49 protein-coding genes (1 of these 49 running past the window's edge) are annotated in these 57,671 nt (G+C 72.9%); 18 read left to right on the top strand and 31 right to left on the bottom strand.

Annotation, left to right across the window (positions count from 1 at the left end):
* From fliN to ACZDWJ_RS09275, 8 genes are all read left to right on the top strand, one after another.
* On the top strand, window positions 1-370 hold a 370-nt coding region (gene fliN / locus ACZDWJ_RS09240), incomplete at its 5' end, for a flagellar motor switch protein FliN (protein WP_463520658.1).
* A 19-nt stretch (window positions 371-389) separates the two neighbouring features.
* Window positions 390-1,415, top strand: a complete 1,026-nt coding sequence (locus tag ACZDWJ_RS09245; protein WP_463520659.1) for a flagellar biosynthetic protein FliO — start codon at window positions 390-392, stop codon at window positions 1,413-1,415.
* Between the two features lies 1 nt (window position 1,416).
* Entirely contained in the window at window positions 1,417-2,307 is an 891-nt protein-coding gene (fliP, locus tag ACZDWJ_RS09250) for a flagellar type III secretion system pore protein FliP (protein ID WP_463520660.1), read from the top strand.
* Window positions 2,308-2,321: 14 nt separating this feature from the next.
* Window positions 2,322-2,591: a flagellar biosynthesis protein FliQ gene (gene fliQ / locus ACZDWJ_RS09255; protein ID WP_463520661.1), complete on the top strand. Its 270-nt coding sequence runs from the start codon at window positions 2,322-2,324 to the stop codon at window positions 2,589-2,591.
* Window positions 2,592-2,616: 25 nt separating this feature from the next.
* Complete coding sequence (locus ACZDWJ_RS09260; protein WP_463520662.1) at window positions 2,617-3,381, top strand: flagellar biosynthetic protein FliR; 765 nt, start codon at window positions 2,617-2,619, stop codon at window positions 3,379-3,381.
* Between the two features lie 12 nt (window positions 3,382-3,393).
* A complete protein-coding gene (locus tag ACZDWJ_RS09265; protein ID WP_463520663.1) occupies window positions 3,394-4,536 on the top strand; it encodes an EscU/YscU/HrcU family type III secretion system export apparatus switch protein in 1,143 nt (380 codons plus the stop codon).
* A gap of 102 nt (window positions 4,537-4,638) precedes the next feature.
* Complete coding sequence (gene flhA, locus ACZDWJ_RS09270) at window positions 4,639-6,693, top strand: flagellar biosynthesis protein FlhA (RefSeq protein ID WP_463520664.1); 2,055 nt, start codon at window positions 4,639-4,641, stop codon at window positions 6,691-6,693.
* Complete coding sequence (locus ACZDWJ_RS09275; RefSeq protein ID WP_463520665.1) at window positions 6,690-6,953, top strand: hypothetical protein; 264 nt, start codon at window positions 6,690-6,692, stop codon at window positions 6,951-6,953. Before flhA ends, ACZDWJ_RS09275 begins: the two co-directional genes overlap by 4 nt.
* Window positions 6,954-7,375: 422 nt before the next feature.
* Here the strand turns inward: ACZDWJ_RS09275 and ACZDWJ_RS09280 are convergent, their stop codons facing one another.
* A complete protein-coding gene (locus ACZDWJ_RS09280; protein WP_463520666.1) occupies window positions 7,376-7,714 on the bottom strand; it encodes a hypothetical protein in 339 nt (112 codons plus the stop codon).
* A 124-nt stretch (window positions 7,715-7,838) separates the two neighbouring features.
* On the opposite strand from ACZDWJ_RS09280, the gene ACZDWJ_RS09285 reads away from it, so the two are divergent.
* Entirely contained in the window at window positions 7,839-8,891 is a 1,053-nt protein-coding gene (locus ACZDWJ_RS09285; protein WP_463520667.1) for an esterase/lipase family protein, read from the top strand.
* Window positions 8,892-8,961: 70 nt separating this feature from the next.
* Here ACZDWJ_RS09285 and ACZDWJ_RS09290 read toward each other — a convergent pair whose 3' ends face one another.
* A complete protein-coding gene (locus ACZDWJ_RS09290) occupies window positions 8,962-10,068 on the bottom strand; it encodes a DNA glycosylase AlkZ-like family protein (protein WP_463520668.1) in 1,107 nt (368 codons plus the stop codon).
* 43 nt (window positions 10,069-10,111) lie between these two features.
* Window positions 10,112-11,779 (bottom strand): FAD-binding dehydrogenase, encoded by a 1,668-nt coding sequence (locus ACZDWJ_RS09295; protein ID WP_463520669.1) that lies wholly within the window; start codon window positions 11,777-11,779, stop codon window positions 10,112-10,114.
* Between the two features lie 125 nt (window positions 11,780-11,904).
* Here ACZDWJ_RS09295 and ACZDWJ_RS09300 point away from each other — a divergent pair, with 125 nt between their 5' ends.
* Window positions 11,905-13,191 (top strand): amidohydrolase family protein, encoded by a 1,287-nt coding sequence (locus ACZDWJ_RS09300; RefSeq protein ID WP_463520670.1) that lies wholly within the window; start codon window positions 11,905-11,907, stop codon window positions 13,189-13,191.
* Here ACZDWJ_RS09300 and ACZDWJ_RS09305 read toward each other — a convergent pair.
* The 7 genes from ACZDWJ_RS09305 to ACZDWJ_RS09335 all read right to left on the bottom strand — a co-directional run bounded on the left by ACZDWJ_RS09305 (window position 13,166) and on the right by ACZDWJ_RS09335 (window position 19,944).
* On the bottom strand, window positions 13,166-13,891 hold the full coding sequence (locus ACZDWJ_RS09305; RefSeq protein ID WP_463520671.1) for an SDR family NAD(P)-dependent oxidoreductase: 726 nt from the start codon (window positions 13,889-13,891) through the stop codon (window positions 13,166-13,168). The two genes, ACZDWJ_RS09300 and ACZDWJ_RS09305, sit on opposite strands and share 26 nt — an antisense overlap.
* The gene (locus ACZDWJ_RS09310; RefSeq protein WP_463520672.1) at window positions 13,888-14,703 is read right to left on the bottom strand and encodes a creatininase family protein; all 816 of its coding nucleotides are present in this window, start codon (window positions 14,701-14,703) and stop codon (window positions 13,888-13,890) included. The genes ACZDWJ_RS09305 and ACZDWJ_RS09310 overlap by 4 nt, the downstream gene beginning before the upstream one ends.
* Before the next feature lie 93 nt (window positions 14,704-14,796).
* Entirely contained in the window at window positions 14,797-15,987 is a 1,191-nt protein-coding gene (locus ACZDWJ_RS09315) for an ABC transporter substrate-binding protein (protein WP_463520673.1), read from the bottom strand.
* A gap of 80 nt (window positions 15,988-16,067) precedes the next feature.
* On the bottom strand, window positions 16,068-16,952 hold the full coding sequence (locus tag ACZDWJ_RS09320) for an ABC transporter permease (RefSeq protein ID WP_463520674.1): 885 nt from the start codon (window positions 16,950-16,952) through the stop codon (window positions 16,068-16,070).
* Entirely contained in the window at window positions 16,949-17,737 is a 789-nt protein-coding gene (locus tag ACZDWJ_RS09325) for an ABC transporter ATP-binding protein (protein WP_463520675.1), read from the bottom strand. Before ACZDWJ_RS09325 ends, ACZDWJ_RS09320 begins: the two co-directional genes overlap by 4 nt.
* A gap of 157 nt (window positions 17,738-17,894) precedes the next feature.
* Complete coding sequence (locus ACZDWJ_RS09330; protein ID WP_463520676.1) at window positions 17,895-19,277, bottom strand: amidohydrolase family protein; 1,383 nt, start codon at window positions 19,275-19,277, stop codon at window positions 17,895-17,897.
* A gap of 67 nt (window positions 19,278-19,344) precedes the next feature.
* The gene (locus tag ACZDWJ_RS09335) at window positions 19,345-19,944 is read right to left on the bottom strand and encodes a helix-turn-helix domain-containing protein (RefSeq protein ID WP_463520677.1); all 600 of its coding nucleotides are present in this window, start codon (window positions 19,942-19,944) and stop codon (window positions 19,345-19,347) included.
* A gap of 168 nt (window positions 19,945-20,112) precedes the next feature.
* On the opposite strand from ACZDWJ_RS09335, the gene ACZDWJ_RS09340 reads away from it, so the two are divergent.
* The 5 genes from ACZDWJ_RS09340 to ACZDWJ_RS09360 are packed head-to-tail and all read left to right on the top strand — an operon-like array spanning window position 20,113 to window position 24,899.
* On the top strand, window positions 20,113-21,369 hold the full coding sequence (locus ACZDWJ_RS09340; RefSeq protein WP_463520678.1) for an amidohydrolase family protein: 1,257 nt from the start codon (window positions 20,113-20,115) through the stop codon (window positions 21,367-21,369).
* Window positions 21,366-22,721, top strand: coding sequence for an FAD-binding oxidoreductase (locus tag ACZDWJ_RS09345; protein ID WP_463520679.1), 1,356 nt, complete (start codon window positions 21,366-21,368; stop codon window positions 22,719-22,721). Before ACZDWJ_RS09340 ends, ACZDWJ_RS09345 begins: the two co-directional genes overlap by 4 nt.
* A complete protein-coding gene (locus tag ACZDWJ_RS09350; RefSeq protein ID WP_463520680.1) occupies window positions 22,718-23,302 on the top strand; it encodes a pyridoxine/pyridoxamine 5'-phosphate oxidase in 585 nt (194 codons plus the stop codon). Before ACZDWJ_RS09345 ends, ACZDWJ_RS09350 begins: the two co-directional genes overlap by 4 nt.
* Window positions 23,292-24,341, top strand: a complete 1,050-nt coding sequence (locus ACZDWJ_RS09355; protein WP_463520681.1) for a methylenetetrahydrofolate reductase — start codon at window positions 23,292-23,294, stop codon at window positions 24,339-24,341. Before ACZDWJ_RS09350 ends, ACZDWJ_RS09355 begins: the two co-directional genes overlap by 11 nt.
* 51 nt (window positions 24,342-24,392) lie before the next feature.
* Window positions 24,393-24,899, top strand: a complete 507-nt coding sequence (locus ACZDWJ_RS09360; protein WP_463520682.1) for a hypothetical protein — start codon at window positions 24,393-24,395, stop codon at window positions 24,897-24,899.
* A 31-nt stretch (window positions 24,900-24,930) separates the two neighbouring features.
* Here ACZDWJ_RS09360 and ACZDWJ_RS09365 read toward each other — a convergent pair whose 3' ends face one another.
* From ACZDWJ_RS09365 to pdxH, 4 genes are all read right to left on the bottom strand, one after another.
* Window positions 24,931-26,895: an ABC transporter ATP-binding protein gene (locus ACZDWJ_RS09365; protein ID WP_463520683.1), complete on the bottom strand. Its 1,965-nt coding sequence runs from the start codon at window positions 26,893-26,895 to the stop codon at window positions 24,931-24,933.
* Window positions 26,892-28,646, bottom strand: a complete 1,755-nt coding sequence (locus ACZDWJ_RS09370; protein ID WP_463520684.1) for an ABC transporter ATP-binding protein — start codon at window positions 28,644-28,646, stop codon at window positions 26,892-26,894. Before ACZDWJ_RS09370 ends, ACZDWJ_RS09365 begins: the two co-directional genes overlap by 4 nt.
* 16 nt (window positions 28,647-28,662) lie before the next feature.
* Window positions 28,663-29,292 carry a TetR/AcrR family transcriptional regulator gene (locus ACZDWJ_RS09375; protein WP_463520685.1) on the bottom strand — a complete coding sequence of 210 codons (630 nt, stop codon included), beginning with the start codon at window positions 29,290-29,292 and terminating at the stop codon, window positions 28,663-28,665.
* A 158-nt stretch (window positions 29,293-29,450) separates the two neighbouring features.
* Entirely contained in the window at window positions 29,451-30,125 is a 675-nt protein-coding gene (gene pdxH / locus ACZDWJ_RS09380) for a pyridoxamine 5'-phosphate oxidase (protein WP_463520686.1), read from the bottom strand.
* 89 nt (window positions 30,126-30,214) lie between these two features.
* Between pdxH and ACZDWJ_RS09385 the strand changes: the two genes are divergently transcribed.
* Window positions 30,215-31,318 (top strand): citrate synthase 2, encoded by a 1,104-nt coding sequence (locus tag ACZDWJ_RS09385; RefSeq protein ID WP_463520687.1) that lies wholly within the window; start codon window positions 30,215-30,217, stop codon window positions 31,316-31,318.
* An 86-nt stretch (window positions 31,319-31,404) separates the two neighbouring features.
* Here ACZDWJ_RS09385 and ACZDWJ_RS09390 read toward each other — a convergent pair whose 3' ends face one another.
* On the bottom strand, window positions 31,405-32,097 hold the full coding sequence (locus tag ACZDWJ_RS09390) for a hypothetical protein (RefSeq protein ID WP_463520688.1): 693 nt from the start codon (window positions 32,095-32,097) through the stop codon (window positions 31,405-31,407).
* A 168-nt stretch (window positions 32,098-32,265) separates the two neighbouring features.
* A complete protein-coding gene (locus ACZDWJ_RS09395) occupies window positions 32,266-32,766 on the bottom strand; it encodes a GNAT family N-acetyltransferase (RefSeq protein WP_463520689.1) in 501 nt (166 codons plus the stop codon).
* Between the two features lie 78 nt (window positions 32,767-32,844).
* Between ACZDWJ_RS09395 and serC the strand changes: the two genes are divergently transcribed.
* Entirely contained in the window at window positions 32,845-33,978 is a 1,134-nt protein-coding gene (serC, locus tag ACZDWJ_RS09400) for a phosphoserine transaminase (protein WP_463520690.1), read from the top strand.
* Here the strand turns inward: serC and ACZDWJ_RS09405 are convergent.
* The 5 genes from ACZDWJ_RS09405 to ACZDWJ_RS09425 all read right to left on the bottom strand — a co-directional run bounded on the left by ACZDWJ_RS09405 (window position 33,965) and on the right by ACZDWJ_RS09425 (window position 41,630).
* Complete coding sequence (locus tag ACZDWJ_RS09405) at window positions 33,965-34,969, bottom strand: DNA topoisomerase IB (protein WP_463520691.1); 1,005 nt, start codon at window positions 34,967-34,969, stop codon at window positions 33,965-33,967. The genes serC and ACZDWJ_RS09405 overlap by 14 nt on opposite strands.
* A gap of 65 nt (window positions 34,970-35,034) precedes the next feature.
* Window positions 35,035-36,009, bottom strand: coding sequence for a hypothetical protein (locus tag ACZDWJ_RS09410; RefSeq protein WP_463520692.1), 975 nt, complete (start codon window positions 36,007-36,009; stop codon window positions 35,035-35,037).
* A complete protein-coding gene (locus ACZDWJ_RS09415; RefSeq protein WP_463520693.1) occupies window positions 36,006-37,217 on the bottom strand; it encodes a class I SAM-dependent methyltransferase in 1,212 nt (403 codons plus the stop codon). The genes ACZDWJ_RS09410 and ACZDWJ_RS09415 overlap by 4 nt, the downstream gene beginning before the upstream one ends.
* 97 nt (window positions 37,218-37,314) lie before the next feature.
* Window positions 37,315-40,200, bottom strand: coding sequence for an FAD-binding and (Fe-S)-binding domain-containing protein (locus tag ACZDWJ_RS09420; RefSeq protein WP_463520694.1), 2,886 nt, complete (start codon window positions 40,198-40,200; stop codon window positions 37,315-37,317).
* 161 nt (window positions 40,201-40,361) lie between these two features.
* Entirely contained in the window at window positions 40,362-41,630 is a 1,269-nt protein-coding gene (locus tag ACZDWJ_RS09425) for a hydroxyacid-oxoacid transhydrogenase (RefSeq protein ID WP_463520695.1), read from the bottom strand.
* A gap of 125 nt (window positions 41,631-41,755) precedes the next feature.
* Between ACZDWJ_RS09425 and ACZDWJ_RS09430 the strand changes: the two genes are divergently transcribed.
* Complete coding sequence (locus ACZDWJ_RS09430) at window positions 41,756-42,166, top strand: hypothetical protein (protein WP_463520696.1); 411 nt, start codon at window positions 41,756-41,758, stop codon at window positions 42,164-42,166.
* A 42-nt stretch (window positions 42,167-42,208) separates the two neighbouring features.
* Here ACZDWJ_RS09430 and ACZDWJ_RS09435 read toward each other — a convergent pair whose 3' ends face one another.
* The 10 genes from ACZDWJ_RS09435 to ACZDWJ_RS09480 form a co-directional block, all read right to left on the bottom strand.
* A complete protein-coding gene (locus ACZDWJ_RS09435; RefSeq protein ID WP_463520697.1) occupies window positions 42,209-43,102 on the bottom strand; it encodes an NUDIX domain-containing protein in 894 nt (297 codons plus the stop codon).
* A 10-nt stretch (window positions 43,103-43,112) separates the two neighbouring features.
* Window positions 43,113-43,910 (bottom strand): lysophospholipid acyltransferase family protein, encoded by a 798-nt coding sequence (locus ACZDWJ_RS09440; RefSeq protein WP_463520698.1) that lies wholly within the window; start codon window positions 43,908-43,910, stop codon window positions 43,113-43,115.
* A gap of 4 nt (window positions 43,911-43,914) precedes the next feature.
* Window positions 43,915-45,180 (bottom strand): geranylgeranyl reductase family protein, encoded by a 1,266-nt coding sequence (locus ACZDWJ_RS09445; RefSeq protein ID WP_463520699.1) that lies wholly within the window; start codon window positions 45,178-45,180, stop codon window positions 43,915-43,917.
* Window positions 45,181-45,230: 50 nt separating this feature from the next.
* On the bottom strand, window positions 45,231-45,818 hold the full coding sequence (locus ACZDWJ_RS09450; RefSeq protein WP_463520700.1) for a DUF4232 domain-containing protein: 588 nt from the start codon (window positions 45,816-45,818) through the stop codon (window positions 45,231-45,233).
* Window positions 45,819-46,005: 187 nt separating this feature from the next.
* A complete protein-coding gene (locus tag ACZDWJ_RS09455) occupies window positions 46,006-49,827 on the bottom strand; it encodes a DNA-directed RNA polymerase subunit beta' (protein WP_463520701.1) in 3,822 nt (1,273 codons plus the stop codon).
* Window positions 49,828-49,930: 103 nt separating this feature from the next.
* Complete coding sequence (gene rpoB / locus ACZDWJ_RS09460) at window positions 49,931-53,416, bottom strand: DNA-directed RNA polymerase subunit beta (protein ID WP_463520702.1); 3,486 nt, start codon at window positions 53,414-53,416, stop codon at window positions 49,931-49,933.
* Window positions 53,417-53,645: 229 nt separating this feature from the next.
* A complete protein-coding gene (locus ACZDWJ_RS09465; RefSeq protein ID WP_463520703.1) occupies window positions 53,646-54,473 on the bottom strand; it encodes a DnaJ domain-containing protein in 828 nt (275 codons plus the stop codon).
* The gene (locus ACZDWJ_RS09470) at window positions 54,470-55,099 is read right to left on the bottom strand and encodes a hypothetical protein (RefSeq protein WP_463520704.1); all 630 of its coding nucleotides are present in this window, start codon (window positions 55,097-55,099) and stop codon (window positions 54,470-54,472) included. The genes ACZDWJ_RS09465 and ACZDWJ_RS09470 overlap by 4 nt, the downstream gene beginning before the upstream one ends.
* Before the next feature lie 26 nt (window positions 55,100-55,125).
* Window positions 55,126-56,442, bottom strand: a complete 1,317-nt coding sequence (locus tag ACZDWJ_RS09475; RefSeq protein WP_463520705.1) for an MCE family protein — start codon at window positions 56,440-56,442, stop codon at window positions 55,126-55,128.
* Window positions 56,439-57,671 carry the 3' portion of an MCE family protein gene (locus ACZDWJ_RS09480; protein WP_463520706.1) on the bottom strand. It continues 231 nt past the right edge of the window, so only the last 1,233 of its 1,464 coding nucleotides appear in the window; its start codon lies off the right edge, out of view; its stop codon occupies window positions 56,439-56,441. Before ACZDWJ_RS09480 ends, ACZDWJ_RS09475 begins: the two co-directional genes overlap by 4 nt.

The following is a 57,671-nucleotide window of genomic DNA, read 5'->3' on the forward strand; positions in this document are numbered from 1 at the left end:
CGGCGCCGCGCCCGCCGTGCCCGCCGCCGCGGGCGCCGCCGACATGCCCGTGCCCCAGATCCCCGCCGGAGCGCCGACCGGCGTCCCCGCCGCCTACGACAACGTGACGTCGCTGGCCGGGCGCCGCGGCATCGAGATGCTCCACGGCGTCGAGATGGAGGTCACCGTCGAGCTCGGCCGCACCCGGATGCCCGTCCGCGAGCTGCTCGCCCTGGCGCCCGGCGCGGTCATCGCGCTCGACCGTGCCGCCGGCAGCCCCGCCGACCTGCTCGTCAACGGGCGGCTCATCGCCCGCGGCGAGGTGGTCGTCGTCGACGAGGACTTCGGGCTGCGCATCACCGAGATCCTCGACCAGCAGGCCCTGGCCTGAGGCGCGGGGACCCACGACCATGACCGAGCTCGCACTCCGGATGGTGGCCTCCCTGGCCGTCGTCGTCGGCCTCCTCCTGCTGGCCGCGCGGCTGGCCGGACGCCGCTTCCGCTCCGGGTCCGACGCCGAGATCCAGGTGCTCCAGCGCCAGTCGATCAGCCGGGGCTCCCAGATCGCCGTCGTGCAGGTGCGCGACCGCGTCCTCGTGCTCGGCAGCACCGAGCAGCAGGTCGCCCTGCTCACCAGCTTCGACGCCGACTCCGCCGCCGCCCAGGACGACCACGACGGCGACCACGACGGGGACCACGACGGGGACCAGCCCCGCGAGGACGACGCCGCCCCGCTGGCCGACGTCGTCCCGCTCAGCCTGGTGCCCGCCGCTCCGTCGGGCGACGCCCAGGCCTTCGAGGCGCTCCTCGCCGCGGCCGCCGCCGAGGTGGCCGAGCCCGTCGCGCCGCAGCCCGTCCCGCTGCCCCCGGGCCGCACCATCACCACCGACCCGTTCGGTCCGCGCATCCCCGGGCGTCACCGCGCCCCGGCGCCCCGCGAGGGCCTGGCCGACGACGCCGTCGCCGTCGCGCCCGTGCTCCCCGCCCCGGTCGCCCCGGCCGTCCCCGCGCCCGAGATCGACCCCGCCGTCGCCCTCCTCGGCGAGCTCGACGGCCGCGCGGCGCTCATGGACCTGCTGCTCGGCGCGGCCGACGCCCCGCTCACCACGGCCGCTCGGGCCGAGATCGAGCCCGCCGCGCCTGCGAAGGCTGCCAAGCCCGGCCGGCGCGAGCGCGCCGAGGCCAAGCGCGAGGCCGCGATCCTCAAGCGCGCCCAGAGGATCCTGGCCGCCGAGCAGGCCGCCGCCCCCGCGCCCCGCACCGCCCCCACGACCAGCACGACCACCCCCCGCACGACCACCCCCCGCACGACCACCCCTGCCCCCCGCACCGGGACCGCACCCGCCGCCTCCGACGACTCGCGTCTGGCCGGCTCCGTGCTCTCCCCGCAGACCTGGCGGCAGGCCTACCAGGCCCTCACCGGACGGGCGTCCTGAGGTGATCGCGCGCTCGCGGCGCGCGCTCGTGCTCCTCGGCCTCCTCCTCGGCCTCATGGTGGCGGTCCTGCTCGGCGGGATCGGCCCGGCCAGCGCCGCCCCGGCGCAGGCCCCGGCGTCGGCCGTCGTCCTCACCGCGGCGGTGCCGGCCGCCCCGGAGACCCCGCGGCCCGCGGACCCGTCCGGCCCGAGCGGCCCCAGCGGCCCGACGAGCGGCTCCAGCGACGGCTCGGTGACCATCGACGTCGGCAGCCTCAGCGACAAGCCCAGCCAGTCGATCGTCCTGCTGATCACCCTGACGCTGCTCTCGCTGGCGCCGGCGATCCTGCTGACCTGCACCAGCTTCACCAAGATCCTCGTGGTGCTCGGCCTGACCCGCAACGCGCTCGGCCTCCAGCAGACCCCGCCGAACCAGGTGCTCGCCGGCCTCGCGCTGTTCCTCAGCCTGTTCATCATGGCGCCGGTCCTCAGCCAGATGAACGACGACGGCGTCCAGCCCTACCTGAACGGCGACAAGACCTCGTCCCAGGCCTTCGACGACGGCCTGAAGCCGCTGCGCTCGTTCATGCTCGACAACACCGACGACAAGGAGCTGACGCTCCTCACCAACGTCGCCCACCGCGAGCAGCCCAAGACCCGCGACGACGTCGCGATGACCACGCTCGTGCCCGCGTTCATCCTTAGCGAGCTGAAGGACGCGTTCATCATCGGGTTCATCATCTTCATCCCCTTCCTCGTCATCGACATCGTCGTGAGCGGGGCGCTGATGGCGCTGGGCATGATGATGATGCCGCCGGTGATGGTCTCGCTCCCCTTCAAGCTCCTCCTCTTCGTGCTCGTCGACGGATGGGGCCTGGTCATCAAGGCCCTCGTCGAGAGCTACAACACCTAGCGCCGGAGGCCTCGATGACCGACAACGCCGTGGTGCAGATCGCCCTGCACACGATGATGGTGGCGCTGCAGCTCTCCGCGCCGATCCTGCTCACCGCCCTGGCCGTGGGCTTCGCGATCTCGCTGTTCCAGGCGATGACGCAGATCCAGGAGTTCACCCTGGCCTTCGTGCCGAAGGTCGTCGCCGTGGGCGTCGCCCTGCTGGTGAGCGGCAACTGGATGCTGCACACGATGATCTCCTTCACCCAGGAGCTCTTCGACATGATCCCGTCCCTGCTGGCCTGAGCGCCGCCGTCCGACCGAGACCTCCATGACCCTGACCTTCGCGGGACAGCCGCTGCTCGCCTTCCTGCTGGCGGCCGTCCGCATCATCGCCTGGCTGGCCGTCGTGCCGCCGTTCAGCACCCGCGCGGTGCCGGCGATGGCGAAGGTGACCCTGGGGCTCGGCCTGGCGTTCGCGGTGGCCCCGCTGCTGGCGGGCTCCACGATGCCGACGACGACGCCCACCCTGGCGATGACGGTGCTCACCGAGACCTTCATCGGCGTCGCGATGGGCTTCCTCACCGCGCTGCTCTTCCAGGCGGTCTCCGCGGCCGGCTCGCTCATCGACGTCTTCGGCGGCTTCGCGCTGGCCCAGGGCTTCGACCCGCTCGGCATGCAGATGAACACCGTCTTCGGGAAGTTCCACCAGATGCTGGCGACGATGCTGCTCTTCGCCACCGGCGGCCACCTGCTGGTGATCGGCGGCCTGCTGCGCACCTTCGAGCTGATGCCGATCGGCGACACCCCGAGCATCGACGGCTCCTCGGACCTGCTGACCCGCGCGTTCGGCGTCTTCTTCACCACCACCGTGCAGATCGCGCTGCCGATGATCGCGGTGCTCTTCGTCGTCGACCTCGGCCTGGCGCTGATGACGAAGATCGCGCCCCAGCTCAACGCCATCAACGTCATGTTCCCGGCCAAGATCGGCCTGACGCTGCTGCTCGTCGGCCTCTGCTTCCCGGTGCTCCCCACCGTCATCGACCACCTCACCGACCTGTCGCTGGAGCTCATGGCGACCTTCTCCGGAGCCTGAGGGGGTGCACCGATGAGCGAGGAGAAGACCGAGAAGCCCACTCCCAAGCGCCGCAAGGAGGCGCGCAAGGAGGGCCAGGTCGCCCGTACGCAGGAGCTCGGCCCGTGGATGGCGCTCGCGCTGGTGGCGCTCGCGCTGCCGCCGCTGATCTCCCGCGAGGCCCGCTCGCTGGCGGACCTGATGCGCGCGAGCCTGCAGGCGCTGGAGGACCCCAGCGTCGCCGTCGCCACCCAGCTGCTCGTGCACGGCGCCGGCCAGGCGGCCCTGGCGATCCTGGTGCTGGGCTCGGTCGTGATGCTCATCAGCGTCGGCGGCACCCTGGCCCAGGGCGGGTTCTACGTCGCCACGAAGTCGGTGAAGCCGAGCCTGAAGAAGCTGAGCCTGCTGCAGGGCGCCAAGCGGCTCTTCGGTCCGCACGCCCTGTGGGAGGGCGCCAAGACCCTCCTCAAGACCACCGCCGTCGGCCTGCTCGCCTGGTCGACGGTGCGCAGCGTCATGCCGATGCTCGGCGGTCTCGCGCCGATGGACGTCGTCATCGAGGCCGGCGGCCAGCGCGCCCTCGGCATGCTGCGCAACGTCGCGGTCGCGGGTCTCCTGCTCGCCGCCGTCGACTACGCCTTCCAGCGGCGCCGGATCGGCAAGCAGACCCGGATGAGCAAGGACGAGGTCAAGCAGGAGCACAAGCAGGCCGAGGGCGACCCGATGCTCAAGGGCGCGATCCGCGCCCGCCAGCTCGCCGCCAGCCGCAACCGGATGATGGCCGACGTCCCGCAGGCCGACGTCGTCCTGGTCAACCCGACGCACGTGGCCGTCGCGCTGCGCTACGAGGCCGAGCGCGGCGCGCCGGTCGTGGTCGCCCGCGGCGCCGGCGTCGTCGCCGCCCGCATCCGCGAGCTGGCCGGCGAGCACGACGTCCCACTGGTGCAGGACGTCCCGCTCGCCCGCGCCCTCTACGTCTCCTGCGAGGTCGGCACCGAGATCCCGCCGCAGCTCTTCGCCGCCGTCGCGCAGATCCTCGCCTTCGTCATCGCCCGCCGCACCCAGGGCGCCCGCGGCGGCTCGCACCGCAGCCCGCGTCCGCTCGACGAGCTCCCCGACGTGCCCACCCGGGGACGCCGTCGCGCGATCCCCGCGGCCGCCACCGAGCCGGCCTGAGGCTTCTCCTCAGATCGAGCCCCGCGCGGCCGATCAGGGCCCTGACGCAAGGAGTGCGTCGATTCGCCACGGACGGCCGGATCCAGAACGGACGGACCTCGCGTGGCTCTCAAGCGCCTGACCCAGCTCGGCGTGCCGGTCGGCATCGTCTTCATCGTGGTGATGCTGGTCATCCCGCTCCCCTCGATGGTGCTCGACCTCCTGATCGCGCTCAACATCACCGGCGCGCTGCTGGTGCTGCTCACGGCGATGTTCGTGACCAAGCCGCTGGAGTTCGCCTCGTTCCCCGCGATCCTGCTGGTGATGACGCTGTTCCGCCTCGCGCTCAACGTCTCGGCCACCCGCCTGGTGCTCATCGACGGCTACGCCGGCAAGGTCATCGACACCTTCGGCCACTTCGTCGTCGGCGGCTCGCTCATCGTCGGCCTGATCATCTTCGCGATCCTGCTGATCATCCAGTTCGTCGTCATCACCAACGGCGCCGGCCGCGTCGCCGAGGTCGGCGCGCGCTTCACCCTCGACGCGATGCCCGGCAAGCAGATGGCCATCGACGCCGACCTCAACTCCGGCCTCATCGACGAGGACGAGGCCCGTCGCCGCCGCAAGGAGGTGCACGCCGAGGCCGACTTCTACGGCTCGATGGACGGTGCCTCGAAGTTCGTCAAGGGCGACGCGATCGCCGCCATCATCATCACGCTGGTCAACCTCGTCGGCGGGTTCGCCGTCGGCATGGTCCAGCGCGGCATGGCGCCCGGCGACGCCGTCAACACCTACTCGCTGCTCTCCGTCGGCGACGGCCTGGTCTCCCAGATCCCCGCCCTGCTGCTCTCGGTGGCCACTGGCCTGGTCGTCACCCGCTCGGCGGGCGACTCCGACATGGGCTCCGACATCGTCCGCCAGCTCACCGCGCAGCGGCTCCCGATGCGCATCGCCGGCTTCGGCGCGATGGGCCTGTGCCTCATCCCCGGCCTGCCGAAGATCCCCTTCCTGCTGGCCGGCGGCTCGCTGCTGCTGCTCTCCACCCGCGTCGAGCAGCGCGACGCCGCCGCCGAGCAGGCCGAGGCCGCCACCGCCGCGGCCCTCCTGCCCTCGCCCGACCGGCCCGACCAGCTGGCCGAGGAGATCCAGGTCGACCCGCTCGGCCTCGAGCTCTCCGCCGACATCGTCGACCTCGTCGACGTCTCGTCGGGCGGCGACCTGCTCGAGCGCGTCAAGGCGCTGCGCCGCAAGGTCGCCACCGAGCTCGGCGTCGTCCTGCCGCTGGTGCGCACCCGCGACAACATCGACCTGCCCAGCCGCACCTACGCCATCAAGCTCTTCGACATCGAGGTCGCCCGCGGCGAGGCGCCTCCGGGCACCGTGCTGGCCATCGGCGACTTCCTCGGCTCGCTGCCCGGCGAGCCCACCCAGGAGCCGGTCTTCGGCCTGCAGGCCAAGTGGATCCCCGCCGAGCTGCGCCACCAGGCCGAGCTCTCCGGCGCCACCGTCGTCGACCGCTCGGCGGTCATCACCACGCACCTCGCCGAGGTCGTCACGCGGCACGCCGCCCGGCTGCTCGGTCGCGAGGACGTGCGGCTGCTCACCGACGTCATCAAGCGCAGCCACCCCAACGTCGTCGAGGAGCTCACCCCGGCGCACCTCTCCCTCGGCGAGGTGCAGCGGGTCCTCCAGCAGCTGCTGGAGGAGGAGATCTCGATCCGCAACCTCGTGCGCATCTACGAGGCGCTCTCGCTGCGCGCGGCCACCACCAAGGACCTCGACGCGCTCGTCGAGGCCGCTCGCGCCGCCCTCGGCCCGGCGGTCGTCGCCCCGCACGTCGTCGACGGCGTCGTGCACGTCATCTCCTTCGACCCGCAGTTCGAGCAGCGGATGCTGGAGTCGATGCGCGCCGGCGAGCAGGGCTCGGTGATCGTGCTCGACCCCGTGACGCTCCAGAGCGTCGTCGGCGGCCTGGCCCAGCTGCTCGTGGAGGCCGAGAACCGCAACCTGCGCCCGATCCTGGTGTGCGCGCCCCAGCTGCGCGCCGCCGTGCGACGCCTCGTGCGCCCGGCCATCGAGCGGCTGCACGTGCTGTCCTACTCCGAGCTCGCCGGCACCGCCCAGGTGCGCTCGGCCGGCGTCGTCACCGGCGAGCGGGCGATGGAGCCGGTGCGATGAGGATCCTCTCCGCGCCCGTGCTCGCGGTCTCCGCGCTGGTCACCTCGCCCATGCTCTGGCAGGGCCTGGTCACCGGCGAGCGCGCGCTCGAGCCGGTGCTGGAGCGCTACCTGGTGGTGCTCGTCGGCGTCTGGCTGGCGCTCTCGGTGCTGGAGATGATGGTCGGCGAGCCGCCGCGTCCACCCCAGGCCGACGACGGCGCGGGAGCCTCGGGATCGCCCGGAGACACGGAACGGCCCGCAGGCTCGACATTCGGATGAGCGCCTGCCCCGGTGGACGATCCGGGGCGCCTGCGGGCCGGGTGGCCACTGGTGGATTCGCCAGCAGCGGATGCTGCGGGCTGCTAGCGAGCAGCCACCTCACGCGTCCGATCAGAAATCATTCTGCGGATCACCTCCTTTCCCGTGTCCTGAGAGCGTAGGTCGCTCGTCGGCGGCGCTCAACGGGTTATCCGCGGGTGGGTCGTCCCGCCGTCCGCTCGGGCCGAGAGGCGCACCTGGCAGAGCGGTCGTCCGGGCCGCCCACTCCCTGACGCCAGTCGGCTCACCGGATCTCGACGAGCTCGATCACCATCAGACCCCGGTGGTCGAGCCTGTCGAGACCCCCGCACACGCAGCAGTGCCGCAACGCACGCGCGCCCGCCACCCGGGTGGGTGACGGGCGCGGACGCGGCGGGCTCAGGTCAGCTGGCGCACTTGGCGATGTCGGAGCCGAGGTCGGTGAGGACCTTCTCCTCCTTGGAGGAGCCCTTGTAGTTGTCATCGCCCTTGACGAAGGCGTTGAGGGCCTTGTCGGAGAGGTCGGAGTCGACGAGGGCGCCGGCGATGCAGTCGCGCTGCTTGTCGGTGAAGTTCTTGATGGCCTCCTCGTCGCCGAGCACCGACTTGCCGGACTTGATGGAGTCGGCGACCTCGCTCTTGGTGGGGCGGTCGTCGCCGCCACCGCAGGCGGAGACGGAGAAGGTGAGGGCGAGGGCGGCCAGCGCGGCACCGAGGGGGCGGGCGATCCGGGCGGTGGTCATGGGGTACTCCTCGAGATGGGGTCCGCCGGCGCGAACGCGTCGACCTCGGCACCCTAGGGCGCCTCTCCCACCAGAGCCAAAGGGCCCGTGACGTGGCTCACCCGGGTCGCTACGCTCCGATGCTGTGAACAGTCGTACTCGGAACCGTCTGCGCCGCCACGATCGCTCCGCGATCTCCCGCCACCGTCTCCTGTCCGTCGCCGGCGCGCTCGTGGGCGTCGCCGCCTCGCTGGTCGCCGTCGGCGCCACCGCCCCCGCGAACGCCGCGCCCGCCCCCAGCGGCCCCGCGCTCTCGGTGCCGGTGGCCACCCTCGACGCCGCCGTCACCTGCCGCGGCGACCTCGCCGGGGCCTCCCAGGCCCCGGTGCTGCTCGTGCCGGGCACCACCCTCACCGCGAACCTCAACTTCTCCTGGAACTACGAGAAGGTCTTCACCGCCCAGGGCCGCCCCTGGTGCGCCGTCGACCTCCCGGCCAGTGGGATGCAGGACATCCAGGTCGCCGCCGAGTACGTCACGCGGGCGATCCGCACGACCTACGCGAAGGCCGGCGAGCGTCGCATCGACGTCCTCGGCTTCAGCCAGGGCGGCATGGTGCCGCGGTGGTCGCTGAAGTACTGGCCCGACACCCGCCAGCTCGTCGACGACCTCGTCAGCCTCGACGCCTCCAACCACGGCACGGCGTCCGCGATCCCGGTCTGCCTGCTCACCTGCGCCCCGTCGATCTGGCAGCAGAAGGTCGGCTCGAACTTCCTCGGCGCCTTGAACAGCGGGCCGGAGACCTGGGCGGGCATCAGCTACACGCAGATCTACACCGCCACCGACGAGGTCGTGTTCCCGAACTTCGACCCCGTGGCCAGCAGCCCGCTGACCACCGGCGACGGCGACATCCGCAACGTCCTGGTCCAGTCGATCTGCCCGGTGCACATCTCCGAGCACCTCTCGATGGGCACCACCGACCCCGTCGGCTACGCCCTGGCCATCGACGCCCTCGACAACCCCGGCACGGCGAACCCCGCGCGCATCTCGCGCTCGGTGTGCCTGCAGGCGTTCTTCCCCGGCGTCGACCCGCTCCTGGCGCCGGTGAACCTCGCCCGCGTCACGGCCGAGGCCGGGCGCCAGCTGCTGCTGGCCCCCAAGGTCGCCCGCGAGCCCGCCCTGGCGGCGTACGCGCGCTGATCCCCCGTCCCCGGGCCCGGTCCCGTCGAGCGCTGCGTCGACGGGGCCGGGTCCGTCCGCGTCCGGGGGCTCAGGCCCGGACGACGTCGAGCCCGAGGAAAGCACCGAGCCCGTCGAGCGCCGCGTCGACGGCCTCGACCTCCTGCGGCGTCCAGACGATCGGCCCGTCGGCGTCGCGGTGCACCGCGTGGACGCGGAGCAGCCCGGCCCTGCGGTCGGCCGCGGCGTCGACCTTGCCGATCAGCCGGTCACCGCAGAGCACCGGCAGCGCCCAGTAGCCCCATTGGCGGCGCGCCGCCGGCTGGTACATCTCCAGCCGATACTCGAAGCCGAACAGCTCGCGGGCACGCACCCGGTCCATCACAAGGCGGTCCAGCGGGCTGAGCAGGGCCACGGCCAGCGGCTCGACGTCGGGTGCGTCGAGGGCCTGCGGGTCGACCCGCCACTGACCCGCGACCCCCTCGACGACGGCCGCCTCCCCCGCGGAACCGACGTGGTCGGGCTCCCCCGGGGTCAGCGGACGCTGCGCCCGCGCGATGCCGAGCGAGGCGAGCCGACGGCGGTCGCGCTCGCGCAGCGCCTCCTCGAGCGCGATGGGCTCGACGTCGGGGTGCACCCGCTCGGCGAGGTCGACCAGCCGGTCGCGTCCGCGCCGTCCGGCCACGGCCAGCTCGCCGCGGCGCAGCAGCATCTCGACGAGCTGCTGGACGTCCTTGCCGTCGGTCCAGCCGCTCGAGCGCCACGGCCGGGCGCACCGGACGTCGAGGTCGCGCGGACGGGTGGGTCCGTCCGCGGCGAGCTGGGCGAGGATGCCGCGGTGCGCCTCGGCGTTGGCCTCCACCCACGCCACGCGCTGACGCTGCCACTCCGTGGGCTCCGGCCCCGGCCAGGCGGCCATCTCCGCGGCGTACAGGGCGAGGTCCTCCGCCGGCCGCCAGAAGCCGTGCAGGTCGAGCACCTCGCGCAGGTCGACGACGTCGTCGAGATCGCCCTCAGCGTGGTCGGCCACCCGGGCCCGGAGCACCAGGTCGGCGCTGCGGGCGACGGCGGTGGTCAGGTCGATCTGCACGCCGGCCAGGTGGCGCAGCGTCGGGAGCAGCCCATGGCTCGGGGCGTCGCCCAGCAGCTGGGCGCGCACCGCGACGCGGCGGGCGTCGGTCCGCGAGAGGCGGTGCACCCGACCCGACCCCGTGCGCCCCGCCGCGATCTCAGCCGCGATATCAGCCGCGACCGATCGCCCGGCCGGCGTTGCGGCCGGAGAAGATGCAGCCGCCGAGGAAGGTGCCCTCGAGCGCGTTGTAGCCGTGGACGCCGCCACCGCCGAAGCCGGCCGCCTCGCCGGCCGCGAACAGCCCGGGGACGGGGGCGTCGTCGGCGCCGATGACCCGGCTGTCGAGGTCGGTCTGCAGGCCGCCGAGGGTCTTGCGGGAGAGGATGTTGAGGCGCACCGCGATGAGCGGGCCGTGCTCGGGGTCGAGGATCCGGTGCGGCTTGGCGACGCGGACGATCTTGTCGGTGCGCGAGCGGCGGGCGTTCGCGATCGTCATGAGCTGGACGTCCTTGCTGAAGGAGTTCTCCAGCTCGCGGTCGCGCGCGACGATCTGCCGCTCGATCTCGTCGAGCTCGAGCTCGGGGCCGCGGGCCAGCTTGTTCATGCCGGCGACGAGGTCGGCGAGGGTGTCGGCGACGACGAAGTCCTCGCCGTGCTGCTTGAACGCCTCCACCGGCGGCGGGGCGCCCTTGGCGGTGCGGGTCTTGAGGAGGAGCCTGAGGTCCTTCTCGGTGAGGTCGGGGTTCTGCTCGGAGCCGGAGAGCGCGAACTCCTTCTCGATGATGGTCTGGGTGAGCACGAACCAGGAGTAGTCGTGCCCGGTGGCGAGGATCTGCGTCATCGCGCCGATGGAGTCCGCGCCCGGCACGCCGGACATGCCGCGCAGCCGCCGGCCCTCGGCGTCGAACCACATCGAGCTCGGGCCGGGGAGGATGCGGATGGCGTGGTCGGGCCAGATGGGGTCCCAGTTGTGGATGCCCTCGGTGTAGGCCCACATGCGGTCGCGGTTGACGATGCGGCCGCCGGCCGCCTCGGTGATCGCCAGCATCCGGCCGTCGACGTGCGCCGGGACGCCGGAGATGAGGTGCTGCGGGGCCGGGCCGACACGGTCGGTGGGCCAGTTGCGGCGGATCAGCTCGTGGTTGTGGCCGATGCCGCCGGAGGAGACGACGACGGCGTCGGCGCGGTGCTCGAACTCGCCGACCCCCTGCCGCGAGGTCTTCACGCCGCGGGCGGCGTCGGTGGGCTCGAGCACGGTGCCGCGGACGCCGACCACGGCGCCGCCCTCGACGATCAGCTCGTCGACCTGGTGGCGGAAGGCGAAGGTGACCAGCCCGCGGCTCTCGGCGTCGAGCACCGAGGGCAGGAAGGCGTCGACGACGCCGGGTCCGGTGCCCCAGGTGAGGTGGAAGCGGGGCACGGAGTTGCCGTGGCCGGTGGCCGAGCCGTCGCCGCGCTCGGCCCAGCCGACCATCGGGATGCTGCGCAGGCCCAGCGCGCGCAGGTAGGAGCGCTTCTCCCCGGCGGCGAAGCCGACGTAGGCCTCCGCCCAGCGCCGCGCCCAGGAGTCCTCGTCGTCGAGCCGGTCGAAGGCGGCCGAGCCCTGCCAGTCCTGCCAGGCGAGGTCGTAGGAGTCCTTGATGCCCATGCGGCGCTGCTCGGGGCTGTCGACGAAGAACAGCCCGCCGAGCGACCAGAACGCCTGGCCGCCGAGGTTCGCGCGGTTCTCCTGGTCGATCACCAGCACCCGGCGTCCGGCCAGGGCGGCCTCGTGGGTGGCCACCAGGCCGGCCAGTCCGGCGCCGACGACGATGGCGTCGTATCGCTGTGCGCTCACGGTGCTCTCCTCACGTCCTGAACGCCCGTCGTTGCCCGGACGCCCCCGGAGTCCGACTCTGCCACGGACCGCGACCGAAACCCGCACGAAACCAGCCCCCGGTCCGCGGCCGCTAGCGTCGCGGCGTGCCCCTGCTGCTGCGTGACGCCCTGGCCCTGTGGGACGTGGACGGGGAGTCCGCCGGCGACCTCGAGGTGGCCGACGGCTCCGAGGCCCGCACCGAGCTCGACGTCAGCGGCTGCGTCGTGACGCCGGGCCTGGTCAACGCCCACCACCACCTGCTGCAGAGCGGGTTCCGGACGCTGCCCGGCACCCGCGGCGTGCCGATGGCGCAGTGGCTGCCGACGATGGCCGCGGCCTACGGCGCCGCCGGCATCGACCCGGCGCTGGTGGCGGCGACGGCGGCCGTCGGCGTCGCGGAGGGGCTGCTGTGCGGGGTCACCACGGTGGCCGACCATCACCTCAGCTGGCCGCAGGACGCCTCGGTGGAGGGCACCGTCGAGATCGCGCAGGCGATCGCGGACGCCGCCCGCACCCTGGGCTCCCGGCTGGTCTACGTGCGCGGCTCGGCGCGCGACGACGCCGCCCGGGCGGCCGCCTCGGCCGACGCGATCGCGCGGGCGCTGGTGCCGCACGGCGGCGTCACCGACGACGGCCTGCTGCAGGTCGCGGTCGGTCCGGCCGGCGTGCACAGCGACGGCGAGGAGACCTTCGCGGCGCTCGGCGAGGTGGCCCGCGCGCACGGGCTGCGGCGTCGCACCCAGGCCAACGAGCAGGTCGACGTCGCGATCGCATGGGAGCGGCACGGCCGCCGGCCGCTGGAGCTGCTCGACGCCTGGGGCTGGCTGGCGCCCGACGTCACCCTCGCCCACCTCGTCGACCTCACCGCCGAGGAGATCGCGCTGCTGGCCGAGCGCGGCGTCACCGGCACCCACGCGCCGGGCTGCGACGTGCCGATGGGCTGGGGCGTCGCGCCGGTCGCGGCGCTGCTCGAGGCCGGCGTGACGATGGGCCTGGGCACCAGCGGCGGCGGCTCCAACGACGCCGGCCACCTGCTCGCCGACGCCCGGCTGGCGATGCAGGTCTCGGCCCTCGTCGGGCCTCAGCTGCCGGCGCGGACGGTGCTCGCGCTGGCCACCGCGGGCGGCGCGGCCGGCCTCGGACGCCCCGAGCTCGGGCGGCTGAGCGGCGGGGACCTCGCGGTCTGGGACGTCTCGGGCGTCGCGGACGCCGGCGTCGCGGATCCCGTCGCCGGCCTGCTGTGGGCCTCCCCCGGACGCCGGCCGCGGCACGTCGTCGTCGGCGGCCGGGTGGTGGTGCGCGACGGCGTCCTGCTCACCGCCGACGAGCGCGAGCTGACGGCCCGGCTGGCGGCCCGGCTGGGCTCTAGTGCGTCGCCATCCCGCCGGTGACGTTGAGGGCCTGCCCGGTCATGTAGCCGCCCTCGGCGGAGGCGAGGAACAGCACCAGCCCGGCGACGTCGTCGGTGGTGCCGAGCCGGCCCAGCGGCGAGAGCGCCGACCAGCGGCGGACGTCCTCCTCGCTGCGGTGCTCAGCACCCATCGCGGTGGGCACGTAGCCCGGGCACACGGCGTTGACGGTGATGCCGTGGCAGCCCCACTCCAGCGCGGCCACCCGGCTGAGCGCGACGACGGCGGCCTTGCTGGCGGCGTAGGCGGCCTCGGCGGCGCCGCCCTGCTTGGCAGCCATGCTGGCGATGTTGACGATGCGCCCGGGCAGGCCCGCGCGCAGCATGTGGGCGCCGGCCGCGCGGGTGAGCAGGAAGGTGCCGCGGGCGTTGACGTCCTGCACCCGCTGCCAGTCGGCGAGGCTGGTCTCCACCAGCGGCGCGCGCAGGTGGACGCCGGCGGAGTTCACGACGATCGGCACCGCCCCGAGCCGGGCGACGGCGGCGTCGAAGCCCCGCACGAGCGAGTCCTCGCAGGCCAGGTCGGCCTCCACCGCGCCGTCGAGCGCCGCCGTGCAGGCGGGCGCGACGCGGTCGAGCACCACGACGCGGGCGCCCTCGGCGGCGAACCGCTCGGCGATGCGGGCGCCGATGCCGCTGCTGCCGCCCGCGACGACCACGCCGGCGTCGGCGAAGCGGTTCACGCCCCCGGCTCCGGGGCGCGGACGGGCTGACGGAACCGCGCGATCTCGTCGAGCGCCTCCAGACCCGTGGCGATGCCGGCCTCGAAGAGCGCGCGGCCCGCCTCGGCGGTGGCGCCGGTGGGATCGCCGATGACCCCGGAGGGCCCGAAGTCGTCGGAGAGCCAGCCGAAGGTGACCGGGCGGCCGTTGAACCCGAGGTGGCGGTACTCCGCGACCTCCTCGGGGACGCTGCGGGCGAAGTGCTCGGGCCGCACGAGGTCGGGGCGCAGGTGCATGACGATCGACGTCTCGGCCCAGCCGCCGTGGATGCCCAGGCCGAGCTCGTCGGGCGCGGTGGGGCCCATGCTGGTGCCGCTGCCGGCGCCGGCGGGCACCGGCAGGGCGCCCATGGTGAAGACCTGCAGGCCGAAGCGGCGTCGCAGCTCGCGGTTGGCCACCTGCAGCAGCGCGACGTTGCCGCCGTGGCCGTTGACGAACACCAGCCGCCGGGCGGGGGTCGTGGCCACCGAGCGGCCGAGGTCGACGAGCGTCTCGAGCAGGGTGGTGGCGGTGAGCCACAGCGTGCCCGAGGCCCAGTGGTGCTCGTCGGACTTGCCGAGGGAGAGCGTCGGCATGATCCAGGCGTCGAGGCCGGCGTCGACGGCCTGCGGCACCAGCGCGTGCACGGCCGCCTCGGCCATGAGGGCGTCGGTGACCAGCGGCAGGTGCGGGCCGTGGTGCTCGATGGCGCCGATGGGCACCAGCAGCAGGGAGTCGGGGGTGAGGACCTCACGGGTCTGCGGACCGGTGAGCTCGGCGAGATGACGGGTCACGGGAGGCTCCTGACGCGTCGCACGCCCTGGGCCCAGCGCGGGCCCGGGGCGTGCGACGTCATGCGCTGACGGTGTCGGGGATCGGCGGCGAGGTCAGTTCGGCAGACCGATCGAGGGGTCGACGAACTCGTTGGTGTAGAGGTCCTCGACCTTCAGACCCGGCTTCACGTCGGTGCCCAGCTTGGTGAACACGCCGTTGGCCTTCTCGAAGAAGCTGCTCATGCGGGCGTCGTCGAAGTCGCCGAGCGCCAAGTTGTCGGCGTTGCCGACCAGCTTGTCGTCGATCATCGTCTTCACCGCGTAGTCGGCCACGCCCTGGCTGTAGGTCCAGCCGGTGTTGTACTGCTTGACCAGCTCGAGGATGAGGTCGTTGGCCTTCTTCGGGTCGGCGAAGTAGTCGACCTCAGCCTGCTGCAGCACCGGCGTCAGGGCCTTGAGGCAGCCCGAGAGCGAGTCGAAGTCGGCGCTGCGCACGGCCATCGACGACTGGTAGGGGTTCCAGCCGGCGTCGGAGACCAGGGCGTACTTCACCGGCTTGGCCCACTTCTTGATCTCGTTCTCGTAGATGTAGGGCTCGGCGGAGGCGAAGCCCTGCTGCATGTCCTTGCCGCCGGCGGCGACGAAGTTCGCAGGAGTGCCGTCGTAGCTGGAGTCCTGGTTCTTCTTGTCGACGTAGCCGGCGTCGGCCAGGTACTCCTGGTAGGCCGAGCCCGCGAAGTAGCGCCACACGCCGCCGCTCTTGGCCAGGGCGTCCTTGATGTCGTCGATGCCCTGGACGTCGGGGTAGGTGGCCGGGTCCCACATGACCATGATCGGGCTGAGGTCGAGCGGGGCGAAGAACGCCTTGGTGGGCGTCTTGGCGGAGTTCGCGATCTGGTCGTCGGTGGTGACGTAGCCCATCGTGATCGACTTGTCGGTGTACATCTGCGCCGCGACGCCGGTGTAGCCGATGGCCGGGCCGCCGGCGCGCACCTCGAGCTTGACGCCGGTGGACTCGCCGCCGGAGTAGAGCGTGCCCGACACCGACTTCTTGCCGGCGTCGATGACCGCGTCGTCGCCGAACATCTCGTAGAGGTGGCCGTGCTCGGACTCGGGGTTCCAGTCGGTCTGCACCACGATCGTCGAGGGGCAGCCGGCCGCCTTGAGGTCGACGGCGTCCTTGCCGGTGGCCGCGGCGGCCGCCGGCGCGTCGCTGCCGGAGTCGGAGCCGCAGGCCGCCAGGAGCGTGGCCGACAGCGCCAGCGCGCCGACGGAGGCGAGGAGGCGACGAGGAGTTGAGGACATGGACGGTCTCGCTCTCTGCTGCAGGGTGTGGGGTTCCCGAGAGGGCCGGGGACGGCGACGGCGGCGTCGTCCGGCGAGGTCTAGGACGCGGACTCGTACCAGCGGCCGACGACCAGCCGCGAGAGCAGGCCGAAGATCGCGAACACCGCGATGCCCAGGCCGGCGGCGACGAAGATCGCGGCGAAGAGGTAGCTGTAGTCGAGGGTGCGGGCGTAGGTCTGCAGGAGCGCGCCGAGGCCGGGCGTCCCACGCTGGAAGAAGAAGTCGCCGACGATCGCGCCCACCACCGCCAGGCCCGCGGAGGTGCGCAGGCCCACGAACACCGACGGCAGCGCCGCGGGGAAGGTCAGCTTGGCCAGCACGGTGAGGCGTCCCGCCTTCTGCAGGCGGAAGAGCTCCATCTGGGAGCGGTCCACCGACTGCAGGCCGAAGAGCGTGTTGGCCACCATCGGGAACAGCGCGATCATGACGGTGACGACGACGCGGGCCTTGAACTCGTAGCCGAACCAGACGCCGATGAGCGGCACGATCGCGAGGATCGGGATGGTCTGCAGGAGCACGGCGTAGGGGTAGAAGGAGCGCTCGATCCAGCGGGCCGAGGCCATGCCGACCGCCCACACGATGCCGATGCCGGCGGCGATCGCCAGGCCGGTGATCGTGACCTTGGTGGTCTGCACGAGCGCGTCGAGGATCTGCTGGCGCACGATGGCGTCGCCGAAGCCGTCGCGCAGCACCTCGTCGAGGGTCGGGACGAGGAAGCCGTTGGTGCCCAGGGCCGCGTGCACGGCGTACCAGACCCCGACGATGCCGGCGAACACCAGCAGGGGCGGCAGCAGGCTGACGGCGCGCCGCGCGATCCCGGCCAGCGGACGCCGGCCCTCCGCGCGACGACGCGGTCCGGCGACGGCGTCGGCCGGCATCTCGACCGGCATCTCGGGGGTGACGGTCTCGGCCACGGCGCTCACCGGTGTCCCTCCCGCAGCGCGTGGGAGACCTCGCCCACCAGCGCCGCGAACTCGGCGGTGTAGCGGATCTCGGGGTCGCGCGGCATGGCGAAGGGCACGTCGAAGGTGCGCACGATCGCGCCCGGACGTCCCGACATCACCACGACCTTGGTGGAGAGGTACACCGCCTCCGACACCGAGTGCGTGATGAACATGCCGGCGAACTGCTGCTCGACGAAGAGCCGCAGGAGCTCGTCGTTGAGGCGTTCGCGGGTGATCTCGTCGAGCGCGCCGAAGGGCTCGTCGAAGAGGAACAGCTCGGGGTCGAGCGTCAGCGAGCGGGCCAGCGAGGCCCGCATCCGCATGCCGCCGGAGAGCTGCTTGGGCAGGTGCCTCTCGAAGCCCTTGAGGCCGACGAGCTCGATGGCGTCCTGGGCGGCCTTGCGGCGGCCGGCCTTGGTCATGCCGTTGAGCTCGGCGAGCAGCTCGACGTTGCCGAGCACGTCGCGCCAGGCCAGCAGGGTGGCGTCCTGGAAGACGTAGCCGATGCGGTCGGTGTTGACGGTGACCTGCCCCTCGCTGGCCTTCTCCAGGCCCGAGGCGATGCGCAGCAGCGTCGACTTGCCGCAGCCGGAGGGGCCGACGACGGTGACGAACTCGCCGCGTCGCACGTTGATGTCGACGCCCGAGAGCGCGACCGTCCCGTTCGGGAAGCGCATCGCGACGTCGCGGAAGTCGATGAGGGTGCCGGGCGGCGCGGCCGTCGCGGCGGGTGCCGCGGGGGCGCTGACGGGAGTGGTGACCACGGTTCTCGCTCTCCGGGTGGGGCGACTGGGCTCTTGCTCGGGCTGGCTCTGGGCTCGTGCTGGGCTGCGGTCGTGACGCTACGGACGCCGTATTTCGGCGCCGTGTCACCGCCGTGAACGTCGATTGCATCGGGTCGCGGCCGGTGAATCGTTCGTTTCAGGCCGGCCAGCCCTGGGCCCGCGCCAGCGGCAGCAGGGCCTCGCGCACCCGCACCGAGGCCTCGGCGGCGAGGGGGTTGGTCGAGACTCCGTCGGCCGCGACGAGCTGCCCGCCGACGTAGGTGGCCTTGAGGTTGCGCAGCCCACAGGCCAGCACGTAGCTGCGCACCGGGTGCCACAGCGGACCGATGTCGGGACGCATCGGGTCGACGACGACGAAGTCGGCCTGCTTGCCGACCTCCAGCGAGCCGACGCGGTCGTCGACGCCCAGCAGGCGGGCGCCGTCGAGCGTGTGCAGGCGCAGCACCGTCTCCGGCATCATGTCCAGCGGCCGGCCGGTCTCGCCGCGCACGAGGAACATGCCCATCCGCATGTTCTGCCAGGGGTCGGCGATGTCGGTGCAGGCCTGGTCGTCGAGGCCCATCCCCACCGTCATCCCCATCTCCAGCATCTGCGGCACCTTCGCGGTGCCCGAGGCCAGGCGGCCGTTGGAGGACGGCTGCCACGACATGCCCGCTCCCCCGGCCGCCGCGGCGGCGATGATCTCGGGGGTGGTCTGGATGAAGTGGCCGAAGATCATGCCCGGGCCGAGCGCGCCGGCCTGCTCGTAGCGCGCGAACTTCGAGCGCTGGTGCTCGACGGCCTCGCGGGTCTCCAGGAAGTGCGCCTGGTTGATCAGCCCGAAGCGACGCATCGCCTCGACCTCCAGCTCGGCGCCGTCGGGCCGATTCGACCACTGGACGCTGCCGCTCACCGCGCCGCCGAGGGCCAGCAGCGGGTCGGCCTTGCGCAGGTGGTCGACGACCTCCTCGAGCCGCTCGAGGACCTCCTCGGAGGTGCCGACGGCGTCGTCCATCGGCGTGGAGTTCACGAACCGCAGGCCGGCGTCGACCTTCGCGTCGATCTGGCGCAGCTGGTAGTCGACCGGTCGCAGCCGGTCGCTCTCCTGGCGCACCCCCGCGATCATCGGCTCCCACGGGATGCGGGGGTCGGTGAAGTCGTAGGCGGTGGTGACGCCGTTGGCGAGGAAGTCCAGCGAGCCGTGCAGCGTCGTCCAGTAGACGTCCTCGGCGCTGGCGTGGCGGATCAGGCCGAGCATGGAGTCGCACCAGCCGTAGAGGGTCTCGCTGACGCCGAGGCCGCGCGAGGCGCTGGTGAACAGGTGGCTGTGGGTGGAGACGAAGCCGGGCGCGACGAAGGAGCCGTCGACGTCGAGCACCTCGCTCGCGGCGGCCGCGTGCTCCGCGGGCGGGTCGCCGGCGCCGAGCTCGACGATGACGCCGTCGTCGACGAGCATCCAGCCGCGCTCGACGTGGCCGAGGTCCTCCGCGCCCGCGGCGACGGTGATCAGGCGGGCGTTGCGGACGAGGAGACTGCTCATGGGCACCCCTGGGGTGTCGGGCGGCGTGGCCGCGTGGGTTCGGCATGGGTGGACCGGGAGCCGGGGCTCAGGGCGTGCGCACCTGCTCCTTGACGACGAGGAGGGCGTAGGGCGCGCCGTCGGCCGAGCGCCACCGGTGGGCGACGCCGCCGGGCAGCGACGCGGAGTCGCCGGGCGCCAGGCGCTCGGCGCGGCCGTCGAGCTCGATCTCCATCGCGCCGGCGAGCAGGTAGACCCACTCGTGCTCGGCGTGGGCGAACACGGCGCCGTAGGCGGTGTTCTCCGCGCGCACCTCCAGCGCACGGAACGGCCCGGCGCCGCCGAGCAGCACCCGCGCGGTGCCGTCGAGGCCGTACGGGCCGACGCGTCCGGCGTCGGCGGGCAGCACCTGCGCGGCCTCGGCGGGCGCGGCGTGGACGCCGGCGTCGAAGGTGAGCAGCTCGACCTGGCTGGTGCCCAGCGCGTGGGCGATCCGCTCCAGCGACGCCAGGCTCGGGCGGGTCAGGCCGCGCTCGAGCTGGCTGAGGAACGGGTGGGAGAGGTGGGCGCTCCCGGCCAGCTGCACGAGGGTCATCCCGCGGGCCCGGCGCAGCGCGCGGATGCGCTCGCCGACCTGGTCGGAGGCACGGTCGACGGCACGGTCGGCGGGCGCGGAGACCGGCGTCATGGGCACCTCCCTCGGCGTGCTCTGGGGCTCGGCAGCGTCACCGTAGAACGGCGATCGGGCCGGGAGACCAGGCGTAACGGGCTCGCAACGAAGACGTCATCGACGAGGAATCGGGCCCGCCTAGCGTCGGCGATGTTGATGGCACCAACAGGCTCGAGGAGGTCCCGCGTGACGCCGTCCGGCTCGCTCCCACCCCCGCTGCCACGGCGGATCGAGGTGCTGCGCCACGCCACGCTGCGCGAGGGCGGCACCGCCGACGTGGTGCTCGAGGGCGAGGTCGTCGCCGCCGTGCTGCCGGCCGGCTCCGCGCCCGCCGCGAGCACCCCCGACGCCGAGCTCGACCTCACCGGCTTCACCCTGCTCACCGCCCCGGCCGAGCCGCACGCCCACCTCGACAAGGCCGGCAGCTGGGACCTCATCGAGCCGCCGATGGGCGACCTCGACCGCGCCGTCGACTCCTGGGTGGCCTACACCGCCACGATCACCGAGGAGGATGTCGCGACCCGGGCCCGCGCGCAGGTGCTGCGCATGGTGGCTCAGGGCACGACCGCGATCCGCAGCCACGTCGACCTCCAGCGGCACGCCGATCCGCTGTGCGGGGTGCGGGCGCTGGTGCGGGTGCGCGAGGAGCTGGCCGACCTCGTCGACCTCCAGCTCGTCGCGCTGGGCCACGAGCACGCCTCCGACGCCTGCTACGAGGAGGCCATGGCGCTCGGCGTCGACCTCGTGGGCGGCGCTCCGCACATGGCCGAGGACCCCCTCGGCGAGATGCACCGCCAGCTCTCCATCGCCGAGCGGCTCGGCGCCCCGGTGGACCTGCACACCGACGAGTCGCTCCACGGCCCGGTGACGATCCTCGAGCTCGCCCGTCGCGTGCGCGACTGGACGCAGCCGGTGACCGCCGGCCACTGCGTGCGGCTGGGCACGATGGAGCCCGAGGAGCTCGCGGAGGTCGTCGAGGCGCTCGTCGCCGCCGACCTCGGCATCGTCAGCCTGCCCATCACCAACCTCTACCTGCAGGGCTGGGAGCACCCGGTCTCGACGCCGCGCGGCCTCACCGCGCTGCGCGCCCTCCTCGACGCCGGGGTGCGCGTCGGCGCGGGCGCCGACAACGTCCGCGACCCCTTCAACCCCGTGGGCCGCAGCGACGCCCTCGAGACGGCGTCGCTGCTGGTGACCGCGGGCCACCTCACCCTCGACGAGGCGCTCGACGCGATCACCGACGGCGCCCGCTCGGTGATGTCGCTGCCCGAGGCCGGCCCGCGTCCCGGCGCCGCCGCCGAGCTGCTCGCCGTGCGCGGCACCCGGCCCGGCGCGGTCGTCGCCGAGGCCAGCCCCGACCGCTTCGTCCTCCACCGCGGCCGCCTCGTCGCCGCCAGCCGTGTCCAGCTCGACCTCGCCGTGCCGTCGAAGGGAACCCCATGACCGTCCTGCCCGCGATCGACGCCGACCGCGTCACCGCCCTCGCCGCCGAGCTGCGCGACCTGCTCGGCCCCGACGCCGTCTCCGACGAGGAGTCGGTGCTGGAGCGCGCCTCCGTCGACGGCTCCGCGATGTCGCCGGTGATCAAGGACCTCCTGCCGCTGGGCCGGGCGCAGCTGGTGGCCCACCCGACGACGGCCGAGGAGATCGCGGTGGTCGTCGGCGCGGCGGTGCGCCACGGCGTCCCCGTGACCCCGCGCGGCAAGGGCACCGGCAACTACGGCCAGGCCATCCCGATGTCGGGCGGTCTGGTGCTCGACATGTCGCGGGCCCGCACGATCGTCGAGGTCGGCGACGGCATCATCACCGCCGACGCCGGGGCACCGCTGCTCTCGCTGGAGAAGGCCGCGCAGCGCTCGGGCCAGCAGGTGCTGATGTACCCCTCCACCGTGCAGTCGAGCATCGGCGGCTTCGTCTCCGGCGGCTCCGGCGGCACCGGCTCGATCAAGCACGGCATGCTGCACACCGGCTACGTCACCGCGCTCGACGTCGTCCACGCCGTGCCGGACGCGACCCTGGTGCACCTCGAGGGCGCCGCCACCGAGCCGTACCTGCACAACTACGGCACCGCCGGCATCATCGCCCGCGTCTCGGTGCGGCTGGAGCCCCTGCAGGACTGGCGCGCGTTCTACGCCAGCTTCGAGGACTTCCACGACGCCTTCGACCTCGTGCGGCCCCTCGTCGCCCTCGACCCGACGCCGCGCCTGGTCTCCGCCGACCTCCCCCGCGTCACCGCCGCGCTCCCGCCCGACGACGCGCTGCCCGAGGGCCGCGCGAGCCTGCGCGCCATCCTCGACGCCGCCACCGTCGCCGAGGCCACCGCGCTCGTGGAGGCCGCCGGCGGACGCGTCGAGGCGGTGCGCGAGGGCCTGCAGCAGTCGGCGCGACTCTCGACGCTGAGCTACAACCACCCCGTGGAGTGGATGATGCGCTCCACCGACGAGCGCTGGTTCCACGTCGAGGTCGGCGGCGACGCGCTCATCGACCGCATCGACGAGGTGCACCGGGTCTACCCCGGCGCGATGCTGCACCTCGAGGGCCAGAACGGCCGGCCCATCGGCATGCTCATGGCGCCCTACACCGGCGCCGACGACGTGTGGGCCGGCTTCGAGCGGCTCACCGCGCTCGGCGTCGGGTTCCACAACCCGCACCAGTGGTACGTCGACTACGAGCCCGACCGCAGCCGCGCGCTGGCCCGCAGCACCGACCCCGACGGGCTGCTCAACCCCGGCAAGCTCGTCGAGCCGCACGTGCCGACCTCCGGCCCGGCCGACGTCACGCCCGTGCTGCCGTGAGCGATCCCGAGACCGATCCCTGGCCCGATCCCTGGCCCGTGCTGCTCGACTGGCTGCCGGGCGACCACGAGCCCGAGCGTCCGCTGATGACGCTGGCCACCGTCGACCCCGACGGCTGGCCCAACGCCCGCACGGTGCTGCTCAGCTCGATCGACGAGCGGGGGCCGACCTTCCACGCCGACGCTCGCTCGGCCAAGATCGCCGAGGCCGACGCGTCGGGCCGGGCCGCGCTCACCGTGCACCTGCCCGCGCAGGCGCGACAGGTCGTCGTCCAGGGCACCGTGGAGCCGCAGACCCGGGCGGAGGAGCAGGACGCCTACGCCCGGCGCTCGCGCTACCTGCAGGTGCTGGCCTGGCTCAACACCCCCGAGCTCGCGGTCCGCCCGGAGGCCGAGCGGGTGGCCGCCTGGGCCCGCTTCGAGGCCGAGCACCCCACGCTCGAGGCGCCGCCCACCTGGACCGGACGCCGGGTGCGCCCCGAGCGGATCGTCCTGTGGACCGGGAGGCCCGACGCGTGCAGCCGTCGGGTGGCCTACTTGCGCGACGTCGACGGCTGGCGGGTCGAGGTCCGTGCCGGCTGAGGTGCTCGACGCGGCAGTGCACGCGGCCACGGCCGCCTGCCCGAAGTCGATGGTGCACGGGCCGTGCGGCGGCGTCGGGCTCGACGGCACCTGCGAGGTGGCGCCCACGCCCTGCCCGTTCGTGCCGCTGACGCCGACCCGCTGGGCCGGTGAGCGGCCCGCCGCCCCGCGGCACGCCGGCGCCGAGGAGACCCGGGCCCTGCTCGCGACGCGGCCGATCGTCGTCGTCGATCTGCCGGCGGCGCCGCTCTCGGCGGCCTCGATCGCCGCGTGCGGGCAGGTGCTCCGCGGCCGGGTCGACGCCGTCCTGGCCGGCGACTCCGGCGAGGCGCGCGTCCAGCTGCCGCCGGCCTATCGGGCCCACCTGCTGCGCGAGGCCGGGCTGCGCACCTGGACCGGGCTCAACTGCCGCGACCGCAACCGGGTGGCCCTGGAGGGCGAGCTGGCCGGGCTCGCCGACGTCGGGGTGGCCGGCGTCCACTGCGTCACCGGCGACCACACCGCCACCGGTCACCGACCCGACGCGCAGCCGGTCTTCGACCTCGACAGCACCGCGCTGGCGGCCCTCGCCCGCGCGGCCGGGCACCTGGTCTCGGTGGCGGAGTCGCCCGTCGCTCCCCCGGTGGCGCAGCGCGCGGCCCGGCTGCGGGAGAAGGAGCGCGCCGGCGCCGACCTGTGCTTCGTCAACCACTGCGGCGGGGTCGAGGCGGTGGCCGCGTTCGCCGACGACGTGCGACGCGCCGGCGTCGGCCTGGGCCTGGTGGCGTGCGTGCCGATCGTGCTCGACGCCGGCTCGGCCGCGGTGATGCGCTCCTTCCCGACCTCGCCGATGCCGCCGGGCTACGCCGAGCGGATCCTCGCCGCCGGACCCGACCCGGCGGCGACGCGGCGGGCCGGCGTCGCAGCCGCGATCGCGCTCGGGCGCGACCTGCTCGACCTCGGCCTGGCGGGGGTGAACCTCTCCGGCGGCCCGGCGCCGGGCGAGGAGCTGGCGTACGCGGAGTCGGTGGCGCAGATCGCCGAGGCGCTGGTGGGCTGAGCCCGGCGCAGGGGCTGTCGCCGGGCCGCGGCGGATGCCAGAGTGATCGGCATGCGCCCCACCGCTGCACTCGGAGCCGTGCCCGCCCCTGCCGCCGAGTCGCCGCCGCCGGTCGCGGCCGGCGCCTGGGTGGTCGGCCTCTGCTCGGTGGCCCTGCAGCTCGTGGCGCTGGCCGACCGCGGCACCACCGAGCTGAACGTGGGGACGCCGATCAGCATGGTCCTCGGCGCGCTGATCGTCGGCTGGTTCTCCTCCGGCGTCGTGCGCGGCCGCACCGGCCGCACCGTCGTCGTCGCGATCCTGGTGACGCTGGCGCTCGCCGCGAGCGCGGCCGGCGTCGAGGGACCGCTCGACGTCCTCGACCTGGTGCTGATGATCGGCGTGCTCGCCGGGCTGCTCGCCGTCCGGTTCTCCTCGATCACCGCGTGGTGGCGCGCGCACCCCGACGCCGGCCGCGCACCGCTGCGGGGCGTGCTGCTCCTCGCGGTGGTGGCCGGCGCCCTCGGCGGCCTGGTGGCTCCCGCCGAGTCCGGGATGTTCCTCTCCGGGCGCCTCTGAGGGGATCCCTCAGAGGGCCCTCACACGGCCCTCACACGGCCAGGGCGGCCTCGAACTGGCTGGCGTGCAGGCGGGCGTAGGCGCCCTCGGCGGCCAGCAGCTCCTCGTGGGTGCCCTGCTCGACGATGCGCCCCTCCTCCATGACGACGATGAGGTCGGCGTCGCGGATCGTGGAGAGCCGGTGGGCGATGACGAACGACGTGCGGTCGGCCCGCAGCGCCGCCATCGCCTGCTGCACCAGCACCTCGGTGCGGGTGTCGACCGACGAGGTGGCCTCGTCGAGGATCAGCAGGGCGGGGTCGGTGAGGAAGGCCCGCGCGATCGTCAGCAGCTGCCGCTCGCCGGAGGAGAGGTTGGAGCCCTCCTCGTCGACGACCGTGTCGTAGCCGTCGGGCAGCGAGTGCACGAACCGGTCGACGAAGGTGGCCTTCGCCGCCGCCCGGATCTCCTCGTCGGTGGCGCCGGGGCGGCCGTAGGCGAGGTTGTCGCGGATGGTGCCCTCGAAGAGCCAGGTGTCCTGCAGCACCATGCCGATGCGGCTGCGCAGCGCGGTGCGCGAGAGGCTCGCGATGTCGACGCCATCGAGCGTGATGCGTCCGCCGTCGAGGTCGTAGAACCGCATGACCAGGTTGACCAGCGTCGTCTTGCCGGCGCCCGTGGGGCCGACGATCGCGACCGTCTGCCCGGGCCGGGCCACCAGCGAGAGGTCGGTGATCAGCGGTCGGGCGGGGTCGTAGGAGAAGTCGACGTGCTCGAAGGCGACCTCGCCCCGCTCGCCCTCGCGGGCCGGGGCGGCCTCGCCGGTGATCGGCTCCTCGCCGGCGTCGAGCAGCTCGAAGACCCGCTCGGCCGACGCGACGCCCGACTGCAGCAGGTTGGCCATCGAGGCCACCGTCGTCAGCGGCTGGTTGAACTGGCGGGCGTACTGGACGAAGGCCTGCACGTCGCCCACCGAGAGCTGGCCCGAGGCCACCCGCAGGCCGCCGACGACCGCGACGACGACGTAGTTCAGGTTCCCGATGAACATCATCAGCGGCATGATCAGGCCGCTGATGAACTGGGCCTTGAAGCTGACGTCGAACAGCCCGGCGTTGTGCTCGGCGAAGGCGTCCTCGACCTCGCCGCGGCGCCCGAAGACGTTGACCAGCGCGTGGCCGGAGTAGGACTCCTCGATGTGGGCGTTGAGCTGGCCGGTGCGGCGCCACTGCGCGACGAACTGACCCTGCGAGCGCTTCATCACCGCGCGGGTGACCAGCAGGGAGACCGGCACGCTGATCAGCGCGATGAGCGCCAGCGTCGGCGAGATCGAGAACATCATCGCCAGCACCGCGACCACCGTCAGGATCGAGGTGAGCAGCTGGCTCATGGTCTGCTGCAGGGTCTGGCTGACGTTGTCGATGTCGTTGGTGACCCGGCTGAGCAGCTCGCCGCGCGGCGAGCGGTCGAAGTACGACAGCGGGAGCCGGTGGATCTTGTCCTCGACCTCCTGGCGCATCCGGCGCACCGTGCGCTGCACGACGCCGTTGAGCAGGTAGCCGGCCAGCCAGCCGAGCAGCGCCGCGAGGGCATAGACGGCGAGCGTCAGGCCGAGCCACTGGCCGACCTGGCCGAAGTCGACGCCCACACCGGGCACGACGTCCTGCGCGCGGGCGATGTCGGGCAGCTGCGACTCCGGGACGCCCGCGAGCCGGCGTCCGAGGAAGCCGCGGACGACGAGGTCGGTGGCGTGGCCCAGCAGGCGCGGGCCGACCGACATCAGGGTGACGCTGACGACGCTGAGCGCCAGCACCGCCAGGGTCGGGCCCATCTCGGGGCGCATCCGGCGGACGAGGCGCTTGGCCGACGGGCCGAAGGTCATCGCCTTCTGGCCGACCATGGCGCCGGCCATCGGGCCGCCGCGCGGGCCGCCTCCGCCGCCGGGCGCCTCGATGCGCTCGGTGGCCTTGAAGCCGGCCGACTTGTCGGCGGGCTTCCCGTTCTCGGGCGTCGTGCTCATGCCAGCACCTCCTCGGCGCGCTCGGCGAGGCCGCTCTCCTGGGAGTCGACGATCTCGCGGTAGGTGGGGCAGCCGGCGAGCAGCTGCTCGTGGGTGCCGGTGCCGACGACGCGGCCGTCCTCGAGGACGACGATGCGGTCGGCGTCGCGGATCGTGGAGACCCGCTGGGCGACGACGACGACCGTCGCCTCCCGGGTGACCGGGCGCAGCGCCGCGCGCAGCCGCGCGTCGGTGGCCAGGTCGAGGGCGGAGAAGGAGTCGTCGAAGAGGTAGACCGAGGGGTCGCGCACCACGGCCCGGGCGATCGCGAGCCGCTGACGCTGACCGCCGGAGAAGTTGGTGCCGCCCTGCGCCACCGGGGCGTCGAGCCCCTCGGGCAGCGCCTCGACGAAGTCGCGCGCCTGGGCGATCTCCAGCGCCCGCCACATCGCGGCCTCGTCGGCGTCGGGGGCGCCGTGCGCGAGGTTGGAGCGCACGGTGCCGCTGAACAGGTAGGCCTTCTGCGGCACCAGGCCGAGCTCGGCCCACAGCGCCTCGGGGTCGAGGTCGCGGACGTCGACCCCGCCCACGCGGACGGTGCCGCCGGTGGCGTCGAAGAGCCGCGGCACGAGGTTGACCAGCGTCGACTTGCCGGCACCGGTGGAGCCGACGACGGCGACGGTCTCGCCGGGCCGCGCGGTGAGGTCGACGGCGTGGAGCACCGGCTCCTCGGCGCCGGGGTAGGCGAAGGTGACGCCCTCGAGGTCGAGGTGGCCGCGACGGGCGGCGTCGAGGGCCTGCGGGGCCTCGGGCGGACGCACGGAGGTCTCGGTGTCGAGCACCTCGGTGATGCGGTCGGCGCAGACCGCCGAGCGCGGCACCTGCATGAGCATGAAGGTCGCCATCATCACCGACATGAGGATCTGCAGCAGGTAGGCCAGGAACGCGGTGAGCGCGCCGGGCTGCATGAGGCCGTCGTCGACGCGGTGGCCGCCGAACCAGATGACGCCGACGCTGGAGACGTTCACGACCAGCATCACCAGCGGGAACATGGTGGCCATCCAGCGGCCGGCGCGGGTGGCGACGTCGGTGAGCTCGTCGTTGGCGCCGCCGAAGCGGGCGGCCTCGTGCTCCTCGCGGACGAAGGCGCGCACCACGCGGATGCCCGTGATCTGCTCGCGCAGCACCCGGTTGACCTCGTCGATGCGGCCCTGCATCTCCCGGAAGCTCGGCACCATCTTGCTGATCACGAAGCCGACGGAGACGAAGAGCGCCGGCACGACGACGAGCAGGATCCAGCCCAGGCCGACGTCCTCGCGCAGCGCCATGATGACGCCGCCGACCATCATGATCGGCGAGGACACCGCGATCAGGCAGGCCATCACGACCAGCATCTGCACCTGCTGGACGTCGTTGGTGGTGCGGGTGATCAGCGAGGGGGCGCCGAAGCGCTGCACCTCGCGCTGGGAGAAGGTGCCGACGCGGGCGAACAGGTCGCGGCGCAGGTCGCGGCCGAAGGCCATCGCGGTGCGCGCGCCGAACCAGGCGGCGCCCAGCGAGCAGAGGATCTGCAGCACCGAGACGCCGAGCATGATCGCGCCCAGGCGCCAGATGGCGCCGGTGTCGCCGGTGACGACGCCCTCGTCGATGATCCGGGCGTTGAGGCTGGGCAGGTAGAGCATGGCGACGACGCCGGCCCCCTGGAGCACCAGCACGGCCAGCAGCCACGCCCGGTAGGGCGTGAGCCGCTGACGCAGCAGCGTGAGAAGCATCCGTGACTCCTTGTCTTCACTGATCCCGAGAGGGCTCCGCACGGAGGTGCCCGTGCAGGAGGGTCGCGACGATCTCCTCGGGGGTCAGGAGGTGACCGTCGCTGATGTGCGGGTGGCTGCCCGCGAAGGTGAGCAGGCGCAGCCGGTGGGCGAACTGCTCGGGGTCGACGTCGAGCAGGTCGGCGTCGGGGGCGACGACGTCGAGCACGATCTGGCGCTGCCGCGCGCGGATGGCGTCGTGCGCCGCCTGATGGTCCGCGGCCGTGGCGCCGTCGCCCTCGCGGTGGGGCGGGCGCACCAGCCCCACGCGCCGCATGAGGTCGAAGGTGGCGCGCCACCGCTGCTGGAGGATCGAGACGAGCAGCAGCAGCCGCCCCTCGAGCGGGATGTCGCGCGGGATCTCCGCCACCCGGCGCTCGATGTCGCCCGGCTCGAAGGCCCGCAGGATCGCCAGCTCGACGAGCTCCTCCTTGCTCTCCACGACCCGGAAGATCGTGCCCTCCGCGACGCCGGCCGCCTCGGCGATCTGCCGCGTCGTCACCTCGCGCCCGTGCTCGCGCAGCAGCCGCAGCGTCACGTCGATCAGGTGCTCGCGGCGCTCCTCGGGCGCCATGCGCCGAGCGCGGACACGGGAGGTGGTGGTCATGACGACCAGCGTAAGTGAGTGAGTGCTCACTCACAAGTGGGCTTCGGACCGGCGGAAGCTTCAGCGGCCGACCGCTGAAACGCACGGTTGGAGTTCGAAGGTTCGGACGCCAACCGCAAGGTTCGGCGGCTGGCCGCCGAAGCTTTCAACACCCAGATCTACGGCGCCAGCCGCTCGATCCCCCAGCCGTCCGCACCGCGCCGATAGACCAGCCGGTCGTGGAGACGCCCGGTGCGGCCCTGCCACAGCTCGACGACGTCGGGACGCACGAGGTAGCCGCCCCACTCCTCGGGCACCGGCACCTCCCCGCCGGCGAAGCGCTCCTCGGCGGCGGCGTAGGACGCCTCGAGCTCGGCGCGCGAGGCGATCGTCGACGACTGCTGCGAGGCCCAGGCGCCGAGCTGGCTGGAGCGGGGGCGCACGGCGAAGTAGGCGGCGACGACGTCGCGGGGCAGCGGCTCGGCGCGACCCTCGACGCGCACCTGCCGCTCGAGCGGGTGCCAGGGGAAGAGCAGCGAGCAGCGGGGCTCGGCGGCCAGCGCGTGGCCCTTGCGGGAGCCGTGGTTGGTGTAGAAGACGAAGCCGTCCTCGGTGAGCTCCTTGAGCAGGACGATGCGCGCCGAGGGGGCGCCGTCGGCGTCGGCGGTGGCGACGACCATCGCGTTGGGCTCGTGGAGGCCGGCGGCGACGGCGTCGTCGAACCACCGGCCGAACTGGACGAGCGGGTCGGCGGCGACGTCGGCCTCGTCGAGGCCGGCGCGCGCGTAGTCCTCGCGCAGCGCCGCGAGATCGAGGTGGACACCGGTCGGCTCGTGGTCAGCAGCGGACGCCATGACGTCGACGGTAAGGGGTGGTGCAGAATGCGGCCGATACCCCGAGACTTGCCGCAGACCATTACCAGACCATCACGAGGAGCCAGCTCATGGCCGAGGTCCACCACGGACTGGAAGGCGTCGTCGCCTTCGAGACGCAGATCGCCGAGCCCGACAAGGAGGGCTCCGCGCTGCGCTACCGCGGCGTCGACATCGAGGACATCGTCGGGCGCGTCCCGTTCGAGAACGTGTGGGGCCTGCTGATCGACGGCTCCTACGCCCCCGGCCTGCCGGCCGCCGAGGCCTACAACCTCCCGGTCCACACCGGCGACGTCCGCGTCGACGTCCAGGCCGCGATCGCCATGCTGGCCCCGGCCTTCGGCTTCGGCCAGACCTACGACATCACCGACGAGCAGGCCCGCGAGGACCTCGCCCGCGTCGCCGTCATGGTGCTCTCCTACGCCGCCCAGTCCGCGCGCGGCCTGCACGCGCCGGTCGTCCCGCAGAAGGTCGTCGACGAGGGCGCCACCCTCGCGGAGAAGTTCCTGATCCGCTGGAAGGGCGAGGCCGACCCCAAGCACGTCAAGGCCATCGACGCCTACTGGAGCAGCGCCGCCGAGCACGGCATGAACGCCTCCACCTTCACCGCCCGCGTCATCACCTCCACCGGCGCCGACGTCGCGGCCGCGTTCTCCGGCGCCATCGGCGCGATGAGCGGCCCGCTCCACGGCGGCGCCCCGTCCCGCGTGCTCGGCATGATCGAGGACGTCGAGCGCACCGGCGACGCCGCCGCCTACGTCAAGGGCCTCCTCGACTCCGGCGAGCGCCTGATGGGCTTCGGTCACCGCGTCTACCGCGCCGAGGACCCCCGCGCCCGCGTGCTGCGCCGCACCGCCCGCGAGCTCGACGCGCCCCGCTACGAGGTCGCCGAGGCGCTGGAGAAGGCCGCCCTGGCCGAGCTGCGCGAGCGTCGTCCCGACCGCGTGCTCGAGACCAACGTCGAGTTCTGGGCCGCGATCGTCCTGGACTTCGCCGAGGTGCCGGCCAACATGTTCACCTCGATGTTCACCTGCGCCCGCACCGGAGGCTGGTCGGCGCACATCCTGGAGCAGAAGCGCACCGGCCGCCTGATCCGCCCCTCGGCGATCTACACCGGCCCGGCCGCGCGCCCGGCCGACGCCGTCGACGGCTGGAACGCCGCCTGGGGCGCCTGACCCCTCGCACCACGCAGACGAAGGCCGTCCCCGCAGCTGCGGGGACGGCCTTCGTCGTCGGTCGGTGCAGGGGACCTCAGGACCCCTTAGGACCTCGGCGTCACGACCTCCACGAGGCGGCCGAGGAACCAGCTCGTGCGGCCCATGCCGCCGTCGACGTCCAGCGAGATGTGGATGTGGTCGCGGTGGCGCAGGGTGTCCGAGCAGCCCTTCAGCCTCTTGCAGCCGGCGTTGAGGTAGGGCTCGGGCGCGAACTGGCGGTAGCTGGAGTAGATGCGGTCGTTCCAGATCACGTACATGACGCCGAGGCGGCGGGCGCGCGCGGCGACCTCGCCGTGGCCGTCGGTGGCGAAGAGCCAGTCGAGCACCTCGCGGGCCGCGGCGCGGCCGTGCGCGGTGCGGGCGCTGACCATCCAGTCGAGGGCGCGGCCCTCCTTGTGCTCCGAGCGACCACCGGAGTCGCACGCGCGGGAGATGCCGCCGGGCGTGCCCTCGAAGCGCCAGTCGAGGTAGCGCATGAGGTAGGCCGCTCCCGGCTTGGGCTTCGGCGAGCACCTCGTCTGCGGCTGGTAAGGGGCGAAGTCCTCGATCGGCGCCACCCGGGCCAGGGCCGGGGCGGCGGTGCCGAGCAGGACGGCGAGGACGGCGAGCGCGCGGACGAGCCGGCGCAGGCGGGGCCGGCGGGTGCCGGTCGTGGTGCGGGTCGTGGTGCGGGTCGTGGCGGCGGGCGCAGGGGCCGTCGCCGGGACGTGCGGGTGCTGCTGAGAACGGACGCTCATGCGGTCGTCTCCAAGAGGATCGAGGCGCCTGCGAGCGGGGGGATGCAGGCGGCTCCGGGGGCCCCGGAACCCGGCGACCGTATGTCGGGTCCACAGGCGAATCGCCGACAACGCAGGCGCCCTGACCGAAGGGCCCTGACCCGCTCGGGGCGGGCGTCGTCCGATCGGTCAGACCTGCAGCGACTTGCCGAAGCAGCGCGACAGCGGCGCGTCCTTGTAGTAGCCGAAGCCGGGGATGGCGACGTAGCCCGACGACTCGTAGAGGGCGATCGCCTCGGGCTGCGCGAGCCCGGTCTCGAGGACCATCGCCCGGGCGCCATGGGCGGCGGCGTCGGCCTCGAGGTGGGCGAGCATGCGGCGCGCCAGGCCGCGGCGGGCGAAGGCCGGGCGGACGTACATGCGCTTGACCTCGGCGGTCGGCGCCAGACCGAAGGCGACGACGTCGCTGCGTCGCCAGGCCCCGGTGACGGCGGGGACGCCGTCGATGCGGGCCACGAAGAACGAGCCGGCCGGGGGCTCGAACATCAGCGGGTCGAGCGGGGTGTCGTCGGGGCCGCCGTAGCGGCGGACGTACTCGGCCTGCACCTCCTCGATGAGGAGGACGGCGTCGGGATGGCCGAAGGCCACACGCTCGAGCACCCAGCCGTCCAGGGGTTCGGTCGCCGTCACGGCGCCGAGCCTACGACGGCGCCGTCACCATCCGGTCCACCCGGTCCGGGCGCGGGACGCCCCTGGGATGATGGGGCGGTGACGACGCCGGACCTGCGCCTGCCCGCCGACCTGCTGCCCGCCGACGGCCGCTTCGGCTCCGGTCCCTCGCGCATCCCCGTCGAGCGGCTGCAGCGGCTGGCCGACACCGGCGCGAGCCTCATGGGCACCTCGCACCGGCAGGCGCCGGTGCGCTCGCTGGTGGGCCGGGTCCGCGCCGGGCTGGGCGAGCTGTTCTCGCTGCCCGAGGGCTACGAGGTGCTGCTCGGCCTGGGCGGCTCGACGGCGTTCTGGGACGTCGCCACCTACGGCCTGATCGAGCGGCGCAGCCAGCACCTGGTGTTCGGCGAGTTCACCTCGAAGTTCGCCACCGCCGCGGCCGACGCGCCCTGGCTCGAGACGCCGTCGGTGCTCTCCAGCGCTCCCGGCTCGCGCTGCGCCGTGGAGGCCGACGCGGCCGTCGACGTCTACGCCTGGGCGCACAACGAGACCTCCACCGGCGTCATGGCGCCGGTCGTGCGCCCCGCCGGCGCCGGGGACGACCAGCTCGTGGTCGTCGACGCCACCTCGGGCGCGGGCGGGCTGCCGGTCGACCTCGCCGAGGCCGACGTCTACTACTTCGCGCCGCAGAAGGGCTTCGCCTCCGACGGCGGCCTGTGGTTCGCGCTGGTCTCGCCGCGGGCGATCGAGCGCATCGAGCGCATCGGCGCCTCGGGACGCCACGTGCCGGCGTTCTTCGACCTGCGCACCGCGCTGGCGCAGTCGCGCCTCGACCAGACCTACAACACCCCGGCGCTGGCCACGATCTTCCTGATGGCCGAGCAGCTGGACTGGATGAACGGTCAGGGCGGCCTCGAGGCGATGGTCGCGCGCACCACGGAGTCCTCCACCCACCTCTACCGCTGGGCCGAGGAGCACCCGCTCGCGACGCCCTTCGTCGCCGATCCCGAGCACCGCTCGCTGGTCGTCGGCACCGTCGACCTCGACGCCTCGGTGCCGGCCGAGCAGGTGGCCGCGGTGCTGCGCGCCAACGGCGTCGTCGACACCGAGCCGTACCGCAAGCTGGGCCGCAACCAGCTGCGCATCGCGATGTTCCCGGCGGTGGAGCCGGCCGACGTCCGCGCGCTGACCGCCTGCCTGGACTGGGTGATCGAGCGGGTCACGACTCCCTGAGGAGTCGCAGCGTGGCCCGCTCCAGGGCCGCCTGCCGCAGGTCGGGGCCGTCGTGGTGGCGCCGCGTGGTGCCCGCGATGGTGCGCCCCTCCTCGTAGGCCTCGACCACCCGCGGGTCGACGTAGGAGCTGCGCGCAAGGGTCGGGGTGTTGCCGAGGAAGGAGGAGACGTCCTTCATCGCCGCCGAGACCGCGCGACGTCGTGACGCCGCGGTCTGGCCCGGCTCGTCGGTCTGCGCCAGGGAGGCGGCTGCGAGCACGGTGGCGTGCCAGGTGCGGAAGTCCTTCGCGGTGGCCGTGATGCCGGTGGCGTCGCGGATGTAGTCGTTGACCAGCTCGGGCAGCATCGAGCGCCACCGCCGCGCCTCCTGGTAGGAGAGCAGCCGGGCGTCGACGCCGCGCCGCCGGCGCATCACCTCGATCGCCTCGACGACCACCGCGTCGTCGATCTCGATGCGGTGCGAGACGCCGGACTTCCCGACGAAGGAGAACACCAGCAGCTCGCCGCGGCGACGCACGTGACGCCGCTCGAGCGTGGTGAGGCCGAAGGAGCCGTGGGCGTCGGCGTAGACGTCGTTGCCGATGCGGAAGTAGCCGAGGTCGAGCAGTCGCACCGCGGCCGCGCAGGCGCGCTCGAGCGGCATCCCGGCGCTGCCGAGGTCGCCGGCCATCCGCTCGCGGGCACGGGTCAGGCTGCGGCCGAAGCGCTCCATGCGCTCGAACTTCTCGGCGTCGCGCCGCGCCCGCCAGTCCGGGTGGTAGAGGTACTGGCGTCGCCCGGCGGCGTCGGTGCCGACGGCCTGCAGGTGGCCGTGCGCGTGCGGGGTGATCCAGACGTCCTCCCAGGCGGGCGGGATCACCAGGGCGCGGATGCGCTCCACGGCCTCCGCGGGCAGACGCCCGCCGTCGGCGTCGAGGTAGGTGAACCCGCTCCCGGCGCGCCGACGCGTCCACCCCGGCTGGTCAGGGGAGGTCCGGCGCAGGCGTGGCACCCGCCCACGCTAGGGGCGGCGGACGGGCGACGTCCTCCCCCACCAAGGTGCACGGGGCCGCGAGGTCAGTTGGGACGCAGCGCCCGGCGCAGCACCCACACGCCCCCGATGAGGATGGCTCCCCACATCGCCCACAGACCCCAGCCGCTGATGGCGATGCCGGGGCTGGCGTCGCCGGCGCGGGTGGGGGTCGGGACGGGTGCGGGGGCGCTCGACGCCGACGCGCCGGCGCCGACGGCGGCCCGCACCGCGGCGGGCAGGGTGATGCGCAGGATCGGCTGGTCGCGGCCCTCGCTGCTGAGGTAGACGCGGTTGCGGGAGTCGATCGCGATGCCCTCGCCCTGCGGCTGGGAGGGCAGGTCGAAGGTGTCGACGCGGTCCAGGCTCGGGAAGGCGTAGACGGTGGCCTCGCCGTAGCCGCGGACGATCAGGTGGCGCCCGTCGGGGAAGAACGCGGCGTCGGTGGCGATGGCGGGGGCGTCGCCGACCGGCCGCAGCGGGTTGACGCCGGTGGCGCTCAGCGCCTCGGGCGCGGCGAAGACCACCCCGCCCATGAAGCCCTTGGTGATCACGTAGAGCCGGCCGGTGGTGGGGTCGACGAGCAGGCTCTCGGCGTCCTGGGCGCCGTCGGGGTAGGCCAGCCGGTAGGTGGTGGGCTCGACGCGGCGGGTGCCCGGGCCGACCGGCACGCGGGCCACCTCGATGGTGTCGCGTCGACGCCGGTTGTCGCCGATGTCGCCCACCCACACCTGGCCGGCCCCGGCCGGGGCGAGGGCCTCGACGTCGGTGGGCTCGGCCTTCCAGTAGGTGACGCCGACGGTGCGGCCGGTCGCGTCGAGGGTGAAGACGCGGCCGGTGTCGCCGGAGTCGTTCGTGGTGACGTAGCGGCCCTGGTCGACGACGAGCCCGGAGGCCTCGGTGATCGAGGTGTCGGAGACGACCGCGACCTTCTCGGCCGGCGGCGTGGTGGGGGTCGTGGAGGCGCCGACCGCGAAGGGCACGGTGGCCAGGGCGCCGAGGATCCGGTCGAGCACGCTCATCCCTCCAGCAGGGTGGCGAGACGGGGGCTGACGCCCCAGGTGTCGACGAGGTCGTCGTACTCGGTGCGCAGCGAGCCGCCGGCCACCGGCGAGCCGGCCCGCACGCAGCGCAGCAGCGTGTTGCGCGGCGTGTGCTGGCTCTCGACGAACTGCACGACCTCGACGCGGTAGCCGCGCAGCCGCATCAGCGCCGCGCGCACGCCGTCGGTGAGGGTGTCGGCCAGGCGCTCGCGGAGGATGCCGTGTCGGGTGAGCAGGGCGTAGGGCGAGGGCGTCGGCGAGCGCCGCAGCTGGGCGGCGATGTCGTGGTGGCAGCAGGGCGCGGCGAGCACCACCGGGGAGCCCCAGCCGACGGCGCGCGCGAGGGCGTCGTCGGTGGCGGTGTCGCAGGCGTGGAGGGCGAGGACCACCTCGGGCGCGGGGTCGAGCTCGACGGCGTCGATGGTGCCGACGACGAACTCGCAGGCGTCGGCCACGCCGAGGCGCTGCGCGACGGCGGTGTTGTGCTCGCGCGACTGCTCCTTGACGTCCGCGCCGATCACCCGCACCGGAAGCTCGCGCACGCCGGCGAGGAACCGGTGGGCGGCGAAGGTGAGGTAGGCGTTGCCGCAGCCGAGGTCGACGACGCGGAGCGGGTCCTCGGCCGTCGGGGCGCGCAGGTGGCCCTTGGCGAGCGCCTCGGTGACGGCGACGTCGAGCTGGCGCAGGAACTCCTCGACCTGGCGCAGCTTGGCCTGCCGCGACGGCTTGACGCGGCCCTCGGCGTCGGTGAGGCCGAGCTCGCGGTAGAGCGGGTCGTCGGTGGGGATCAGTCGCTCCTTGTCGCGGTCGTGGCCGCGCTCGAGCGTGACGGGCGTGGCCCGCTCGGTGGTGTGGACGACCGCCTCGAGCCGCTTGGTGACGCGCACCTGATGGGTCTGGGTGGTGGTCTCGACGTGCCAGCTGCCGAACGGCTCGTCGACGAGGTCGTCGACGGCGTCGCGGGCGGCCTCGCCCACCGGGTGGTTGGTGGTGTGGGCCTGGGTGGCGTCGTAGGCGGTGACCTGGAGGTGGCGACCGGCCTTGAGATCGACGTAGCGCAGCTCGACGCGGCGCCAGCGCGGCGTCGTGCCCTTCTGCCGTCCCGAGAGCACCGCTCGCACGAGAAGGTCGGGGTCGAGGACCTCCCCGCGCATCCGGTTCAGGACGCGCAGCAGCGGCTCGCTCATCGCCCACCCAGCACGGAGGCGAGCACGACGATGAGCAGCAGCAGGCCGAGCGCGATCGGGATGATCAGGCGACGCTGCTGAGGGCTCAGCTGGGGGCTCATCGGGCCTCCCCCGCGACCGCTCCGGACCGCTCGGCGAGCAGCTCGGCGAGGTGCAGGGCGCGCACGTCGGCGAGGTCGTCGAGCTGGATCTTGCAGCTCATGCCGTCCGCGAGGACGACGGCGTCGGGATGGGAGCGCACCGCGGGCAGCAGCTGGGTCTCCGCGACCGCCACCGACACCTCGTAGTGGCCCTCCTCGACGCCGAAGTTGCCCGCGAGGCCGCAGCAGCCGCCGACGCGGGTGACCTGGGCACCGGCCTTGCGCAGCAGCGCCTCGTCGGCCGCCCAGCCCAGCACGGAGGCGTGGTGGCAGTGCGGCTGGGCGACGATCTCGACGCCGCTGAGGTCGGGCAGCGGCACCTCGAGGCGGGTGAGCAGCTCGGCGAAGGTGAGCATGCCCGCGGCGACGGTGGCGGCGCGGGGGTCGTCGGTGAGCTCCTGGGCGTCGCTGCGCAGCGTCGCCAGGCAGGAGGGCTCCAGGCCCACCACCGGGACGCCGGACTCGACGTAGGGCGCGAGGGTGGCCACCGCCCTGCCGACGATGCGGCGGGCGGCGTCGAGCTGGCCGGTGGTGACCCAGGTCAGGCCGCAGCAGGCCTTCTCGTCGATGACCTTCGCGCGCAGGCCCACCGACTCCAGGAACGCCAGCGCGGCCAGACCCGAGGAGGTCTGGAAGTGGTCGGTGAAGGAGTCGGCCCAGATCCAGACGTCGGGGGCGTCGTCGCGGACGGCGCCCGCGCGGGTGCGGGCGCGCTCCTGGGCCCGGGCCTGACGCCGCAGCGTGCGGTCGGCGAAGGTCGGGATGGAGCGTCGCTGGTCGATGCCGGCGGTGCGCCGCGCGAGGCGCGCCACCGGGCCCAGCCGCAGCGAGGCGTTGGCCAGGCCGGAGACCGGCGCGGAGAGCCGCGCCCACATCGGGAGGCGTCCGAGCACGTAGTGGCTGCGCGGACGCAGACGGCCCTGATAGGTCTGGTGCAGCGCCTCGGACTTGTAGGTGGCCATGTCGATGCCGGTGGGGCAGTCGCGGGCGCAGCCCTTGCAGGCCAGGCAGAGGTCGAGCGCCTCGCCGACGGCGGGGTCGGAGAGGCCCTGCACCAGCGAGCCGTCCAGCGCCTCCTGCAGCACGCGGGCGCGGCCGCGGGTGGCGTCCTTCTCGTCGCGGGTGGCGGCGTAGGAGGGGCACATGACGCCGGGGCCGGGGCCCGCGACGCACTTGCCGACGCCGGTGCAGCGGTGCACGGCGTTGGCCATCGAGCCCTCGTCGTGGAGGAACCGCAGCGCCACCGGGGGCTCGCGACGCGGCCGGTCGGCGCGCAGGTGGGCGTCGAAGGGGTCGGGTCGCACGAGGACGCCGGGGTTGAGCAGGTCGCCGGGGTCGCAGATGGCCTTGACGGCCTCGAAGAGCCGGATCGACTCGGGGTCGTACATCACCGAGAGCAGCTCGGAGCGGGCCCGGCCGTCGCCGTGCTCGCCCGACAGCGAGCCGCCGTAGCCCTTGAGGGCGTGGGCCGAGGCCTCCATGAAGTCGCGGAAGGTGCGCTGCGCGCCGGCCTCGTCGACGAGCGGGAAGTCGATGCGCACGTGCACGCAGCCGTCGCCGAAGTGGCCGTACGGGACGCCGTCGAGGCCGTGCTCGCGCAGCAGCGCGTCGAAGTCGCGCAGCCAGGCGCCGAGGTGCTCGGGCGGCACGGCGGCGTCCTCCCAGCCGGAGTAGGCCGGACGCGACAGCGAGCGCGCGGCCAGGCCGGCGCCGTCCTCGCGGATGCGCCACAGCGGACCGGCCTCGGCGGGGTCGACGACCACGCGGTGCTCGAGCGCGCCGGCCTCGGCGACGAGCCGGGCGGCCAGCGCCTCGGTCTCGGCGACGCTCTCGCCGGTGAGCTCGGCGAAGAGCCAGCCGGCGCCGCGCGGCAGGTCGGGGACGGACTTGCCGGAGGCCCGCACGATGTCGACGATCCGGGCGTCGAGGCCCTCGCAGGCGACGATCGGGTGCGCGAGCAGCGCCGGGACGGCGTCGGCGGCCTCGGCCATCGACGGGTAGCCGAGCACGACGAGGGTGCGCACCGGGGCGTCGCGCACCAGCCGCACCTCGGCCTCGAGGATCACGCCCAGCGTGCCCTCCGAGCCGGAGAGGAAGCGGTCGACGTGGCGGCCGTTCTCGGGCAGCAGGTGCTCGAGGGAGTAGCCCGACACCTGGCGGCCGAAGCGGCCGAACTCGGTGCGCAGGTGGGCGAGGTGGGCGTCGGCCAGGGCGCCGAGCGCGTCGCCGGCCTCGCCGTAGGGACGCGGGCCGCCCACGAGGCCGCCGATGACCTCGCCGGTGCCGAGCGCGGTGCGCAGCGCCACGACGTTGTCGGCCGCCCGGCCGTAGCCGAGCGCGCGCGAGCCGCAGGCGTTGTTGCCGATCATGCCGCCGACGGTGCAGCGGGTGTGCGTGGACGGGTCGGGGCCGTAGCGCAGGCCCAGCGGCGTCGCCTGCGCCTGCAGCCGGGCGTGCACGACGCCGGGCTCGATGAGCGCGGTGCCGCGCTCGGCGTCGATGCCCTTGACCCGGTTCAGGTGCTTGACGGTGTCGACGACGATGCCCGGGCCGACCGCGTTGCCGGCCACCGAGGTGCCCGCGCCGCGCATCGTCACCGGCACGCCGTGCTCGCGCGCGGCGTCGAGGATCGCGAGGATCTCGTCGGTCGAGCGCGGTCGCGCCACCGCCTGCGGCAGGATCCGGTAGAGCGAGGCGTCGGTGGAGTACAGCGCCCGGGTGAGCGTGGAGTCGCTGACGTCCTCGACGCCCCGGCGCCGCAGCGCCGCGACCAGCTCGTCGGCGGGGGCCGTGGCCGCCGGGGAGGACGACGTCACGTCGGTCTCGGGTGCACGGCTGCTCACCGTCCCATTCTCCCATCCGCCCCCAGCGTCCCGCGCGTGACGGTCATCGCTCGGTCATCGCGGGCCCCCGGCCGCTTGTAACGCGGAGTCCCGTGCACTTCCCACGGGTTATGACCGGTGGGAAGTGCACGGGACTCCGCGTTACATGCCGACGCCGGCGCTCACCAGTGGGTCAGGGAGTCGGCGAAGATCCGGGCGAGGTCCTCGTCGCGGGGGGTGACGGGGGCGGTGGCGAGCAGGCGCTGCTGCTTGAGCGAGCCCTCGACGAGGTCGTCGACGTCGGACTCGCCGTAGCCGACCTCGCCCAGGCCGTTGGGGATGTGGATGTCGCGCATGAGGCGCCGCAGGACGTCGGGGAGCGCGTCGGCGCCGAGGGAGACGTCGACGCCGGCGGGGTCGAGCAGCCGGGCGGCGGCGAGGTGACGCTCGGGGGCGGCGCCGAAGGTGAAGCGGAAGGCCTCGGGCGCGGTGAGGGAGACGGCCATCCCGTGGGGCACGATCGCCTCGTCCTGCGGGTAGCCCGCGGGCCGGTAGTCGCGGACGCGGCCGGCGATCGGGTAGGCGTTGGCGTGCGGGATGTGGACGCCGGCGTTGCCGAAGCCGAGGCCGGCGAAGGTGGCGGCGAGCGCCATCTGCTCGCGGGCTACCTCGTCGGTGCCGTCGGCGACGGCGTCGCGGAAGGCCCCGGCCAGCAGCGACATCGCCTTCTCCGACCACAGGTCGGCGATCGGGTTGGAGCCGCAGTACGGCACGCGCTGCTCGGGGCGCTTGGCGTCGAAGTCGCCGAACCACTTCGCGGTGTAGCTCTCCAGGGCGTGGCAGAGGATGTCCATGCCGGCCGCGGCGGTGACCATCGACGGCTGGCCGAGGGTCAGCTGCGGGTCGACGACGGCGAGCGTGGGCCGCAGCGCCTGGTGGCTGATGCCGGTCTTGACCTTCAGCGAGAGCACGTCGAGGACGCAGATGGTGGTGCTCTCCGAGCCGGTGCCGGTGGTGGTGGGCACCGCCACCAGCGGCAGCAGCCGGTTGACCGGCGCCTGGGCCCGCCCGACCGGCGCGTTGAGGTAGTCCATGAGGTCGCCGGGGTTGGTGGTGAGGAGGTTGACGGCCTTCGCGGTGTCGATGGCCGAGCCGCCGCCGACGGCGACGATCGCGTCGAAGGGGCCGGCGTCGCGGGCGAACCCGATGGCCTCCTCCATCGAGGCGTCGGTGGGCTCCACGTGCACGCGGTCGAAGACGACGACCTCGATGTCGTAGCCACCGATCTGCTCGGCGATGCGCGCCGGATGCCCGGTGGCGGCGACGCCCGGATCGGTGACCAGGAGGACGCGCCGAGCGCCGTGGCCGCGCAGGTCGTGGCCGATCTCGGCGCTCGCGCCGGATCCGAACTTCAAGGCGGGGGCGGCGTAGGTGAAGACGGTCTCGCTCACCCTGCCGACCCTAGGCCATCGCCCGAGCGCCGAATCGTTACCCGAGGGTGGACGCGCTGTGGCCGCGGCGTCGAGGTCCGCGGTCCACCCTGGTGAGGAGGAAGTCCATGGGGAGGAAGAAGCACGTGACCGTCTCGTCCACCGACGCCTTCGCCGACGGCGAGGAGGTCGACGCCACGCTCGACGCCTGGAGCATCGACCAGATGTCCCAGCGCCTGGTGTGCCGCCTGCGCGCCATCGAGTCCGCCGCCCGCGAGCACGCCGCGGCCGTCGAGGCCCAGGCCAGCCGCCGCGCCGAGCTGGCGGTCGCCCAGGCCGAGCTCGACGCCGAGCTCATCCGCCTCTACGCCCGCCGCGACTCCCACGCCCTCCTCGCCGACGCCGGTCGCCAGGTCGGCGTGCCGAGCGAGGAGCAGCTGGCCCGCGCCGCGGAGCTCGATCGCCTCGGTCGCACCGCGCTGCGGGGCGTCGAGGCCCTCGAGGAGCACCTTCAGGGCGTCACCTCGATCACCGCCCGCCGCACCGCCGAGCGCTGACCGCGCTCCCAGCGCTCCCAGCGCTCAGGCCACGGCAGAGGCTCAGCTCGCCCCGGAGGCCGCGAGCACCGCGTGCACGAGGTCGGTGACCTCGACGACGCCCGCCTCCACGTCGGCCCGCGCCACCCAGGCGGTGGCGTCGGTGGTGCCGTCGACCTCGACGACCCGCGGCTCGGCCGCCGGGTCGACCCGCGCCGCGAACACCAGCTGCACGGCATGGAAGTCCTCTTGCCGTCCCGAGGGCGCTCGGCCCTCGAAGTGCCGGTCGACGACGTCGAGCAGCGCGCCGACCTCGGCCTCGACGCCGCACTCCTCGGCCAGCTCGCGACGCACGGCGTCGCGCGGGGCCTCGCCGTGCTCGACGCCGCCGCCGGGCAGCGTCCATCGGCCCGCGTGCGGGGCGGTGGGCCCGAGCCGGGCCAGCAGGACGTCCTCGCCCCGCTCCCCCGGCCGCGTGACCAGGGCGACGGCGGCGAGACGCTGCTTGCGCACCGGCTCACGTCCGATCAGCTCGGCCCGCGCGAGCGGCACCAGCGGCACCTCTCCCGCGACGACCGCGGCGAGGGGGAGCCAGCGGGCCTCGGCGGTGGTGCCGTCGACCTCGACTACCCGCGGCTCGGGGGCGTCGTCCGGCACCCGGCCGTCGTAGACCAGCCGCACGGAGTGGTAGTCCCAGCGGCCGTCGCGCTCGAAGTCCGGGTGGTGCACCGAGTGCACGCGGGCGGTCTCGCCGACGACGACGTCGAGGCCGGTCTCCTCGTGCACCTCGCGCACGACGGCGTCGCGGGGGTGCTCGCCGTGCTCGACGCCGCCGCCCGGCAGCGTCCAGAGCTCGACGTCGGTGACGCGCTCGGAGAGCCGGCACAGCAGCACCCGATGCGCGGAGACGACGACGGCGTAGGCCGCCAGGCGCTGGTGCCGAGGTGCGCTCTCCATGCCCTCCAGGCTAGTGCGGCCAGGGTCCCCAGGTGGGCGGCACCGCACCGAACGGCAGGTTCTCCAGGGTGCTGGAGGACTCCACGGGGTCCGGCGCATGCCCGCCGAGGTGGGCCGGGTGCCACCAGGCGTGGTCGTCGGGAGCCGGACGATGGTGCTCGGCGCGCTGCAGCGACTCCAGCATCGTGGTGAGCACGGGACCGAGGTCGGCGGTGACCGCACGCGGGTCGGCGTCGGGCGCCACGAGGATCGGCTCGCCGACGAGCACGTCGACCCGACGTCCGCGGGTGAGGTCGGGCGCGGGGATGCGGCCGTTCACCTTCGGACCGGCGGGCCAGAGCCGGTTGCCGCCCCACACCGCCACGGGCAGCAGGGGCGCACCGGTCTCGGCGGCCAGGGCGGCGGCACCGGGCATGAGGTGGCGCACGGTCGAGGAGAAGGCCACCCCGCCCTCGGGGAAGATCCCGACGGCCTCGCCCTCGCGCAGCAGCCGGCGCGCGCGGAGGTAGGCCGCGGCCGGCGCCGCGCGATCGACGGGCACGTGCCGCATGTCGTCCATGACCCGGCCCACGAGCGGCGCGTTCCAGATGTCGTGGCGCGTCAGGAACCGCACGTAGCGGGCCCGGCTCACCCCGGCCTGGCCGACGAAGAGGAAGTCGAGGAACGAGGAGTGCGTGCTGGCGAGCACCACGGGACCGTGCAGCGGGATGTGCCGCGCGCCCTCGATCCGGACGTCGAGATGCAGGCGGGCGAAGAGCCGCTCGCCGGTGCGGATGCTGCGGTCGTACCACCGCTCGCGTCGGGTCACCGGCTTAGGCGAAGGGCGGACGCGCGTCGCGCGCCAGGGAGCGACGGCCGGCCCAGCGCCACACGCGAGCCGAGCGGTCGCGGTCCTCGTCGGTGACGAGGTTGCCCATCCAGCGCAGCGCGAGGGTCATCAGCAGGTCCGAGCGCATGCCGGCGGGGCCGAGCGCGGCCAGGAGACCGGGCACGGTGACCAGGCCGGCCAGGCGCCGGGCGATGGAGAAGGACTCGCCGTAGTGCTCGCGCAGCAGATTGGGCCAGATCTCGGAGAGCTCGCGATCGGGCTGCTCGACGAGCAGCCGCGCGATCATCCGACCGGTCTCGAGGCCGTAGTCGATGCCCTCGCCGTTGAGCGGGTTCACGCAGCCGGCGGCGTCGCCGATGAGGCCCCAGTTGGGGCCGGCGACGCCGGACACCGCGCCGCCCATCGGCAGCAGGGCCGAGGCGGGGGCCCGCAGCTCGCCGGAGAGGCCGAACTCCTCGCGCCGCTGGTCGGCGTAGAACTGCATGAGCGGGCGCACGGCGATGTCGGCCGGACGCTTGGCGGTGGCCAGGGTGCCGACGCCGACGTTCACCTCGCCGGTGCCGAGCGGGAAGATCCAGCCGTAGCCCGAGAGGATCTCGCCCTGCTCGCCGCGCAGCTCGAGGTGGGAGGAGATCCACGGGTCGTCGCTCATCGTGGAGGCGACGTAGGAGCGGCCGGCGACGCCGTAGACGGTGTCGCGGTGCCACTCGCGGCCCAGCACCTTGCCCAGCGGGGAGCGGACGCCGTCGGCGACGACGAGCCGCCGGCAGGCGATCTCGACCGTCTCGCTGGTGCGCCCCGCACCACGCTCGCCGGAGCGGCGCTCGAAGATCACGTGGGTGACGCGCCCGGCGCTCATCCGCACGTCGACGGCGCGCAGGCCGTCGACGCCGACGGCGCCGGACTTCAGGGCGACGGTGCGCAGGTGGTCGTCGAGCTCGGTGCGGGCCACGGCGCTGCCCCACGACGGGAGCGACCCGCCCGGCCAGGGCAGCAGGAGCGTCTGGCCGAAGCCGTGCGCCCGCAGGCCCTGGTTGACGGTGTGGGCCCGCAGCCAGTCCTCGAGGCCGAGCTCGGAGAGCTCGTGCACGGCGCGCGGCGTGAGGCCGTCACCGCAGGTCTTGTCGCGCGGGAACACCGCGGCGTCGGCGAGGACGACGTCGGCGCCCTCGCGGGCCGCCCACGCCGCGGCCGCCGAGCCGGCCGGGCCGGCGCCGACGACCAGCACGTCGGTCGAGGTCGGGATCACCCTGCCATTGTGTCAGGCCTCGGGTGACCCCGACCTCGTGGTGGTGAGGATCAGGCGGCCGCGCGGAACGGGGTGTGGCTGAGCAGGTGGATCTTCGTGGACGCGCAGCCGGTGGTCGGGTGCGCGACGTACGTCGACGCGGTGGCGCCCGGCAGGTAGACCCGCAGGCCGTCGACCTTGCGCGGCTGGCAGGCGCCGACGGAGTAGTTCTTCGAGACGCTCTCCTGCACCTCGCTCACGGCCTTGGCGCCGCGGGCCAGGACGACGGTGCGCACCGTGCCGCTGGTGCGCGTGGCCGAGGCGCCGATCTGGGTGCCGTCGCCACCGCCGACGTAGGACAGGCCGCCGTAGCCGCGGATGCTGCACGCGCTGCCGGAGGTGTTGGTGACGACGAGCTTGCCGAACCGCTGGCCGGCGCCGGCGTCGGTGACGCGGTAGGAGACCGAGACGTCACCGGGGGTGCACGCCGACGGCGTGGTGGCCCGGGCGGAGGACGGCGCGAGGTCGGAGGGGTTGGCGTAGGCGTTGACTGCGGGAACCGCGACGGCGGCGGTGGCGGCGAGGATCCCGGCGGCGGCCAGCGCGCGGGTCACGCGGCGGGCGGGGCGCTCGGCGTCGGTCTGGGTGGACCGGATCATGCGGATCATCTCCTGGTGTCTTCACGACCGGCTCTCGGTCGTTCCAGTGATGTGACCCGCCCCGATGCCGCGGGGTTGTCGCCGATCTCCTGAGATCTTCCTGAACGTCCCGGCGTGCCCGCCGGACCCCAGGAACGGGCGAACGGCCCGCCGGGGTCTCCCCCGACGGGCCGTTCGATGACTGCGATCAGTTCTGGTACGACCCGAAGTCGAAGTCGTCCAGGGCGACGGCCTGACCGGCCGAGCCGAACTCGTAGTCGTAGCTGTCGTAGCCGGTGACGGCGTACGCGGCCGCACGGGCCTCCTCGGTGGGCTCGACGCGCACGTTGCGGTAGCGCTCGAGACCGGTGCCCGCCGGGATCAGCTTGCCGATGATCACGTTCTCCTTCAGGCCGCGGAGGCTGTCGGAGCGGCCGTTGATGGCGGCGTCGGTGAGCACGCGGGTGGTCTCCTGGAAGGAGGCCGCCGAGAGCCACGACTCGGTCGCCAGCGAGGCCTTCGTGATGCCCATGAGGACCGGGCGACCCGAGGCCGGCTTGCCGCCCTCGGAGACCACGCGACGGTTCTCCTCCTCGAAGATCACGCGGTCGACGAGGTCGGACGGCAGCAGGTTCGTGTCGCCGGACTCGATGACCGTGACCCGACGCAGCATCTGGCGCACGATGATCTCGATGTGCTTGTCGTGGATCGACACGCCCTGCGAGCGGTACACGTTCTGCACCTCGTCGACCAGGTGCTCCTGGGCGCGACGCACGCCGAGGATGCGCAGGACGTCCTGCGGGTCCTCGGTGCCGACCGTGATCTTCTGGCCGACCTCGATGTGGTCGCCGTCGGCGACCAGCAGACGCGCACGCTTGGAGACCGGGTACTCCTGCACCTCGGAGCCGTCGTCGGGGGTGACGAGGACCTTGCGGGCCTTGTCGGTGTCCTCGATCTGGATCCGGCCGGCGGCCTCGGAGATCGGCGAGCGACCCTTCGGGGACCGGGCCTCGAAGAGCTCGACGACGCGGGGCAGACCCTGCGTGATGTCGTCGGCCGACGCCACACCACCGGTGTGGAAGGTGCGCATGGTCAGCTGCGTGCCGGGCTCGCCGATCGACTGGGCGGCGATGATGCCGACCGCCTCGCCGATGTCGACGAGCTTGCCGGTGGCCAGCGAGCGGCCGTAGCACTTGGCGCAGGTGCCGGTGCGGGCCTCGCAGGTCAGGACCGAGCGGACCTTGACCTCCTCGATCTGGGCCTCGATGAGCTCGGCGATCTTGACGTCGCCGATGTCGGAGCCGGCGGTCACGAGGACCTCGCCGGTCGCCGGGTGAACGATGTCGACCGCGGCCGACCGCGCGTACGCGGCGGTCTCGGCGTTCTCGTACTTGACGACCGAGCCGCCCTCCTGGCGCACCGCGATCCGCTTGGGCAGACCACGCTCGGTGCCGCAGTCGTCCTCGCGGATGATGACGTCCTGCGACACGTCGACCAGACGACGCGTGAGGTAGCCGGAGTCGGCCGTGCGCAGCGCGGTGTCGGCCAGACCCTTGCGGGCACCGTGGGTGGAGATGAAGTACTCCAGCACCGAGAGGCCCTCACGGAAGTTGGCCTTGATCGGACGCGGGATGATCTCGCCCTTCGGGTTGGCCACCAGGCCTCGCATGGCGCCGACCTGACGGATCTGGTTCATGTTTCCGGACGCGCCGGAGTCGACCATCATGAAGATGGGGTTGGCGCGGTCGTACGCCTTCTCCATCGCCTCGCCGACCTTGCGGCTGGCGTCGGTCCAGATCTCGACGAGCTCCTGACGGCGCTCCTCCTCGGTCATGAGGCCGCGCTCGTAGTCCTTCTGGATCTTCGCGGCCTGCTTCTCATAGCCGGAGAGGATCTCGACCTTGTCCGCCGGCGTCGTGACGTCGTCGATGGACACGGTGACGCCGGAGAAGGTCGCCCAGCGGAAGCCGGCGTCCTTGAGGGCGTCGAGGGAGGCGGCGACCTCGACCTTGCCGTAGCGCTCGGCGAGGTCGTTGACGATGGCGCCGAGCTGCTTCTTGCCCACCGCGTAGTTCACGAACGGGTAGTCCGCCGGGAGGGTGTCGTTGAACAGCGTGCGGCCCAGGGTGGTCTCGAGGAGCTCGCCCTCGAACTTGATCCGGACCGGGCTCTGGACGCTGATCTCGCCGCGGTCGAAGGCCATGATCGCCTCGGCCTGCGAGGAGAACACGCGACCCGCGCCGGGTGCGGACTCGCGCTCGGTGGTGAGGAAGAACAGGCCCACGATCATGTCCTGGGTCGGCATCGTCACCGGGCGGCCGTCGGACGGCTTGAGGATGTTGTTCGTCGAGAGCATCAGGATCCGGGCCTCGGCCTGCGCCTCCGCGGAGAGCGGGAGGTGGACCGCCATCTGGTCGCCGTCGAAGTCGGCGTTGAAGGCGGTGCAGACCAGCGGGTGGATCTGGATGGCCTTGCCCTCGATCAGCTGGGGCTCGAAGGCCTGGATGCCGAGGCGGTGCAGGGTGGGGGCACGGTTGAGCAGCACGGGGTGCTCGGTGATGACCTCCTCCAGCACGTCCCACACGACCGGACGCGCGCGCTCGACCATCCGCTTGGCGGACTTGATGTTCTGCGCGTGCGAGAGGTCGACCAGGCGCTTCATGACGAAGGGCTTGAACAGCTCCAGCGCCATCTGCTTGGGCAGACCGCACTGGTGCAGCTTCAGCTGCGGACCCGACACGATGACCGAGCGGCCCGAGTAGTCCACGCGCTTGCCGAGCAGGTTCTGACGGAAGCGACCCTGCTTGCCCTTGAGCATGTCGGAGAGCGACTTCAGCGGCCGGTTGCCCGGGCCGGTGACGGGGCGACCGCGACGGCCGTTGTCGAACAGCGAGTCGACGGCCTCCTGCAGCATCCGCTTCTCGTTGTTGACGATGATCTCGGGTGCACCGAGGTCGAGCAGTCGCTTGAGGCGGTTGTTGCGGTTGATGACGCGGCGGTACAGGTCGTTGAGGTCGGAGGTCGCGAAGCGGCCACCGTCGAGCTGCACCATCGGACGCAGGTCCGGCGGGATGACCGGGACGGCGTCGAGCACCATGCCGATCGGCTGGTTGCCGGTCTTGCGGAAGGCGTCGACGACCTTGAGGCGCTTGAGGGCGCGGACCTTCTTCTGGCCCTTGCCCGTGGCGATGGTCTCGCGGAGGTTCTCGACCTCGGCCGCGATGTCGAAGTCCTGGAGGCGCTTCTGGATCGCCGTGGCGCCCATGTGGCCCTCGAAGTACTTGCCGAACCAGTTCTTCATCTCGCGGTAGAGCAGCTCGTCGCCCATGAGGTCCTGGACCTTCAGCGACTTGAAGGTGTCCCAGACCTCCTCGAGGCGGTCGATCTCGCGCTGCGCGCGGTCGCGCAGCTGCTTCATCTCCCGCTCGGCGCCGTCGCGGACCTTGCGGCGCGCGTCGGCCTTGGCGCCCTCGGCCTCGAGGGCGGCGAGGTCCTCCTCGAGCTTCTTGGCGCGGTCCTCCAGGGACTGGTCGCGACGACGCTCGAGGCGCTCGCGCTCCAGGCCGACCTTGCCCTCGAGGGTGCTGAGGTCGCGGTGACGGGCGTCCTCGTCGACCGAGGTGATCATGTAGGCGGCGAAGTAGATGACCTTCTCGAGGTCCTTCGGCGCCAGGTCGAGCAGGTAGCCCAGGCGGCTGGGCACGCCCTTGAAGTACCAGATGTGCGTGACGGGCGCGGCGAGCTCGATGTGGCCCATGCGCTCACGACGCACCTTGGAGCGGGTCACCTCGACGCCGCAGCGCTCGCAGATGATGCCCTTGAAGCGCACGCGCTTGTACTTGCCGCAGTAGCACTCCCAGTCCCGGGTGGGACCGAAGATCTTCTCGCAGAAGAGGCCGTCACGCTCGGGCTTGAGCGTGCGGTAGTTGATGGTCTCCGGCTTCTTGACCTCGCCGTGGCTCCACTGGCGGATCTCGTCCGCGGTGGCCAGGCCGATCCGAAGCTGGTCGAAGAAGTTCACGTCGAGCACGGTGGCTGCAACCCTTCGTTGGTTCTAAGGCTTGAGAGGTAGGCGGGATGTCGACCCGGCGGCCGGCCCGCGACGCCTGGGCGTCACGGGCCGGCCGATCGGATCAGACCTCTTCGACCGAGCTGGGCTCGCGACGGGACAGGTCGATGCCGAGCTCCTCGGCGGCGCGGAAGACGTCCTCCTCCGCGTCACGGAGCTCGATGCTCGAGCCGTCCTGGGAGAGGACCTCCACGTTGAGGCAGAGGGACTGCATCTCCTTGACGAGCACCTTGAAGGACTCCGGGATGCCGGAGTCGGGGATGTTCTCGCCCTTGACGATCGCCTCGTAGACCTTGACGCGACCGGGCACGTCGTCGGACTTGATGGTGAGCAGCTCCTGCAGGGCGTAGGCGGCGCCGTAGGCCTCCATGGCCCACACCTCCATCTCGCCGAAGCGCTGGCCACCGAACTGCGCCTTACCACCGAGCGGCTGCTGGGTGATCATCGAGTACGGGCCCGTGCTGCGCGCGTGGATCTTGTCGTCCACGAGGTGGTGCAGCTTGAGGATGTACATGTAGCCCACCGAGACCGGGTCCGGGAACGGCTCGCCGGAGCGACCGTCGAAGAGCCGGGCCTTGCCGTCCTCGCCGACGACGCGGACGCCGTCGCGGTTCGGGATGGTGGCGCCGAGGAGGCCGATGAGCTCGTCCTCGCGGGCACCGTCGAAGACCGGGGTCGCGACCTTGCTGTTCGGCTCGGCCTTGTCGGCGCCGATCTTGATGAGGCGGCGCTTCCACTCCTCGTCGTTGGGGTCGCCGGTGAGGTTGAGGTCCCAGCCCTGCTTGGCCAGCCAGCCCAGGTGCAGCTCGAGGATCTGGCCGATGTTCATGCGTCGCGGCACGCCCAGCGGGTTCAGGATCACGTCGACCGGGGTGCCGTCCTCCATGAACGGCATGTCCTCGACGGGGAGGATCTTGGCGATGACGCCCTTGTTGCCGTGGCGTCCGGCGAGCTTGTCGCCGACCGAGATCTTGCGCTTCTGCGCGACGTAGACGCGCACCAGCTGGTTGACGCCCGGCGGCAGCTCGTCGCCGTCCTCGCGGTCGAAGACCCGGACGCCGATGACGGTGCCGGACTCGCCGTGCGGGACCTTCATCGAGGTGTCGCGGACCTCGCGCGCCTTCTCGCCGAAGATCGCGCGGAGCAGGCGCTCCTCGGGGGTCAGCTCGGTCTCGCCCTTGGGCGTGACCTTGCCGACGAGGATGTCACCGGTGGTGACCTCGGCGCCGATGCGGATGATGCCGCGCTCGTCGAGGTCGGCCAGCATCTCCTCGGAGACGTTCGGGATGTCCCGGGTGATCTCCTCCGGACCCAGCTTGGTGTCGCGGGCGTCGACCTCGTGCTCCTCGATGTGGATCGAGGTGAGGACGTCCTCCTGCACCAGGCGCTGGCTGAGGATGATCGCGTCCTCGTAGTTGTGGCCCTGCCACGGCATGAACGCCACGAGCAGGTTGGTGCCCAGGGCGATCTCGGCGTCGTCGGTGCACGGACCGTCGGCGATGGGGCTGCCGACCTCGACCCGGTCGCCCGCGGAGACCAGCGGACGCTGGTTGATGCAGGTGCCCTGGTTGGAGCGGCGGAACTTCGCCAGGCGGTAGGCGGAGTAGGTGCCGTCGTCGTTCATGGTCTCGACGAGGTCCGCCGAGACGTTCTGGACGACGCCGGCCGCGGTCGCGGTGACGACGTCACCGGCGTCGACGGCGGCGCGGTACTCGATGCCCGTGCCCACGATCGGGCTGTCGCTGGTGATCAGCGGGACGGCCTGACGCTGCATGTTGGCGCCCATGAGCGCGCGGTTGGCGTCGTCGTGCTCGAGGAACGGGATGAGCGCGGTGGCGACCGAGACCATCTGGCGCGGCGAGACGTCGATGTAGTCGACGTCGGCCGGCAGGACCTCGGAGACCTCGCCGTCGCGCTGGCGCACCAGCACCCGCTCGTCGGTGAAGCGACCCTCGGCGTCGACCACGGCGTTGGCCTGGGCGATGACGAAGCGGTCCTCGTCGTCGGCGGTCAGGTAGTCGATCTGCTCGGTGACCTGGCCGTCGGTGACCTTGCGGTACGGCGTCTCGATGAAGCCGAACGGGTTGATCCGACCGAAGGAGGCCAGCGAGCCGATCAGACCGATGTTCGGGCCCTCAGGGGTCTCGATCGGGCACATGCGGCCGTAGTGCGACGGGTGGACGTCGCGGACCTCCATGCCGGCGCGGTCGCGGGAGAGACCACCGGGGCCGAGGGCGTTGAGACGACGCTTGTGCGTCAGGCCCGCGATCGGGTTGGTCTGGTCCATGAACTGCGAGAGCTGGGAGGTTCCGAAGAACTCCTTCAGCGCCGCGACGACCGGGCGGATGTTGATCAGGGACTGCGGCGTGATGGCCTCGACGTCCTGGGTGGTCATGCGCTCGCGGACCACGCGCTCCATGCGGGCCAGGCCCGTGCGGAGCTGGTTCTGGATCAGCTCGCCCACCGTGCGGATGCGACGGTTGCCGAAGTGGTCGATGTCGTCGGCCAGGATCGGCAGCGCCTCGGGGCCCTCGGCGGGCGCCTCGGCGAAGGGGAGCTCCTCGCGGCCGTCGTGCAGCGCGACGATGTACTTGATCGCGGCGACGATGTCGTCGACGGTCAGCGTCTGCTGGTCGAAGGCCTGGGTGAGACCCAGCTTCTTGTTGATCTTGTGGCGGCCGACCTTGGCGAGGTCGTAGCGCTTGGGGTTGAAGTAGTAGTTGTTCAGCAGCGTCTGCGCGGCCTCACGCGTGGGCGGCTCGCCCGGGCGGAGCTTGCGGTAGATGTCGAGCAGCGCGTCGTCCTGGCCCTGGGTGGAGTCCTTCTCCAGGGTCAGCATCATCGACTCGTACTCGCCGAACTCCTCGCGGATCTGCTCGTTGGTCCAGCCGAGCGCCTTGAGCAGGACGGTGACGTTCTGCTTGCGCTTGCGGTCCAGACGCACGCCCACGAGGTCGCGCTTGTCGATCTCGAACTCCAGCCAGGCACCGCGGCTCGGGATGAGCTTGGCGGTGTAGATGTCCTTGTCGGAGGTCTTGTCGGCGGTGCGCTCGAAGTAGACGCCCGGGCTGCGGACCAGCTGGGAGACGACGACGCGCTCGGTGCCGTTGATGACGAAGGTGCCCTTGTCGGTCATGAGCGGGAAGTCGCCCATGAAGACCGTCTGGCCCTTGATCTCGCCGGTGTCGTTGTTGGTGAACTCGGCGGAGACGTAGAGGGGCGCGGAGTAGGTGAAGTCCTTCTCCTTGCACTCCTCGACCGTGTACTTGGGGTCGTAGAAGACCGGGTTCTCGAACGAGAGGGACATGGTCTCGGAGAAGTCCTCGATCGGGGAGATCTCCTCGAAGATCTCCTGGAGACCGGACTTCTCGGACACGTCCTCGCCCTCGGAGCGACGGCGCTCGACCACGGAGGTCCAGCGGTCGTTGCCGATCAGCCAGTCGAAGCTGGCGGTCTGCAGGGCGAGGAGCTGCGGGAGCTCGAGCGGCTCCTTGATCTTCGCAAAAGAGATGCGACGGGGGTTGGAACCAGAGGCGGTGCGCGCGGCCAAGAGGGATCCTTCGGCTGGTCGGCTCGTCGACGGCGCCACCCCCCACCACTCGGCCACCGGACAGGCAGAGGGCATCTGAGGGCAGACGCAAAGCGCTACGGTACCCGTTTTCCGGGCGCGCGACAAGACCGGCGTCAAACCACCGCGATGATGATCGCCCGCCGGGGGCCGGCGGTCAAGCACCTCTCCCCCGGTGGCCGCGGTCAGGAGCCTCGGAGCCTCAGGAGCCTCAGGAGGTGGTGAGGTCCCCGACGAGCCACTCGCCGTCCTGGCGCACCATCGTGGCGGTGACCTGGTTCTTGTAGACGACCGGCGCGGTGGTCTTGGCGTTCGTGGTGGTCTGGTCGACGAAGAGCAGCACCTCGACGCGGTCCTCGCCGGTGCGCACGACGCCGGCGTCGACGACCTTGGCCTGCACGACCGCCTTGAGGCCCGGGGCGTTCTGCTTGATGACCGCGAACAGCTTGTCGTAGTCCTTGGCGTAGGACGACGTCAGGTAGCTGCGCGCGGCGGCGGCGTCCTGGTCGAGGGTCTTGTAGTCGTAGGAGAGCACCGGGCCCAGGGAGCGCACGGCGACGGCCTCGGCCTGGTCGGCCCCGGCGTCGTCGACCTCGCCCCCGCCGCGGGTCAGCCCCACGACGAGCGCGCCGGCCAGCAGCGCGGCCGCGGCGACGGCGGCCACCACGAGGCTCCATCCCGGCACCTGCGGGAGCGGACGGCGCTCCTTGGCCGGCTTGGCGGGCTTCGGCTCCTTCGCGGGCTTCGGCGCCTTGGCGGGCTCGGCGGGCGTGGCGGGCTTCGACTCCTCGGCCGACGTCGGGGTGGGCCCGACCGCCGGCTCCGGATCCGAGGCAGCAGGAGCAGCGGAGCCGGAGAGCTCGGCGTCGTGGGCGGCGCGGGCGACGGGGTCGAGGAGCACCTCGGCGGCCTGGTTGAGCGTGCGGAAGCGCCGGTCGCTGGGGTCGAGCTCGGCGATCTGGCCGCGCCAGGCGGCGCGGATGGCGGCGTCGTCGGCGTCGGGCTCGACGCCCAGGACGTCGTACCAGCTGGGGGTCACGGGGCGCTCCCCTCGCTCGTGCCGGCCGAGGGACTGGACGACGGGCTGGACGACAGGCTGGACGACGGGCTGGCGGCACCGGACGGGGCGTCGGTGGAGCCGGAGGTGCCGTCGCCGGCGTCGGCCGCGCTCACCGGGGCGAAGTCGTCGACGAGCCACTTCCCGTCGATGCGCACCAGCTGGACCGCGACGCGGAAGGGCGCGGGCTCGTCGGTGAACCGCTTGCCGTCGGCCTGGTCGTAGGCGTTGGTGAAGGAGCCTGCGACCAGCACCGTGGCGGAGTCGGAGTCCAGCGAGGAGACGCCGGCGCCGAACAGGTCGGCCTTGCGGTCCAGCTTCACCTGGGCGACGGTCTGCTCGGCCAGGCTGACGCTCTTCTCGAACGAGGCCTTGAACTTCGGCGTGATCAGCGCGGTGACGGCCTTGCGATAGGCCGGCATCTGCTTGCTCTGGGCGTCGAGGTCGTCGGGTCCGTAGGTGTTCAGGCGCACCATGAAGTCCCGCGCCACCTTCATCGTGGCGTCGCGCTCGGCCTGGCTGTTGGTGCCGCCGCCGCGCACCAGCAGGGCGACGAGGGTGCCGGCCGAGGCCAGCGCCACCACCAGCAGGACGGCCAGCAGGACCACCCGGAGCCGGGAGCCTCCCGGCGGGGTCACCGACCGGCCGTCAGGGGCTGCAGGAACAACCACTTCCACGAGTCCTCTCCGAGCGTCGCCGGCGCCACGCTACCTGCGGGCACCTGAGCGGACGTGCGGGGGTCGTCGGCCGGGTCGCCCCAGGTGAGGCGGCCGGTGGCCGGGTCGAAGGACGCGACGGTGGGAGCGGTGCCGCCGGAGTAGTCGGCGCCGACGCGCGGGCGCAGGTTCTGCTCGCCGCGGGCGTTGCTCTTCGTGGGCGGCTCGGTGCAGCGCGCGGCGGTGTTCATCGGCAGGTCGTCGAAGCGGGTCTTCGACTGCGGCGTCTGCTGCTTGGTGCCCTGGTAGCCCGCCTCGCAGGGGTTCTTGGTGCTGAGGATCAGGCCGAAGTGGGCGTCGTAGAGGCCCGTGGCCGCGGTCTTGGAGACCACGGAGAAGGCGCCCTCGACGACGTAGGGGTAGATCACCAGGAACTGCTGGATGCCCGGGATGTTCTGCACGATGACCTTGCCGGTGGTGACGGCGTTGTTGATCAGCGAGCCGAGCTCGACCTGGTTGTCCTCGATGAACGTGCGCAGCTCGATGGCCGCGCCCGAGCCGTTGTCGATGAGGCGGCGCAGGTCGGGGTCGGCCCCGGCCAGCACCGAGCTGAACTGCGAGAGCTGGCTGGCGAAGGTCTTCAGCGCCGTGGTCTGGTCGACCTGGGTGGTGAGGACCTTGTTGCTGTCGCGGATCAGCGCCGTGGTGGTCTCGAAGTTGTCGTTCGCGGTCTTGATGAACGAGGTGCCGGTGTCGATGAGGCGCTGGAGCGCGGGACCGGTGCCGGCGAAGGCCTTGCCGAGCTCGTCGACGGTGGTGCTCAGCGCCTGCTGGTCGACCGAGGAGACGGTGTCGCTGATGTCGGCCAGCAGCTTCTCGGTGGGCAGCGGGGTGCGGGTGTCCGCGACCTTCACCTGGCTGTCGGCCTTGAGGTAGGGGCCGTCGTCGGTCTGCGGCTGCAGCTCGAGGTACTGCTCGCCGACGGCGGAGCGGTTGCCGACCACGGCGAGGGTGTCGGCGGGGATCGTGTCGTAGGCCTTCTCGATCGACAGCTTCGCGTCGACGCCCTGCTCGGTGAGCTCGAGGCGGTCGACGCGACCGATCTGGACGCCTCGGTAGGTGACCTCGCTGCCGGCGAACAGGCCGCCGGAGGAGGCCAGGTGCACCGTGACGGGGTAGTCGGTGGTGCGGACGAAGCGGTCGAGCTTGGCGTACTTCGCGCCGACGTAGGTGACGCCGAGCAGCGTGATCAGCACGAACACGAGCAGCTGGAGCTTGGTGCGACGGGTGATCATCGGGCCACCATCCCGGGGACGAGGAGCTCGACGAGGCCGGGGTCGAAGGCCTCGGTCATCTGGCGCATGGTGGGTCCTCGCTGGGGATCGACGTAGCCGAGCCCGGGTCGGTTGAGGCCGAGGGTGCTGCCGAGCGCCGAGCCGAGGCCGCCGAGCAGGCCGCCGGAGCCGGTCGAGCCGGAGAGACCCGAGCCGAGGCCCGGGAGCTGCGGCAGGCCGGGGATGGCGTTGAGCAGGGTGCAGACCAGGACGCCGTTGTTGGCCGGCTTCTGGCACTCCTTGCGCAGCTGCAGCAGCAGCTGCGGCTTCGCGAGCACCCGCTTGCAGGCCGCGCTGGTGAGGCTGCCGCTGCGCAGGCAGGCGAGGACGTCGCCGATCACGACCGTGGGGTCGAGGTCGGAGGGCAGGAGCGTCGGGATGCCCGTGGGCAGGCCGGCGCCGCCGGAGAGGTCGATCTCGACCGAGAGGTTGGTGTAGTCGCCCATGGGCAGGGTCTTGGCGACCTGCGGGTTGCGGCCCACGACCTCGTCGACGAACGGGAAGGTCAGGAAGGCGCTGAAGGCCTTGACGAACGCGTCGCCGGAGTTGGCGAGCTCGGTGAGCACCGGCTGCAGCTGGCGGACGGTCTCGATCGTGGAGTCCTTGGCCGCCTTGATGACGCGGACGCCGACGTCGCCGAGGCGGTTGAGCGCCTGCAGCACCTTGACGAGGTCGTCGCGCTGGCGGTTGATCGAGGAGATCGCGCTGGGCAGCTCGTCGAGCGCCAGGTTGATGTTCGTCTGCTGCTTCTTCGCCGAGAGCGCCAGGCGGTTGAGGGACTCGATCGCGTTGACGATGTCGCTCTTGTTGTCGGCGAGGTTCGTGGTGAGCGTCTTGATCTGGGTCAGGACGCTGCGCGCGGAGTCCTCACGGCCGTCGAGGGCCTTGTTGAGCTCGCCGGCGATGGTCTTGAGCTGGGCGACGCCGCCGCCGTTGAGCACCAGGCTCAGCGCGCCGAAGACCTCCTCGACCTCCGGGTTGCGGCCGGTGCGGTCGAGGTCGATGGTGTCGCCGTTGCCGAGGCGGTTCTGGCTGGGCGCTGTGAGCGGCGGGGAGAGCGACACGAACTTCTCGCCGAGCAGGCTGGTCTGGCGGATGTCGGCGATGGCGTTGTCGGGCAGGTCGACCGAGCGCTTGAGCCTCATCGTGACCTTGGCGTGGTAGCCGACGAGATCGACCTTGGTGACCTC

The sequence above is a fragment of the Nocardioides sp. B129/18 genome, assembly GCF_055282735.1.

Bases quoted from the DNA above. Each gene is read 5' to 3' on its own strand.
- ACZDWJ_RS09245 (WP_463520659.1), top strand. From the start codon at position 390: ATGACCGAGCTCGCACTCCGGATGGTGGCCTCCCTGGCCGTCGTCGTC.
- fliQ (WP_463520661.1), top strand. From the start codon at position 2,322: ATGACCGACAACGCCGTGGTGCAGATCGCCCTGCACACGATGATGGTG.
- ACZDWJ_RS09260 (WP_463520662.1), top strand. From the start codon at position 2,617: ATGACCCTGACCTTCGCGGGACAGCCGCTGCTCGCCTTCCTGCTGGCG.
- ACZDWJ_RS09265 (WP_463520663.1), top strand. From the start codon at position 3,394: ATGAGCGAGGAGAAGACCGAGAAGCCCACTCCCAAGCGCCGCAAGGAG.
- ACZDWJ_RS09275 (WP_463520665.1), top strand. From the start codon at position 6,690: ATGAGGATCCTCTCCGCGCCCGTGCTCGCGGTCTCCGCGCTGGTCACC.
- ACZDWJ_RS09280 (WP_463520666.1), bottom strand. From the start codon at position 7,714: ATGACCACCGCCCGGATCGCCCGCCCCCTCGGTGCCGCGCTGGCCGCC.
- ACZDWJ_RS09315 (WP_463520673.1), bottom strand. From the start codon at position 15,987: ATGTCCTCAACTCCTCGTCGCCTCCTCGCCTCCGTCGGCGCGCTGGCG.
- ACZDWJ_RS09330 (WP_463520676.1), bottom strand. From the start codon at position 19,277: ATGAGCAGTCTCCTCGTCCGCAACGCCCGCCTGATCACCGTCGCCGCG.
- ACZDWJ_RS09335 (WP_463520677.1), bottom strand. From the start codon at position 19,944: ATGACGCCGGTCTCCGCGCCCGCCGACCGTGCCGTCGACCGTGCCTCC.
- ACZDWJ_RS09345 (WP_463520679.1), top strand. From the start codon at position 21,366: ATGACCGTCCTGCCCGCGATCGACGCCGACCGCGTCACCGCCCTCGCC.
- ACZDWJ_RS09360 (WP_463520682.1), top strand. From the start codon at position 24,393: ATGCGCCCCACCGCTGCACTCGGAGCCGTGCCCGCCCCTGCCGCCGAG.
- ACZDWJ_RS09365 (WP_463520683.1), bottom strand. From the start codon at position 26,895: ATGAGCACGACGCCCGAGAACGGGAAGCCCGCCGACAAGTCGGCCGGC.
- ACZDWJ_RS09370 (WP_463520684.1), bottom strand. From the start codon at position 28,646: ATGCTTCTCACGCTGCTGCGTCAGCGGCTCACGCCCTACCGGGCGTGG.
- ACZDWJ_RS09375 (WP_463520685.1), bottom strand. From the start codon at position 29,292: ATGACCACCACCTCCCGTGTCCGCGCTCGGCGCATGGCGCCCGAGGAG.
- pdxH (WP_463520686.1), bottom strand. From the start codon at position 30,125: ATGGCGTCCGCTGCTGACCACGAGCCGACCGGTGTCCACCTCGATCTC.
- ACZDWJ_RS09385 (WP_463520687.1), top strand. From the start codon at position 30,215: ATGGCCGAGGTCCACCACGGACTGGAAGGCGTCGTCGCCTTCGAGACG.
- ACZDWJ_RS09390 (WP_463520688.1), bottom strand. From the start codon at position 32,097: ATGAGCGTCCGTTCTCAGCAGCACCCGCACGTCCCGGCGACGGCCCCT.
- ACZDWJ_RS09410 (WP_463520692.1), bottom strand. From the start codon at position 36,009: ATGAGCGTGCTCGACCGGATCCTCGGCGCCCTGGCCACCGTGCCCTTC.
- ACZDWJ_RS09415 (WP_463520693.1), bottom strand. From the start codon at position 37,217: ATGAGCGAGCCGCTGCTGCGCGTCCTGAACCGGATGCGCGGGGAGGTC.
- ACZDWJ_RS09435 (WP_463520697.1), bottom strand. From the start codon at position 43,102: ATGGAGAGCGCACCTCGGCACCAGCGCCTGGCGGCCTACGCCGTCGTC.
- ACZDWJ_RS09450 (WP_463520700.1), bottom strand. From the start codon at position 45,818: ATGATCCGGTCCACCCAGACCGACGCCGAGCGCCCCGCCCGCCGCGTG.
- ACZDWJ_RS09475 (WP_463520705.1), bottom strand. From the start codon at position 56,442: ATGATCACCCGTCGCACCAAGCTCCAGCTGCTCGTGTTCGTGCTGATC.